The organism is Streptomyces sp. NPDC046860, from assembly GCF_040645115.1.
Classification (GTDB): Bacteria; Actinomycetota; Actinomycetes; order Streptomycetales; family Streptomycetaceae; genus Streptomyces.
This window is the reverse complement of the sequence record NZ_JBEYXQ010000009.1, coordinates 112,483-167,502: the sequence shown is the minus strand read 5'-3', so window position 1 is coordinate 167,502 and position 55,020 is coordinate 112,483. Positions and strand designations below refer to the sequence as shown.

The window sequence follows — 55,020 nt, the reverse complement described above, 5'->3', positions numbered from 1 at the left end:
GTTCTCGCCGTAGAGGAAGGCGAGCAGTCCGGCGGCGGGCTGGATCTCGCGGACCAGCCGGCGTACGGCGTCGGCGGCGGGGCCCTCGTCCAGCCGGGCGCGGTCGAGCGCCGCCTCGCACTCGGCGATGCCGAGCGCCTCCAGCGCGCGGACCAGCGCGTCGCGTCCGGCGAAGTGGCGGTGGAGCGTGGCACGGCTGATCCCGGCCGCGCGCGCGACCTCGTCCATGGTCGCGGTGGACTTGCGGGTCAGCAGGGCGGCGGCGGAGCGCAGCACGTGGTCACGGTCGAGAGCCATGAGACAAGAGTACCTCGCGTGAGACATTCGTGTCTCATCACGGGCAGCCGGGTCTCAGTGCCAGGGCAGTTCACCCCGGTATGCCCAGTAGCCGCGCGGGTCCTCCGCGAGGGCGTCGAGCCGGGCGGCCTGGTCGTCGGTGAGGTCGACCGCGGCCGCGTGGAGGTTGGAGCCGAGCTGGGGGACGGTGGCCGCGCCGGACAGGACGACACCGGCCCAGGGGCGGCGGAGGATCAGCGCGAGGGCGACGGCGTCGCAGCCGAGCCCGGTCTCCTCGGCGATGTCCCTCAGGGCCGGGGGCGCGTGCTCCGGGGCGAGGCGCCCGTTGGCCATGCCCTCCTTGACGATCACCGTGAGCCCGGCGTCGTGCGCCTCCGCCAGCGCGGGCCCCGCCGAGGTCTCCAGCGCGTTGTAGGTCGACTGCACGGTGCCGAAGAGGGGCGTGCCGTCGACGGTGATCTCCAGGGCGGCCCGGACGGTGTCGGCCTGCGCGGGGCCGCTGGTGGAGAACCCGAGGGTGAGGCCGGCGGCGGCCGCCTCGGCGAGGCGGGCGTGCAGAGCGCGGTCGGTGAGGGCCGGGCTGTCGGGGGTGAGGGAGTGGATCTGGTAGAGGTCGAGACGCTCGCCGAGCAGGGCGTCGGTCTCGGCGCGCTGCCGCTCGTACGTGGCGAGGGTGTGGTCCTTGACCTCGTGGCGCTCGGCCTCGATGGACCAGCCGGCGGTGTAGGTGTAGCCCCACTTGCTGCCGACGACCGCGTCCCGGACGTCCGGGCGGGCCTTCAGCCAGTCCGCGAGGAACTCCTCGCTGCGGCCGTAGGAACGGGCGGCGTCGAAGTAGCGGACGCCCTGGGCGTAGGCGGCGTCGAGGAGTTCGTGCGTACGGGCGCGCAGCGCGTCGGGGCCGCGGTCCTCCCCGAGGTCTTCGGCACGGCCCAGGTTGATGTAGCCGGGGCGGCCCACCGCGGCCAGGCCCAGGCCGAGGTGACAGGTCGGGGTGGTGGCGGAAGAGAGGCGGGCGAAGGGCATCGCGGGCTCCGTTCGGTCGGTCGGTCAACCAACGGCCAAGCTAACCCGCGACGCCCCTCGTTCAGTTCTTCCCGGCGCTCGCCCAGGCGTGCTGGGCGGCCAGGTCCCGCTTGACCTCGGCCAGCTGCACCGCCACCGCGCTCGGTGCCGTACCGCCCCGGCCGTTGCGCGAGGCCAGTGCGCCCTGGACGTTGAGGACCGAGCGGACCTCCGGGGTGAGGTGGGGGGAGATCTTGGCGAACTGCTCGTCCGTGAGGCCGTCCAGTTCCTTGCCCTCGGCCTCGGCGACCTTGACGCACTCCCCCGCGACCTCGTGCGCGACCCGGAACGGCACGCCCTGGCGGACCAGCCACTCGGCGATGTCGGTGGCGAGGGAGAACCCGGCCGGGGCCAGCTCCTCCATGCGCTCACGGTTGACGGTGAGGGTGGCCGTCATGCCGGTGAAGGCCGGGAGCAGCACCTCCAGCTGGTCGCAGGAGTCGAAGACCGGCTCCTTGTCCTCCTGGAGGTCGCGGTTGTAGGCGAGCGGCAGGGCCTTCAGCGTGGCCAGCAGGCCCGTGAGGTTGCCGATCAGGCGGCCGGACTTGCCCCGGGCCAGCTCCGCGATGTCCGGGTTCTTCTTCTGCGGCATGATCGACGAGCCGGTGGAGAACGCGTCGTGCAGCGTGACGAAGGAGAACTCCTTCGTGTTCCAGATGATGATCTCCTCGGCGAACCGGGAGAGGTCGACACCGATCATCGCGGTGATGAAGGCGAACTCCGCGACGAAGTCCCGCGAGGCGGTGCCGTCGATGGAGTTGCCCGCGCTGCCCCGCTCGAAGCCGAGGTCGCGGGCGACCGCCTCGGGGTCCAGGCCGAGGGAGGAGCCGGCGAGCGCGCCGGAGCCGTACGGGGAGACGGCCGTGCGCTCGTCCCACTGGCGCAGCCGCTCGGCGTCCCGGGACAGCGACTGGACGTGGGCCAGCACATGGTGGGCGAAGAGCACCGGCTGGGCGTGCTGGAGGTGGGTGCGGCCGGGCATGGCCACGTCCGGGTGCGCCTCCGCGAGGCCGACCAGGGCGTCCTGGAGGTCGGCGATCAGGCCGCCGATGATCCGGGCGTGGTCGCGCAGGTACATCCGGAAGAGGGTGGCGACCTGGTCGTTGCGCGACCGTCCGGCGCGGAGCTTGCCGCCGAGGTCGGGGCCGAGCCGCTCCAGCAGGCCGCGCTCCAGGGCGGTGTGCACGTCCTCGTCGGCGATGGTTCCCACGAAGGAGCCGTCGGCGACGTCCGCCTCCAGCCGGTCGAGCCCCGCGAGCATCCGGGTCAGCTCGTCCTCGGTGAGGAGTCCCGCGGTGTGCAGCACGCGCGCGTGGGCGCGGGAGCCCGCGATGTCGTAGGGGGCGAGCCGCCAGTCGAAGTGGACGGACGCGGACAGCTTGGCCAGGGCCTCGGCGGGACCGTCGGCGAAACGGCCGCCCCAGAGCCGTACGTCACCGCTGTTGCTGCTCACTGCGTTGCTCCTCAAGCTCGTGGTGTGCGACCGCCTCCCCGCCCTGGCAGGCGAGGAGGCGGTGGTGCCCTGCTAACGACGTCGGTTACGCGAGGTCCCGCTTGGCCGCGATCTTCGACGACAGGCTGTAGATGTCGATGAAGCCCTTGGCCGCGGCCTGGTCGAAGGTGTCGCCGGTGTCGTAGGTGGCGAGGTTGAAGTCGTACAGCGACGACTGGGACCTGCGGCCGGTGACGACGGCGCGGCCGCCGTGCAGGGTCAGCCGGACGTCGCCGGAGACGTGCTCGTTGGCCTCGGTGATGAAGCCGTCCAGCGCGCGCTTGAGCGGGGAGAACCACTGGCCGTCGTAGACCAGTTCGCCCCAGCGCTGCTCGACCTGCCGCTTGTAGCGGGCGAGTTCGCGCTCGACGGTGACGTTCTCCAGCTCCTGGTGGGCGGTGATCAGGGCGATGGCGCCCGGAGCCTCGTACACCTCGCGGGACTTGATGCCGACGAGACGGTCCTCGACCATGTCGATCCGGCCGATGCCCTGGGCGCCGGCGCGCTCGTTGAGCTGCTGGATGGCCTGGAGGACGGTGACCGGGCGGCCGTCGAGGGCGACCGGGACGCCGCGCTCGAAGGTGATGACGACCTCGTCGGCCTCGCGGGCCTCGGCCGGGTTCGAGGTGTACTCGTAGATGTCCTCGATCGGCGCGTTCCAGATGTCCTCCAGGAAACCCGTCTCGACGGCGCGTCCGAAGACGTTCTGGTCGATGGAGTACGGGGACTTCTTGGTGGTGGCGATCGGGAGGTTCTTCGCCTCGCAGAAGGCGATCGCCTTGTCCCGGGTCATCGCGTAGTCGCGGACCGGGGCGATGCACTTCAGGTCGGGGGCGAGGGCGACGATGCCGGCCTCGAAGCGGACCTGGTCGTTGCCCTTGCCGGTGCAGCCGTGGGCGACCGTGGTCGCGCCGTGCTTCTGCGCGGCGGCGACGAGGTGCTTGACGATCGTCGGCCGGGAGAGGGCGGAGACCAGCGGGTAGCGGTCCATGTACAGGGCGTTCGCCTTGATCGCCGGGAGGCAGTACTCCTCGGCGAACTCGTCCTTGGCATCGGCCACCTCGGCCTCGACGGCACCGCACGCGAGGGCGCGCTTGCGGATGACGTCCAGGTCCTCGCCGCCCTGACCGACGTCCACCGCTACGGCGATGACCTCGGCGCCCGTCTCCTCGGCGATCCAGCCGATGGCGACGGAGGTGTCCAGTCCGCCTGAGTAGGCGAGTACGACGCGCTCGGTCACGGTTCTTCTCCTCACGTGCATGCGTTGATATGCATGAGTATGCAGAACCCCGCATGATTCGTCAATCGCGGCACCGGGGTAGGCAGCCGGCATGGGAAAGACATATGAGCGCATCGACGGCCGGCTGCGGCGTTTCATCGAGGACCAGCCCCTGTTCTTCACGGCCACCGCGCCCCTGGCCGGGGACGGCACGGTCAACCTCTCCCCCAAGGGCCTCAAGGGCTCGCTCGCCGTGCTGGACGGGACGACGCTGGCGTATCTCGACTTCGCGGGCTCCACCGCGGAGACCGTGGCCCACCTGCGGGAGAACGGCCGGATCACCCTGATGTGGTGCGCCTTCCAGGGCCCGCCGAACATCGTGCGCGTGCACGGCCGGGGCGAGCCCGTCTTCCGCGACGACCCGCGCTTTACGGACCTGCTGGCCGCCTTCCCCGGCATCGATCCCGCCCCGCACGGCCTGCGGGCGGTCATCGTGGTGCGCGCGGAACTGATCCGCGACTCCTGCGGGTACGCCGTGCCCCGCATGGCCTACGAGGAGGACCGCGACCTGCACGGGCGGCGCTTCGCCCGCGAGGACGACGCCTCGCTGAGCGACTACTTCACCAGGAAGGAGCACATCGCGACGAGCATCGACGGGCTGCCCGGCCTGCCGCTGCCGCTGCCGCCCTCTACGGTCTGAGCCATGCGCCGCCCCCTGGTCACCGCCCTCGTGTCCGCCTCCTTCCTCGCGCTCGGTCTCGCGCCCGCCGACACCCCGCTGCCCGCACGCATGGCGGACACCGGCCGAGGCACCCAGCTCATCACCGCCGAGGCCCCGGACACCGGCTCCACGACGGGCACCCTGACCTGGTGGGACCTGAAGGACGGCGACTGGACGGCCACCGGGACCGCGCCGGCCCGGTTCGGCTCGGGCGGCCTGGTGGAGGGCACCGCCCGGCAGCAGGGGACCAGCACCACCCCGGCCGGGCTGTACGACCTGCCGTTCGGCTTCGGCATCGAGGCGGCACCGGCCGGGACGCGCGTCGCGTACTCCCCCGTGCGCGACAGTTCGTGGTGGTGCCAGGACAACGACTCCGCCCACTACAACCGCTGGGTCGACCCCCTCCCTGCCGACTGCCGTGCCGCGGAGTCCGAGCACCTGGTCACCTACACGGCCCAGTACGCCCACGCCCTCGTCATCGGCTTCAACTACGACCGTCCGGTGCGCGGGCGCGGCGCGGGCATCTTCCTGCACGTCAACGGCAACGCGGCGACGGCCGGTTGCGTCTCGGTGCCCGCCGACGCCATGGCCCGCGTCCTGAGCTGGGCCGACCCGGCCCGCCACCCGCACATCGCCATCGGGACCCGGGGCGGGACCACCGCGATCACCGGCTACTGAGCGCCGCCGGGACGTCCGCCGGGACGCTGAACACTTCGCCCACACCGCGCGTATGTGTGGGCCAAGGGTCAAGTCCCCCGGAGGAACCGTGACCACCACGCTCGCAGGCGGACGTGCCGCCCGCCGCCAGACGATGCGCCGCATCCGCCCGCGCCGCTCACCGGCCGTCCCGCTGCTCCTCGCGGTGTGGGCCGGTGCCGCGGCCGTGTTGTGGCTCTGGTGGCACAACACCCCCTCGATCGCCGACAACGCCGGCCGGGTCCTGAACGCCGGACGGATCACCGGTCTGCTGGCCGGGTACCTGATGGCGCTGGTGGTGCTCCAGATGGCGCGCGTACCGGCGCTGGAGCGCCGGGTCGGCTCGGACCGGGTGGCCCGCTGGCACGCGATGAGCGGCCGCTACACGCTCAGCCTGGTCGTCGCGCACGTCTTCCTCACCATGTGGGGGTACGCCCTCCAGGCGGGCAAGTCGCTCGGCGACATCGTGCAGCAGACCGTCGATTCGGTGAACCAGCTCCCCGACATGGGCAAGGCGGCCATCGGCACCGGCCTGTTCGTGGTGATCGGGCTCTCCTCCGTCGGCGTGGTGCGGCGCAGGCTGCCGTACGACACCTGGTACCACGTGCACCTGCTGACCTACGCGGCGGTGTTCCTGACCTTCTGGCACCAGATCACGACCGGCAACGACTTCGCGGTGGAGCCGTCCGCCAAGACCTTCTGGTACGTGCTGTACGGCGCGGTGACCGCGCTGGTGCTCTGGTACCGGATCATCGTGCCGGTCCGGCTGAACCTGCGGCACCGGATGCGGGTGGAGGCGGTGATCGAGGAGTCGCCGGGCATCGTGTCGGTGCTGATCTCGGGCCGCAAGCTGCACCGGATGGGCGCGGAGGCGGGCCAGTTCTTCCGCTGGCGGTTCCTGGCGCCGGGGATGCGGTTCAGCTCGCACCCGTACTCGCTGTCGGCCGCGCCCCGGCCGGGCATGCTGCGGATCACCGTGAAGGCGATCGGCGACCACAGCGCCCGGCTGCGCGAGCTGGAGCCGGGCACCGGGGTGTGGGCGGAGGGCCCCTACGGGGCGCTCACCGCGCAGCGGCGCAGCCGGGGCAAGGTGCTGCTGGTGGCGGGCGGGGTCGGCATCACGCCGATGCGCGCGCTGTTCGAGACGCTGCCCGGCGCCTCCGGCGACATCACGCTGCTGTACCGGGCCAACACCACGCAGGACCTGGCGCTGTGGGACGAGCTGGCCGCGATCGCCGAGGAGCGGGGCGCCCGGCTGATGTACGCGGTGAACAGCCCGGAGGGCGAGCGGCCGGACATCTCGGCGGAGAACCTCCGGCGCAAGATGCCCGACATCGACCGCCACGACGTCTTCATGTGCGGGCCGCCCGGCTTCGCGCAGTCGGTGTACGAGGCACTGCGCGGCGCGGGGGTCCCCGCCCGGCGTATCCATCACGAGTCGTTCGAGATGTGAGCGGAGCTCAGGAAGTCATGAGGAAGAGCCACCCCATTCGGCGCGTGATGCTGGCCACCGCGGCCACCGTGTCCGGTGTCGTGCTGCTGCTGTCGCTGAAGCCCGCCTCCGATCCGGCCTCCGCCTCCGCGGCGGCCCCGCCGGCGTCCGCCGCGGCCGAGGAGTCGCCGCAGGGCGGGCAGAGCGGCGCCCAGGCGTCGGACCGGGCCGGCACGGTGACCGGGGCCGCGGCGCAGACCCCGTACGGTGCCGTGCGCGTCCGGCTGACGGTCAGCGGCGGGAAGATCACCAAGGCGGAGGCCGTCGAGGCGCCCAAGGGCCCGACGAGCGACGACAAGACGGCGCTGGCCGTGCCCCGGCTGAACCAGGCGGCGCTGGCGGCGCAGAGCGCCCAGATCGACTCGGTGTCGGGGGCGACCTACACCAGCACCGGGTACAAGAAGTCGCTGCAGTCCGCGCTGGACCAGGTCAAGAAGGGCTCGGCGGGCGGGAGTTCGGGGGCCGCGCAGGCCCGTACCGTCACCGGGAAGGCCGAGCAGACGCCGTACGGGCCGGTCCAGGTCCGGGTCACGCTCAGCGGGAAGAAGATCACCAAGGCGGAGGCGGTCCAGGCGCCCAAGGGCCCGACGAGCGACGACAAGACGGCGCTCGCCGTGCCCCGCCTCAACCAGGCGGCCGTGGCCTCGGGGAACGCCGGCATCGACTCCGTGTCCGGGGCCACCTACACCAGCACCGGGTACAGGAAGTCGCTCCAGTCCGCGCTGGACCAGGCCGGTGGCTGAGACGGTGGCCGAGCGGGCGGGGACACCGCATGTGGTGCGGCACGCGGAGGAGGTCATGGGGACCGTCTTCTCCTTCGACGTGCGCGGCGGCGACCCCGCCGAGGTGCGCGCCGCGCTGGAGTCGGCGGTCGCCGGACTGCACCGGGTGGACGCGGTGTTCAGCACCTACCGCGAGGACAGCGAGGTCTCCCGGCTGGCCCGCGAGGAGCTGACGCCGGAGCGGTGCTCGCCCGAGGTGCGCGACGTGCTGGAGCTGGCCGCGGAGGCGGAGCGGGTGAGCGACGGCTGGTTCAGCACGCGCTACCGGGGGACGCTGGACCCGACCGGGATCGTCAAGGGCTGGTCCGCCGAGCGGGCGGCGCGTTCGCTGGCCGCCGTGCCCGGGGTGTGCGGGGTCAGCGTGAACGGCGGTGGTGACGTCCAGATGGTGGGCGCGCCCGAGCCGCACCGGGCCTGGCGGGTGGGCGTCGCCGACCCGCTCCGGCCGGGCGGCCTCGCGGCGGTGGTGTCGGCGGCCGGGGCGGACGAGCTGGCGGTGGCCACCTCCGGCACCGCCGAGCGCGGCGCGCACATCGTGGACCCCCGCACCGGCCGCTCCGCGGTGACGGACCTGGTCGCGGTCACCGTCGTCACACCCCGCCTGACCTGGGCCGACTGCTGGGCCACGGCCGCCTTCGCCATGGGCTCCCGCGCGGGACTGGCCTGGCTGGAGTCGCTCCCGGACGTGGAGGCCCTGCTGATCACGGCGGGCGACGAGGTGCGCTGCACGGGGGGCCTGGCGACCCGGCTGGGGTGAGGGCGCCTCCCGGCCGGGGCGTAGCGCGAGGGGCGGCATGCCCGCCCGGCCGAACCGCGGCGTTCCCCGGCGACGACACCGGCCGGGTCATCGGGCCACACCCTGCGCGGCGCGGCGCGGCCGGAACGGCGGACCGGGAGTGCGCGCATCCGGCGCGGCCGACCGGTCACGCGCCTCGGGCGGACCGGCCGCGGGCGCCGGATGCCCCGCACCGACGACTCACGGCGCGTTCTGGGCCAGCCTCAGCAGGTGGTCGGCGAGGGCCTGACCGCCGGTCGGGTCGCGGCTGATGAGCATCAGGGTGTCGTCGCCGGCGATGGTGCCGAGGATGTCGTGCAGTTCGGCCTGGTCGATGGCCGAGGCGAGGAACTGGGCGGCGCCGGGCGGGGTGCGCAGCACGACGAGGTTGGCGGACGCCTCGGCGGAGATCAGCAGCTCCTGCGACAGGCGCCGCATCCGCTCCTCCTTGGCGGAGCCGCCCAGCGGGGCGCGCGGGGTGCGGAAGCCGCCCTCGCTGGGCACCGCGTAGATCAGGTCGCCGTCGGTGTTGCGGATCTTGACCGCGTTCAGCTCGTCCAGGTCGCGGGAGAGCGTCGCCTGAGTGACGCTCAGCCCGTCGTCGGCGAGCAGCTTGGCGAGCTGGCTCTGCGAGCGCACCGGCTGCCGGTTGAGGATGTCCACGATCCGGCGGTGGCGGGCCGTGCGGGTCTGCGGCACCGCGGGCCCTGCGCCCGCCGCGGAATCGTGGTCCTGCGCCTGGCTCATCGTCGTCGTCTCATTCTCGGGGTCGTCCGTCCTCATCGCTTGCGTCGAGGATGCCGGGCAGTGCCTGGAGGAAGGCGTCCACCTCGTCGTCGCCCAGGTTCAGCGGGGGCATGATCCGTACGACGTCGGGAGCGGGCGCGTTCACCAGGAACCCGGCTTCCTGGGCCGCCGCCTGCGCCTTGGCGGCGTACGGCCCGGTGAGCACGATACCGAGCAGCAGGCCCGAGCCCCTGACATGGTCGACCAGCGCGTGGTCCAGCGCCTCGATCCCGGCGCGCAGCGCCTCGCCCTGCCGCTTGACGCCCGCGAGCAGGTCCTCGTCCGCGATGGTGTCGAGGACGGCGAGCCCGGCGGCGCAGGCGACGGGGTTGCCGCCGAAGGTGGTGCCGTGCTGGCCCGGCCGGAGCAGGTCCGCGGCGCGGCCGAAGGCGACGGTCGCGCCGAGCGGCAGTCCGCCGCCGAGGCCCTTGGCGAGGGTGACGACGTCGGGCAGGACGCCTTCGTGGGCCTGGTAGGCGAACCAGTCCCCGGTGCGGCCGACCCCGGTCTGCACCTCGTCCAGCACGAGCAGCGCGCCGGTCGCGGCGGTGATGGCGCGGGCGGCCTTGAGGTAGCCGGGCGGCGGCACCACGACCCCGCTCTCGCCCTGGACCGGCTCGATGATGACGAGGGCGGTCTCGTCGGTCACGGCGGCGGCGAGCGCCTGCGGGTCGCCGTACGGGACGTGCGTGACGTCGCCGGGCAGCGGCCGGAACGGCTCCTGCTTGGCGGGCTGGCCGGTGAGCGCGAGGGCGCCCATGGTGCGGCCGTGGAAGCCGCCCTCGGTCGCCACCATGTGGGTGCGCCCGGTCAGCCGGCCGATCTTGAGCGCGCCCTCGTTGGCCTCGGCGCCGGAGTTGCAGAAGAACACCTTGCCGTCGCGGCCGAACAGCAGCAGCAGGCGTTCGGCGAGGGCGACGGGCGGCTCGGCGACGAACAGGTTGGAGACGTGGCCGAGGGTGCCGATCTGCTCGGTCACCGCAGAGACGACGGCCGGGTGGGCGTGCCCGAGGGCGTTGACGGCGATGCCGCCGACGAAGTCCAGGTAGCGCTTGCCGTCGGCGTCCCAGACGGCGGTTCCCGCGCCGCGGACGAGCGGGAGGCGCGGGGTGCCGTAGTTGTTCATGAGGGCGCCCTGCCAGCGGGCGGTCAGTTCCTCGTTGCTCATGACTCCCCCGGGGTGTCCGTCTCGTCGGGCACGACCATGGTGCCGATGCCCTCGTCGGTGAAGATCTCCAGCAGGATGGAGTGCTGGACGCGGCCGTCGATGACGCGGGCGGTGCGCACGCCGTTGCGCACGGCGTGCAGGCAGCCCTCCATCTTGGGCACCATGCCCGCGGAGAGTTCGGGCAGCAGTTTCTCCAGCTGGCTCGCGGTGAGGCGGCTGATCACCTCGTCGGAGTGCGGCCAGTCCTCGTAGAGGCCCTCGACGTCGGTGAGGACCATGAGGGTTTCGGCGCCCAGCGCAGCAGCGAGTGCCGCAGCCGCCGTATCAGCATTGACGTTGTAGACATGTCCGTCGTCCTGGGAGCGGGCGATCGAGGAGACGACCGGGATGCGGCCGTCGGCGAGCAGGGCTTCGATGGCGCCGGTGTCGATCTCGGTGATCTCGCCGACGCGTCCGATGTCGACGAGTTCGCCGTCGACCCTGGGCCGGTGCCGGGTCGCGGTGATGGTGTGGGCGTCCTCGCCGGTGATGCCTACGGCGAGCGGTCCGTGCTGGTTGAGCAGGCCGACCAGCTCGCGCTGCACCTGCCCGGCGAGCACCATCCGTACGACGTCCATGGCGTCCTCGGTGGTGACGCGCAGGCCCGCCTTGAACTCGCTGACGATGCCGTGCCGGTCGAGGGCGGCGCTGATCTGGGGGCCGCCGCCGTGCACCACGACCGGCCGGAGCCCGGCGTGGCGCAGGAAGACGACGTCCTGGGCGAAGGCGGCCTTGAGGCTGTCGTCGACCATGGCGTTGCCGCCGAACTTGATGACGACGGTGCGGCCGTGGTGGCGGGTGAGCCAGGGCAGCGCCTCCACGAGGGTCTGCGCCTTGGGCAGGGCGGTGTGCTTCCGCGTGGGCGTGCTCATGAGCTGTACGCGCTGTTCTCGTGGACGTAGTCCGCGGTCAGGTCGTTGGTCCAGATGGTGGCGGTCTCGGTGCCGGCCGCGAGGTCGGCGACGATGTGCACCTCGCGGTAGCGCATGTCGACCAGGTCGCGGTCCTCGCCGACGGAGCCGTCCTTGCAGACCCAGACGCCGTTGATGGCGACGTTCAGGCTGTCCGGTTCGAAGGCGGCCTTCGTGGTGCCGATGGCGGACAGGACGCGGCCCCAGTTGGGGTCCTCGCCGTGGATGGCGCACTTGAGGAGGTTGTTGCGGGCGATGGACCGGCCGACCTCGACGGCGTCGTCCTCGGTGGCCGCGTTGATCACCTCGACCTTGATGTCCTTGCTGGCGCCCTCGGCGTCGCCGATGAGCTGGCGGCCGAGGTCGGCGCAGACCTCGCGGACGGCGTCGGCGAACTCGTGGCCGCCCGGGGTGATGCCGGATGCGCCGGAGGAGAGCAGCAGGACGGTGTCGTTGGTGGACATGCAGCCGTCGGAGTCGACCCGGTCGAAGGTGACCTTGGTGGCGGCGCGCAGGGCCTTGTCCAGGTCGGCGTCGGTGAGGTCGGCGTCGGTGGTGAGGACGACGAGCATGGTGGCGAGGCCGGGGGCGAGCATGCCGGCGCCCTTGGCCATGCCGCCGACCGTCCAGCCGTCCCGGGCGGCGACGGCGGTCTTGTGGTGGGTGTCGGTGGTCTTGATGGCCAGGGCGGCCTTCTCCCCGCCGAACTCGGAGAGCTGGGAGGCCGCCTTCTCGACGCCGGGCAGCAGCTTGTCCATCGGCAGGGTCACGCCGATGAGCCCGGTGGAGCAGACGGCGATCTCGATCGCGCCGCGTCCGAGCACCTCGGCCGCCTTCTCGGCGGTGGCGTGGGTGTCCTGGAAGCCCTGGGGTCCGGTGCAGGCGTTGGCGCCGCCGGAGTTGAGGACGACCGCGCTGACCTCGCCGCTCTTGAGTACCTGCTCGGACCACAGCACCGGGGCGGCCTTGACGCGGTTGGCGGTGAAGACGCCGGCGGCGGCTCGTCGGGGGCCGTTGTTGACCACGAGGGCCAGGTCGGGGTTGCCGTTCTGCTTGATCCCGGCGGCGATGCCCGCCGCGGTGAATCCCTTGGCCGCTGTGACGCTCAAGGCGCGACTCCGATCGTGGAAAGCCCGGTGGTCTCGTCGAGCCCGAGGGCGATGTTCATGCTCTGTACGGCACCGCCCGCGGTGCCCTTGGTCAGGTTGTCGATGGCGCTGATCACGATGACCCGGCCGGTCTCCTCGTCCAGGGCGGTCTGCACCTGGACGGCGTTGGAGCCGGTCACGGCGCCGGTGGCCGGCCACTGCCCCTCGGGCAGCAGCCGGACGAACGGCTCATCGGCGTACGCCTTGTCGTAGACCGCGCGGACCGCCTCGGCGGTGACCCCGGCCCGCGCCTTGGCGCTGCACGTGGCGAGGATGCCGCGGGGCATGGGGGCGAGGGTCGGGGTGAAGGAGACGCTCACCCGCTCCCCTGCGGCCGCGCTGAGGTTCTGGATCATCTCCGGGGTGTGCCGGTGGCCGCCGCCGACGCCGTACGGGCTCATGGAGCCCATGACCTCGGCTCCGAGCAGATGCGGCTTGGGCGCCTTGCCTGCCCCGGAGGTGCCGGAGGCGGCGACGATCACGGCCTCGGGGTCGACGATGCCGGCCTCGTACGCCGGGAAGAGGGCGAGGGAGACGGCGGTCGGGTAGCAGCCGGGGACGGCGATGCGCCGGGTGCCCTCCAACGCGGCGCGCGCGCCGGGGAGTTCGGGCAGGCCGTAGGGCCAGGTACCGGCGTGCGGGGAGCCGTAGAACCGCTCCCAGTCGGCGGAGTCCGCGAGCCGGAAGTCGGCGCCCAGGTCGATGACGAGCACATCCGGGCCGAGCTGCTCGGCGACGGCGGCGGACTGCCCGTGGGGCAGCGCCAGGAAGACCACGTCGTGCCCGGCGAGCGCCTCGGGGGTCGTCTCCGCCAGCACCCGGTCGGCCAGCGGCGCGAGCTGCGGCTGCAGCTCACCCAGCCGTCGCCCCGCGCTGGAGTGCCCGGTGAGCGTCCCGATCTCGACCCCGGCATGCCCGAGCAGCAGCCGCAGCAACTCCCCACCCGCATATCCACTGGCCCCGGCGACCGCCGCGCGCACCACCATGCCGAACCTCCTTCATTGGGCATGACTATACGTAGCTCCGCAGTTTTATGCAATCAGGTGTGCGAGAGGGAGTACTCAGACGTACAGCGCCGCCATCGCCCGGACCGACTCCGCGATGCGGGAGCGGAGTTCCGGGGGTGCGAGGATCTCCACCTCCGGGCCCAGGCGGAGCAGTTCCGACTCGGCGTGGGCCAGGTTCTCGATGGGGATGACGGCGCGGTGACGGCCGTCGGGCTCCGCTGCGGCGCGGGTGACGGCGTCGAGCACCGCGCCCGGCGCGAAGTCGCGGAGGCGGGCGATGCCGGCCGGGGTGATCAGGATCTCCGCCTCGCCCTGCCACAGACGCTCCTGGAGACTCGCCGAGTGGGCCCGCCAGTGGCGGGCCAGGTCGAAGCCGGCCGGGGGGTCGAACGTCTCGTCCAGTGTGTCGAGGGCGAGGATCTGCCCGATCCGGTAGGTGCGCAGGGCGTCGCCGGTACGGGCGACGGTGTACCAGCGCCCGGCCTTGAGCACGATCCCGTACGGCTCCAGTCGCCGTTCCACCTCCTGCGGGGCGTGCCAGCGGCGGTAGCGGACCCGGACGGCACGGCGCTCCCACACCGCCGCCGCCACCGCCGGAAGGTGCGGCACCTCGTCGGCCTCCCGGTACCAGCCCGGTGCGTCGAGGTGGAAGCACTCGCGGATGCGGCGGCTCTGATCCCGTAGCCCGGCGGGCAGCGCGGCCTCCAGTTTCAGCTCGGCGGCGGCCAGTACGGGGCCCAGCCCCAGCTCGGCCGCCGGTCCCGGGAGCCCGGCGAGGAACAGGGTCCGGGCCTCGTCCGCCGTGAGTCCGGTCAGCCGGGTGCGGTAGCCGTCCAGCAGGGCGTAGCCGCCCGCGTGGCCCGCCTCGCCGTAGAGCGGGACGCCCGCCGCGCTGAGCGCCTGCACGTCCCGGTACACCGTGCGCACGGACACCTCCAGCTCCGCCGCCAGTTCGTCGGCGGTCATCCGGCCGCGGTTCTGGAGCAGGAGCAGGAGCGAGAGGAGTCGGCCGGCGCGCATGGCCGCGAATCTACGCCGGTGCGTCTTCCCTGACACAGGGTGTCAGGGGACCGGTTCTAGCGTCTGCCGCATGACGGACAACGACTTCACGTTCTTCACCGGCACGTACGACGTCGCCAACCGCCGGCGCAAGGACTTCCTGGACTCCGCCGAGGGCGACGACCGCTGGGAGGAGTTCCCCGGCGTCACCCGGGCCTCCGTGCACTTCGACGGCGCCGCGAGCTTCGACGAGATCGAGTTCCCCACCCTGGGCTCCTCCGGGCTGACGCTGCGGCTGTTCGACCCGGCGACCGCCCAGTGGTCGCTGTACTGGGCGAGCAAGCGCACCGGCACCCTCTTCCCGCCCGTCACCGGCCGCTTCGGTCCGGACGGCACCGGTGTCTTCCACGGCGACGACGAGCACGAGGGGCGGAAGGTCCGGGCACGCTTCATCTGGTCCGGCATCGGCGCGGACCGCGCCCACTGGGAGCAGGCGTTCTCCCTCGACGGGGGCCGGACCTGGATCACCAACTGGCACATGGACTTCACGCGCCGAACGTGACGGCGCGGTGCTTAGGATCGCGGGCATGGGACTGCGGCCTGTGCACGTCAATATCAAGGCGCTCGACGCCCCGGTGGTCGGGCGGTTCTGGGCCGAGGCGCTGGGGTGGACCGCCTACGGCGCCGGTGCGTCGACCTATGTCGGACCCGCCGGGGGTCTCGTCTGGCCCGACCCGGTCGCGGTCGGGGTGGACGTCGTTCCGGTGCCGGAGGCGGGGTCGGGGACGGGGACGGCGGCGAAGAACCGTACGCATCTCGATGTCGCCACCACCTCCCTCGCCCACCAGGCGGAGCTGGTCGCGCGGCTGCGCGCGCTCGGCGCCGCGCCCCTCGACATCGGCCAGGGCGACGTGCCGTGGACGGTCCTCGCCGATCCCGAGGGCAACGCGTTCTGCGTGCTGGAGCCGCGGGAGGTCTACCGGGACACGGGGCCGCTGGCCGCCGTGGTCGTGGACTGCGCGGACCCGCACGCAATGGGCCGGTTCTGGGGCGAGGCGCTGGGCTGGACCGTGCGCCGGACGACCGACGACCTCGTGCACCTGCGCTCGGCCGAGGGCACCGGCCCCTACCTGGAGCTGTTCCGCTCACCGCTCGCCGGCACCGAGCCCGGCCGCGTCCACCTCGACCTGCTCCCCCAGCCCGGCGACGACCTGGCCGCCGAGGTCGGCAGGCTCAAGGATCTCGGCGCGGCCGGCCTGGACATCGGTCAGGGCGACGTGCCGTGGACGTGCCTCACCGATCCCGAGGGCAATCCGTTCTGCGTACTGGCTCCGTCCTGAGCGTTTCACTCCATGTTGTTGGCCGCCTCGACCAGCACGTCCGCCGACAGCAGCCCCAGCGCGTTGGAGGCGAGCGGGCTGTCGCCGGTCAGGAGGTTGCGGTCCTGGTGGGTCCGGCCGGTGATGTCGGAGTTCAGGACGGTGACGCCCTGCTGCTCCAGGAGTTCGGCGACCAGCCAGCGCAGCCGGCCCGGGAGATAGCCCATCTCCTGGTTGGCGCCGGTGTCGAGGGCGTCGGGGAAGACGCACAGGGAGTAGCCGTCGAAGGGCGACTCGTCCTTGCCCTGGGCGGCGGCGAGCAGCGCGGCCGGGCCGTGGCAGAGGGTGACAACGTACTTGTCGTTGGCCATCGCCCAGTCCAGGGTCTCGGTCACCTCCTCGCTCTCGGGGAGCCCGATCACCGCTCCGTGGCCGCCGGGGATGAAGACGGCGATGTAGTCGGACTCCGGGCCGAGCTTGTCCGCGACCACGTCGGAGAGCTTCAGGGGCTCCTTCAGCTTGGGCTTGAGCGCCTCGTAGGTCTCCATGACGGCCGTGTCCTCCTCCGGCAGGGCCCACAGTTCCAGCTTCACGGGGTTGCCGCTGAGGGTGGCCACGTCGACGTCGAAGCCCGCCTCCATCATGTGGTGCAGCGGGAGCAGCATCTCGACCGGATGGTTGCCGGTGGAGAAGAACTTGCCGTCCTCGGTGAGGAGATACCGCTCGTCGGTGCCGATCATCAGCACCTTCCACCGTCCGCCGGTGTAGTCGTTCTTGTGCCGCACGCCGTCGAAGTTCGTCGTCGGGGACGTGTACTTGCTCAGCGAGTACGGGGACGGGAAGAACGCGTCGTCCTCGGCCGGGTCCGGAGCCGGGTCCTTGCTCAGGTCGGGTTCAGACATGGGAAAACCTCCTTCTCTCCAACGTAGGCACCCGCCCGGACCCGCGCACGGCGCGACCGGGCGGGACGCGGGTGGCATGCTCCGTCCCACGGGTGCACAGTGGCCGTGAGGAGCGCGCGGGGAGGAGATCGCATGCCTCAGCAGCCACCAGGGACCACGCAGGAATTCGACTTCGTCGTCGTCGGTTCGGGTGCCGGCGGCGGCCCGCTGGCGGCGAACCTCGCGCTGGCCGGGCACCGTGTGCTGGTGCTGGAGGCGGGCGACGAGCACGACTGCCGGTACTACTCGATCCCGATCATGCAGGGCTTCGCCAGCGAGGACCCCGACATGGCGTGGAACTTCTTCGTGCGCCACTGGGACGACGCGGCGACCCAGCGCGAGGACCTCAAGTTCACCGGCGCCGAGGACGGCGTGCTCTACCCGCGCGGCAGCTCGCTGGGCGGCAGTACGACGGTCAACGCCCTGATCATGCTGTTCCCGCAGGGCCGGGAGTGGCAGCGGCTCGTCGAGCTGACCGGTGACGCGGGCTGGAGCGCCGAGGCGATGCGCGAGCGCTTCCGGCGCCTGGAGAACTGGCAGGGCCAGGACGCCGAGCCGCTGCCCGGCGAGACCCCGGCCGAGCGGGACGCCAAGGCCCGGCACGGAACGCGGGGCTGGCTCGGCACGACCAGGGCCGCGCCTCCCCTGGCCCCGCGCGAGCCCAGGTTCCTCGACATCATCGGCGCCGTCGAACGGACCGCCCGCGACCGCTTCGGCATCCCCGACGACGTGCCCCTCCCCCGCGACCCGAACGCGGCGGACACCCCGCCGGACTTCGAGGGCATGGCCTTCATCCCGGCCTCGGTCGACCAGGGCGCCCGCAACGGCACCCGGGAGCGGCTGCTCGACGTGCGCCACCGGGTCGGGGACCTTCTGACGATCAGGACGAACACCCTGGTAACCCGGGTGCTCTTCGACGGCGACCGCGCGGTGGGTGTCGCCTACCGGGACCAGCGGCGTGCCTACGGCGCCTCACCGGACGGCACCTGCCGGCTCCGTCCCGGCGAGCCCGGCGCGATGGAGGAGCCGGACGGGGACGAGGCCGCGGTCGCCGAGGGGACGGCGTACGCGACGAAGGAGGTCGTCCTGGCCGGCGGCACCTACAACACCCCGCAGCTGCTCATGCTCTCCGGCATCGGCCCCCTCGAGGAACTACAACGGCTCGGCATCCCGGTGCGGGTGGACGCGCCCGGCGTGGGGCGCAATCTGCACGACCGGTACGAGGCGTCGGTGGTCGCCGAACTGGACGAGGACTACCCCCTGTTCGAGGGCTCGTCGCTGAACGTCCCCCTGCCGGACGAGGAACAGGACGAGCTGATCACCGAGTGGGACACCGACCGCGCCGGCCCGTACGCGACCAACGGCCAACTGGCCGCGCTCATCGCCAGGTCGAGCGTCTCCGACGGGGACTCCGACCTCATGCTGCTGGCGATGCCCCTCGACTTCCACGGCTACTACCCCGGCTACGCCGAGGAGGCCACCGAGGGCCGTGACCGGCTCGGTGTGGTCGTGCTCAAGGGCCACACCAGGAACCGGGGCGGTTCGGTGACCCTGCGCTCGACCGACCCCACCGAGCCGCCGGAGATCAGGTTCCGCTACTTCTCCGAGGGCACGCCCGGCTGGGAGGAGGACCTGGACGGTCTGGTCGACGGGTTGCGGATCGCCCGTGACGTCGTCGCCAACGCGGGTCAGGCGGGGGTGCGGCGGGAACTGGTCCCGGGGCCCGGGGTGCGTACCGACGACCAGCTCAAGGAGTGGGCGCGGACCCAGTCCTGGGGGCATCACGCGTGCGGCACCGCCAGGATCGGCGCCGGGGACGACGATCTGGCGGTGCTGGACGGCGACTTCCGGGTGCGCGGGGTGCGGGGACTGCGTGTGGTGGACGCGTCGGTGTTCCCCGACATCCCCGGCCTGTTCATCGCCTCCGCGGTCTATCTGGTCAGCGAGAAGGCGAGTGAGGCGCTGCTCGCGGAGTACCCGGCGGCGTGACCTCGCCGAACCACCTGGGCAGGTGGGCGAGCAGTTCCTCCTGGCTGTCGCCCGCCCAAGCGACATGTCCGTCGGGACGCAGCAGGACGGCGGGCACGTCGAGTTCCTCGCTGACGTCGACGACATGGTCGACGCGGTCCGCCCAGCCGTCCACGGAGAGCCGGCCGGTCTGGTCGAGGAGCAGTCCGCGGGCGCTGTGCGTGCGGTCGTAGAGGCGTCCCGACCTCAGCCGTACGTCCCGCAGCCGGCGGCCGAGGAGTTCGTGGCCCTCGCCGAGGTCGTAGCGGATGTCGACGGCGGTGATCATGCCGGTGATATGGCGGTTGACCTCCTCGAAGTCCATGAGACGGGAGAAGAGTTCGCGCAGGGCGGTGGCGCCGGGGTCGGTACCCAGGAGGGTCATCCCGGCCCGGGTGGTCCCGAGCACGCGGGCACCGACCGGGTGGCGCTCGGCGTGGTAGCTGTCGAGCAGGCCCTCCGGCGCCCAGCCGCGCACCTCGGCGGCCAGCTTCCAGCCGAGGTTGAAGGCGTCCTGCACACCGAGGTTGAGTCCCTGGCCGCCGGTCGGCGGGTGAATGTGGGCCGCGTCCCCGGCCAGCAGGACACGGCCGGCGCGGTAGCGCTCGGCCTGCCGGACGGCGTCGCCGAAGCGGGACAGCCAGCGCGGCGAGTGCACGCCGAAGTCGGTGCCGGCGACCGCCCGCAGGCGCGTACGGAACTCCGCGAGGGTGGGCGGGGCCGACCGGTCCTCGGACACGCCGTCGGCGGGCACGATGACGCGGTACACCCCCTTCTGGCCGTCCACGTCGGGCGAGAGGCCGAACCTCAGCTGGGTCCTGCGGACCTCCTCCACGACGGCGGCGATCCGGGCGGGGTCCTCGGTGGCCTCCATGTCCCCGAGGAGCGTCTCCACCTTCGCGGGCTCGCCGGGGAATCCGACGCCGGTCAGCCCGCGGACCGTACTGCGGCCGCCGTCGCAGCCGACGACGTAGCGGGCGCGGAGCCCGGTGCCGTCCGCGAGTCCGACGCTCACGCCGTCCTCGTCCTGGGTCAGCGCGACCACTTCCCGGCCGCGCCGGATCTCGGCGCCCAGTTCACGGGCCCACGCGTCGAGCAGCCGCTCGGTGACGGCCTGCGGGGTGGCGAGGCCGTACGGGTGCGCGGTGTCCAGGCCGTCCGGCCAGGGCTTGACGATGCCGCCGAAGAGGCCGCCGGCCTGGAACTTCTCGCTCTCCGCGAGGAACCTCCCCAGCAGGCCGCGCTGGTCCATTACCTCGACGCTGCGCGCGTGCAGTCCGCGGCCCCGGGACTGGGTGGTCGGTTCGGTCAGCCGCTCCAGCACGACGACACCCACTCCGGCCAGCCGCAGTTCCCCGGCCAGCATCAGCCCGGTCGGTCCGCCGCCGACCACGATCACATCGAACATCCACCCGCCCCATCAGAGAAATCGCCCGTCGGCCGGAACTCCGGGGCATACTCCGCGAGCGCCCCATTTCCGCCACTCCCGGCCGCGGCCGCCCATTCTGCGTCACCACGGGGCCCTTGCCGCAAGGCCCCCTGTGCGCTATATCTTGAAAGTGGCAGGGAGATGTCGTCTCCTTGCCTTCGCTGTTTTCCGGGGCTTTCCCGGGGCCTCCCAGGGTCTTCCGGGGCTCCGACCGCGACCCGGACCGCTCGCCACCCGACAGAATCGGGCACGGATTGTCGGGTGCCGGGCTCCTCCTCGCGCCTAGCGTTCCCGGTGTCAAGAGGAAGGAACGGGGCGTGCTGGAGCGGCTCAACCACGCGATGGAGCACATCGAGCGGCGACTCGACGGCGACATCGACCCGGAGGAGCTGGCGCGGATCGCGGGCACCTCGGTGTACCACCTGCGGCGGATGTTCTCCGCGCTCGCCGGGATGCCGCTGTCGGAGTACGTCCGGCGCAGGCGGCTCACGCTGGCTGCCGCGGAGGTGGTCGCGGGCCGGGACACGCTGCTCGACATCGCGGTGCGCCACGGCTACGGCTCGGGCGAGGCGTTCGCCAGGGCGTTCCGCGCGATGCACGGCGTCGGCCCGGGCCAGGCGCGGCGGGCCGGTGCCACGCTCAGCTCACAGCCCCGGATGTCCTTCCGCCTCGTCGTCGAAGGGAACAGCGACATGCGACACCGGATCGAGCGGAAGCAGGCGTTCGGCGTGGTCGGTTACAAGGCCAGGGTGCCCCTGGTGCACGCCGGGCCGAACGAGGCGATCATCGAGTTCGTCCGCGGGATCGGCCGGGAGCGCCTGGACGGGCTGGCGAAGCTGTCGGACCAGGAGCCGGAGGGTGTGGTCGCGGTCTGCGACGACCTCGACCCGAGCCGGGCCGAGGGCACCGAACTCGACTACTACCAGGCCGTGATCACCTCCTCCCCCGTACCCGAGGGCATGACCGGGCTGCGCGTCCCGGCCGGTACCTGGGCGGTGTTCACCGCCGACGGGCCGATGCCGCAGGCCGTGCAGACCCTGTGGCGGGACGTGTTCACCCAGTGGTTCCCGTCCAACCCGTACGCGAGCCGCCCCGGCCCGGAGATCCTGCGGGTCCGGCCGGCCGGGGACGGGACCGAAGGGGAGGCGGAGCTGTGGCTGCCGGTGGAGGGGACCGCGCGGTGACCGGCCCGGAGGGCGGCCCGTAAGCTCGGAGCATGGACGCGGGCGGGGTGACGGACGGCGAGTGGTGGCCGGTGGCCGACGCGCTCGGGTTCCTCGCCGGGCGTTGGCGGGTCACCCGGACCGTGCGGGACCTCGCGGGCGCCGACGAGGGGTACTTCGAGGGGCACACGGCCTTCGGGCCGCTGCCGGACGGCGCTCGGGGGCTGCTGCACGAGGAGGCCGGGGAGTTCACCTGGCAGGGGGTGACGCGGCCCGCGACGCGCACGCTGCGTTTCCTGCCGGGGGCGGAGCCGGGCACGGCGGAGGTGCGGTTCGCGGACGGGCGGCCCTTCCACGACCTGGACCTGCGCGCCGGGCGGCATGTCGCCGGGCACCCCTGCGCGGCCGACTTCTACCGGGGCGAGTTCACCGTCTCCGGCGCCGGTCACTGGCGTTCGGTGTGGCGGGTCGGCGGGCCGCGCAAGGATCTGGTGCTCACCACGGACTACGTGCGCGAGGGCTGAGGGGACACCGCCTCCAGACGCAGGGTCCAGCGGCCCGCCCGGCCCGCCACCGTGATCGTGGACAGGGGGCGTACGTCGATGCTCCAGAAGGCGGCCGGGGGCGCCTGGAGGGCGTAGACGAGGGCCGCGCGGATCACGGACGGCTCGGCGACGGCGACGATACGGGCGTGGTCGTCCCCGGGCCGGGTGTCGAGCCAGCCGCCGACACGTGAGATGAAGGAGAGCATCGACTCGCCGCCGTGCGGGCTGGCCCTCGGGTCGGCGAGCCAGGCGTCCACCGCCTGCGGCTCACGGGCCATCGCCTCGGCCACGGTCAGCCCCCGCCACCGCCCCATGTCGCATTCGCGCAGGGCGAGTTGGGAGAGCGGGGCGTAGCCGAGAGCGTCGCCGGTGGCGCGGCTGCGCAGGGTCGGGGAGCAGTAGCGCAACTCGGCCGCGGCCAGCGGCAGCAGGTACCCCACCACGCGCTGCACCTCGTCCCAGCCTGCCTGGTCCAGCGGCCGGTCGTCCTGGAACCGCTCCGCCTGCGACGGGGAACCGTGCGCCGCGGCCACGAACGTCACCCGAAGTGGCATGCGGTGATGGTGAGCCCCGGACGGATGCCGGTCAAGAGCGATCGCCCCCGCTTCACCGACGGTGACCAAAAAGCGTCGTCCGGGCCGTCCCGGCACCCCTGTTCCGTGAGCGGCTCCCGTGACTCCCGTGGCTTCAGCGCACTTCGTCCCACGCCGTGCGCAGTCGCCGCACCCCCTCCGCGATCTCCGCCGTGCCCGCCACCGCGGCGAAGCTCAGCCGGATGTGGGCCGCCGGGGGTTCGGCGCTGAAGTAGGCGCGTCCGGGGGTGATGGAGATGCCCGCGCGCAGGGCGGCCGCGGTGAGGGCCGCCTCCGGGACCCCCTCGGGCAGGCGGAGCCAGAGGTGGAAGCCGCCGAACGGGATGTGCGGCAGGGCGAGTTCGGGCAGACGCAGAGCGAGCGCCCCGGTCATCGCCTCGCGCCGCGTCGCCAGCTCGGCCGACAGCGAGCGCAGATGGCGGGGCCATGCCGGAGAGCCCACGAGTTCGAGCGCCGCCTCCTGGAGCGGCCGGGGCACGAAGAAGCTGTCGACGACCTGGATGGCGCGCAGGCGTTCCAGCACCGGCCCGCGCGCGGCCAGCGCGCTCACCCGGAAGCTGGGTGAGGTGGCCTTGGTGAGCGAGCCGACGTGCACGACGACGCCGTCGGGGTCGTCCGCCGCGAGGGGGCGGGGCAGCGGGGGCGCGTCGGCGTGCGCGAGACGGCGTACGTAGTCGTCCTCGATCACGAAGGCGCCCGAGGCGCGGGCGATGCGCAGCACCTCGGCGCGGCGTTCGGGGGCGAGGACGGCGCCGGTCGGGTTCTGGAACAGGGGCTGGCAGACGAAGACCCGGGCGCCGGTGGCCCGGAAGGCGTCGGCCAGCAGGTCGGGGCGTACGCCGTCGGGGTCGACCGGTACCGGTACGGGGCGGAGTCCGGCCGCGCGGGCCAGGTCCAGCATGCCGGGGTAGGTGGGCGACTCCACCAGGACCGGCGCGCCGGGCGGGGCGAGCGCGCGCAGGGCGGTGGCCAGCGCGGACTGTCCGCCCGCCGCGACCAGCACCTCGGCGGCCGTGACGGAGCCGCCGATGCCGCGCGCGAACCACTCGCGCAGTTCCGGCAGCCCCTCCAGCGGCGGCCTCCCCCAGGCGCCGGGGCGCCGTCCGGCGCGGGCGAGCGCGGCGGCCATCGCCTGCTCGGGCTGGAGACCGGGGTGCGGGTAGCCGCCGCTCAGCTCCAGCACGCCGGGCGGCGGCGCGGGCAGCGAGACCATGACTCCGGAGGCGTCCACGGTCCGGGGTACGACCTCACCGGCGGCGTCGGCGCTCAGCGCGACCTCCTGCCAGGAGGTGTCCCCGGCCGCCGGGGCGGCGGGGCGCGGCGACGCCCGGAAGGCGCCCGCGCCGGGGCGGGTGACGACGAGCCCCTCGGCGGCGAGCTGGGCCAGGGCCCGCGAGACGGTCACCGGACTGACGCGGAACCTCTCGACCAGAGCACGGCTCGACGGGAGCTTTCCACCGACCGAGTAGCGGTCCAGCTCCCGGCGCAGCTGCTCCGCCAGTCCACGCACACTGCTACGCTCGTCCATGAGAGCACAGAGTAGCGCTACCGAACCGGCCGCGATAACGGTCACCACCCCCCGCGAGCCCCTTCTCCTGGGCAGCGGCCAGGCGGCGCTCGGTGTCGTCGCCTTCTCCCTGACCTTCCCCGCCACCGCCTGGGGCCTGGAGAGCTTCGGCCCCTGGTCGCTCACGTCGGTCCGGGGCGTGCTGGCTGCCCTGGTCGCGGGCGCCTGCCTGCTGTTCCTGCGGGTTCCCCTGCCCGCGGCCCGCCATCTGCCGGGGCTGGCGGTGGTGGGGGCCGGGACGGTGCTGGGCTTCCCGCTGCTGACCACGCTCGCCCTGCAGACCTCCACCACCGCGCACGCTGCCGTCGTGGTGGGTCTGCTCCCGCTGACCACCGCCGCCATGTCCGCCCTGCGGACCGGCGCACGCCCCTCGCGCCGCTTCTGGGCGGCCGCGCTGGCGGGCGCGGCCGCCGTGGTCGCGTTCACCGTCGCGCAGAGCGGCGGCGCGCTGAACAGGGCGGACGCCTACCTCTTCGCGGCGCTGCTGGTGTGCGCGGCCGGGTACACCGAGGGCGGCCGGCTGGCCCGTGCCATGCCGGGCTGGCAGGTCATCGGCTGGGCGCTGGTGCTGTGCCTGCCGCTGAGCGCGCTCGGCAGCGCGCTGGCGCTGGGCCACGAGCCGGTGCGGCTCACCGCGCACGGCGTGGCCGGGGTGCTGTGGGTCGCCGTGGGCTCGCAGTTCCTCGGGCTGCTGCTGTGGTACCGGGGCATGGCGGCCGTCGGCATCCCCCGGGCCAGCCAGTTGCAGTTGGCTCAGCCGCTGCTCACACTGGTGTGGTCGGCACTGCTACTGGGCGAGCACGTCACCGCGGCGGCACCGCTGACCGCGCTCGCCGTGCTCGTGTGCATCGCCGTCACCCAACGGTCGTGACCGTGAGGAGGGCCTGGAAGATGCGCGCGTCCAAGGGCGACCACCTTGTCCAGCACGGAAGAGTGGTCGGCCAACACGATCAGGTCACCGAAGTGGTCGAAGTGATCGGCGAGGAGGGCGAACCGCCCTACCGCGTCCGCTTCGAGGACGGGCACGAGGCCATCATGTCGCCCGGCCCGGACTGCCAGGTCCGCCACCACGAGGACGAGACGAGATAGCCGAACGGGGTCAGCGCGGGGGTCTCGCCGGCCACGGGTAGTGGTCGGCGACGACCTTCGCCATGGCGCCCAGCGGATCACGGGCGACGTCCTGGGCGGCGAAGAAGACATGTCCGCGCACCTGAGGGTGTCCGGCGGCCAGGGTGAGATGCCGGGACAGCTCGGCGGGGTCCTGCCAGGCGGCGGGCTGCCCCGCCGCGCCCGCCTTGTACAGCGCCTCCCCGACGTACAGCTTCGTGCGGGTGCCCGCCGCCTGCCCGGCCCACCACTCCAGCAGCCGGGCGTAGTCGGCGGCCGGGAAGCCGATGTTCCAGTAGAGCTGCGGGACGACGTAGTCGATCCAGTGCTCGCGGACCCATCTGCGGGTGTCCGCGTACAGGTCGTCGTACGTCTGCACGCCCGCCTGGGTGTCGGAGCCGCGGGGATCGGTGGCGGCGTTGCGCCAGACGCCGAAGGGGCTGATCCCGAAGCGAGTGCCGGGCCGCACCCGCCGGATGCCCGCCGCGACCTCCCGCACCAGCCGGTCGATGTTGTCGCGCCGCCAGGAGGCCCGGTCGGGGAAGCCGCCGCCGTGGGCGTCGTACGCCGCGTCGTCGTCGAAGGTCTGTCCGGCCACCGGGTACGGGTAGAAGTAGTCGTCGAAGTGGACGGCGTCCACGGGGTAGCGGGCGACCGCGTCCAGCATGGCCCGGCGGACGAAGCGCCGGACCTCGGGCAGGCCGGGGTTGTAGTACAGCTTGCCGCCGTAGGGCACGACCCACTCCGGGTGCCGCCGGGCCGGGTGGTCCGGGGTGAGGCGGGTGGGGTCGGTGTGGTTGGCGATGCGGTACGGGTTGAACCAGGCGTGCAGTTGGAGACCGCGCGCGTGGGCCTCGCGGACGGCGGTACCCAGCGGGTCCCAGCCGGGGTCCTGGCCCTGAGTGCCGGTGAGGTACTGGGACCAGGGCTCGTACGGGGAGGGCCACAGGGCGTCGGCGGTGGGGCGCACCTGGAAGATCACGGTGTTCAGCCGGCGGTCCGCGGCGCGGTCGAGGTGGGCGATCAGCTCGGCGCGCTGTTCCTCGGCCGGGAGCCCGGGCCGCGAGGGCCAGTCCCGGCCCGCGACGGTGGCCAGCCACACCCCGCGCATCTCCCGGTGCCGCCGCCCGGAGGCGTAGGCGGGGCCGGCCCCGGCCGTCGCCAGGGCGGCCAGCGTCCCCAGGGCGAGCGACCGCCGCGAGAGGGCCGCCGCCCGTCCAGGCCCTCCGGAGACCGCGCGTACCGTCATCGCTACCTCCCACACGCTCCGAGTCCACCCCGTGACGGATCGTCCCCGGGGTGCGGCATTTTCCTACCCCGTCGATCGATCATCGATACTTGGCGGTAACGTGCACGATCGGAGCAGGCACCGAAACCGGACGCCCTGCACGAGCCGGAGAACCAGCGAAGGGGACGATGTGACGGACTTCCGAGCCGGAGACATCTCGCGCGTCGGAGTCGTGGGCTGCGGCCAGATGGGCGCGGGCATCGCCGAGGTGTGCGCACGCGCGGGACTGGACGTGATGGTCGCCGAGACCACGGGCGACGCCCTGGAGTACGGCCGGACCCGGCTGCACAACTCCCTGGCCAAGGCGGCGGAACGCGGCAAGATCAGCGAGGAGGAGCGGGACGCGGCCCTGGCGCGGCTGAGCTTCACCACCGACCTGGGCGAGTTCGCCGACCGCGACCTGGTGATCGAGGCCGTGGTGGAGAACGAGCAGGTGAAGACGGAGATCTTCCAGGTGCTCGACCAGGTGGTGACCCGCCCGGACGCGATCCTGGCCTCCAACACCTCCTCCATCCCCCTGGTGAAGCTGGCGGTCGCCACCTCGCGGCCGGACCACGTCATCGGCATCCACTTCTTCAACCCGGCCCCGGTGCAGAACCTGGTCGAGCTGATTCCGGCCCTGACCACCTCCGAGGGCACGCTCAGCCGCGCGCAGATCTTCGCCGAGAAGGCCCTCGGCAAGCACGCGATCCGCGCCCAGGACCGCTCCGGCTTCGTCGTCAACGCCCTGCTGGTGCCGTACCTCCTCTCCGCGATCCGCATGTTCGAGTCCGGCATCGCCAGCCGCGAGGACATCGACAACGGCATGGAGATGGGCTGCGCCCACCCGATGGGCCCCCTGAAGCTCTCCGACCTCATCGGCCTGGACACGATCGTCTCGATCGCCAACTCGATGTACGCCGAGTACAAGGAGCCCCTGTACGCCGCTCCCCCGCTCCTCCAGCGCATGGTCGAGGCCGGCCGCCTGGGACGGAAGTCGGGGTCGGGGTTCTACTCGTACTGACGATCTGACCGGAAGACCCCTCGTCGGCAGGACCGCCCCGCCGCCGCGCCGAGACGCTCGCCGTCCCGGCACGGATGGCGGTGAACGCGCTGTCCTCGTGCGCGCGCTCGTGTCATCATCGGCACTCTCCGCGCCGACTTCACGGGGGAATTCCATGACGGAGCAGGTCGGTTCACGCCGGGCGCCCTACTGGGCCGCCGGTGCGATCGGCGGCAGCGTCGCCGCGCTGAGCATGACCGGCGACATCATCTTCGACCTCTTCGACGGGCCGACGGCCGTGGCCGTGTGCGGCGGGGCGGCGGTGCTGGTGGGCGGCCTGGCCTGGTACCACTCGGCCCGCCCCCAGCCGGAACCGCTCACCCCCGCGGCACCCCGGACCGCCCCGCGCCACGAGCTGCCCCGGACCGCTCCCTGGGTGGGGCGGGAGGTCCTGCTCGACGGGCTGCTCGCCGTCCTCCGGGACGTCCCGGCATCGCCCGGCGGCTCGCTGAGCCCCGATCCCGCGCACGGCCAGTCGAGGATCATCGTCATCCACGGGGCTCCGGGGTCCGGCAAGACGGCCCTCGCCCTCAACGCGGCCCACCGGGTGCGGGACGAGTACCCCGACGGCCGGCTCTACCTCGAACTGCGGGGCGACGGGGACGAACCGCGCACCGGCGCCGAGGCTCTGGAGCAGCTCCTGCGACGGCTCGAGGTCGCGCCCGAGGACATCCCGGCCGGCGTCGCCGACCGGGCCGCGCTGCTGCGCTCACTGACCAACGACCGGCGGCTGCTGATCGTCCTCGACAACGCGCACAGCACCGAGCAGGTCCGGCCGCTGCTCCCGGTGGGCGCCGGGTGCGCGGTGCTGATCACCAGCCGCAGGGCGCTGTCCGCGGAGGCCACGCGTCCTCCCGTGCAGGTCGTCCTCCCGGACGAGGACGACGCGCTGGGCGTCCTCGCGCACTACGCGGGCCAGGACCGCGTCGCCGCCGACCCGGCCGTGGCCCTGCAGATCACCCGGTTCTGCGGGCGCCTGCCCCTGGCGTTGCGCATCGTGGGCTCCAAACTCAGCCAGCGCCCGGATCTGAGCCTGGCCCGGATGCAGGCCCGCCTGGAGGACGAGCGGCACCGGCTGCGGGAGCTGGTGCACGACGACAAGAGCCTGGCCGCGTGCCTGGCCTTCACCTACCGGGAACTGGGGGAATCCACCCGCGCCGCGTGCGGACTGGTCGCGTCGCTGCCCGCGGGCCGGCTCAGCGACTGGCACTTCGCCGCCGTCACGGGGAGCCGGGACGCGGCGGTCGCGGCCTGTGACGAGTTGATCGAGGTCAGCCTCATGGAAGCCCGTGGTGACGACAGCGCGGACGGCGGCTATCACTTCCACGACCTCATCCGGGTCTACGCCGCTGAGCGGTCCGAGGAGTTACCGCCGGACGAGCGGCGAGCACTGGAGGCCCGTCAGGTGCGAGCCTTCCGGGACGCCGTGGTCCACCTGGCCGCCCGACGGGCCCCGGAGCTGGCGGCGGAGGTCCCGCCGGAACGGGTCGACGACCTGGACCGGCTGCCGGCCGCCTCCTGGGTGGCGGGCGAGCAGGAGCGGCTGCTGTGGGCCATCGGCCGGGGCCGCAGCCTGGGCATGGACACCGAGTCGGCCGAGATCGGGGAGGCCCTGTCGTACTTCCTCGACGACATCACTCTGCCCGCCGGCTCAGCGGACTGGCTGTTCGGCGCTCCGCCGGAGACCCGGCCCAGGGTCCTGGGCAGCCTGCGTCGCGCCCGCGCGGCGGTGGCGCTCACCGAGGGCGCGCCCGACACGGCCCTGACGCTGCTGGCCGACGGCACGGAGGGCGGCGGCCCGGCGGAGCCGGTGCACCGGGCCCGGGACGAGATGGTCGTGGCCCGTGCCCACGCGGCCAAGAGCGACTACCGCGAGGCGCTGCGGCACATGAGCACGGCGGCGGACGGGCTGCTGGCCGCCGGTGACTCCTGGCACGTCCTCAACTCGCTGGAGAAGCTCGGCGAGTTCCAGCGATGGCGGGGCAGGCCGGAACTCGCCGAACAGAGCCAGCGGCAGGCGCTGCGGCTGGCTCAGGAGGCGGGCGACCGCCGGGCGCAGGCCCGGCTGCGGCGGACCCTGGCCGAGACACTCGGATATCTGCGCCGGCCGGAGGAGGCGGCGCCCCTGCTGGAAGCGGCCGTCCACGACTTCCGGGTGCTGAACGACCGCCGGTGGGAAGGGGCGTGCCTCTACGCCCTGGGCAAGATCTACCGGCTCCTCGGGCGCCGGGAGGAGGCCCTCGACCGTTACCGCAGGGCGGAGGAACTCTTCGGGCCCATGGGCGAACAGCACTGGGTCGGCCGGGTCGTCAACGCCCGGATCCGGGTCCTCGCGGGTATGGGAGACCTGGCCGGAGCCGCCGCCGCGGCCGAGCGGGCGCTCGGCGTCTTCCGGCGGGTCGGCGACGAGATGTGGTTCGCCCACACCCAGCGTGATGTGGGCTGGCTGCGTCTGCGGGAGGGCAGGCCCGGGGAGGCCTTGGAACCCCTGAGCCACGCCGTCGGGGTGACCGGTCGCGCGGGTGACGCGTACGCCAGGGCGATGGCGCTCCATCTGCGCGCGGTCGCGTACCGGGAGCTGGGCCGTTTCACCGAGGCGCACGCCGACTTCGAGGCCGCCCTCGAGGTCTACCGGTCGGGGGACTACGCGTGGAACGTGGCGGCCGTGACCCACGACGTGGTGCTCACCCTGTGTGCCGAGGGGCGGGACGAGGAGGCCGAACGCCTGCGGGCGGACATCGCGGCGGCCAACCCCGTCTTCGTGCGGATGCGGGGGCGCGACGGCGCGCGAGCGGTGCCGGACGAGGACTGACGCACAGCGACCCGGCGCCGAAAGGTGCCGGGTCCCTGTGGTTCACACTCCGTGTGTGGCGCGGGCCCGCATATGCCGTTCGCACACGCTCCCCCCGGGGCCGGCGGGGCGGTTGACTCAGCATGCGCATGCAAGGGATGCGGAGTCGTCCCGTCCGACCACGACAAGGAGTGGACCCGTGACCGTCGAACCGGAGCAAGCCGTGGTTCACGGAGAACTGGCCGAGTTACGCCGCCGCCTCGACGTCGCCTACGCGCGCGTCGAAGGCGGGCTGGCACTGCTCAGTCACCGTACCGAGGAGACCGCCAAGGAGCTGGACGAGCTGAACACCCGGGTGAAGTCCCTCGAACACGCCCGCTGGCCACTGACCTCGGTCGCCGCGCTCACCGCGCTGGGGGCGCTCGCCGTCGCCGTCTGGCAGGCGCTGGCTCACTGACCGTCGGCGAGCCGGAGATGGTGCAGCAGGAGTAACGCGGCCGCCATGTTGGCGGCCGGGACCTCCCCACGGGCGATCATGTCGGGGACGAGTTTGAGCGGGACCCACTCACGGCGGTCCGACTCGAAGTCGTCCACGGGATGGCCGGTGTACTCACCCTGGTCGGACCAGTAGACGTGGTGCCGGGCGTCGGTGAGGCCGTTGGACGGCTCCACACTCATCAGGTGGTGCAGAGGCCCCGGCCGCCAGCCGGTCTCCTCCTCCAGTTCGCGCGCGGCCGCGGTCATGATGTCCTCGCCGTCCTCCACGACCCCCGCGGCCAGCTCCCAGCCCCAGCTGTCGGTGATGAAGCGGTGCCGCCACAGCAGCAGGACCTCGTTGGCCTCGTTGACGACCGTGGCGACGGCGACCGGCCGCAGCCGGATCAGGAAGTGGTCGAGATGTGAGCCGTTGGGCAGCTCGACATCCGCCAGATTGACGCTGAACCAGCGGTTCGCGTACACAGTTTGTTCGTTCTGTTTCGTCCACTGCACGGTTCTGCCACCTTCCGCCGAAGTAGTGGCAATATCGCAGCAGGGACTCTTCCCGGCCTACAGGGCGCCCGCGCGCGCCCCGTGCGCCCCGCCGCGTCACAGCGGTACGCGCAGCGCCCCGTCGATCAGTTCCGCCGCGTCCGCGGTCCCGGCCGAGCCGCAGCGCACCAGGTACTCGCGCACCGCCCGCAGACGGTCGCGCAGCCGCTGGGACTCCATGCCGCGCGCCTGCTCGGCCATCAGCACCGCGGTCGCCACCGCCTTGTCCGCGTTGCCCTGCCGCAGCTCGATCGTGCTGAGCATCGCCAGCCGGTGCACGCGCCCCCGGTCGTGCGCCGGGTTGTCCACGGCGGCCGCCGCGTGCTCCCGCGCCGCCGACAGCTCCCCGAGACTCAGCAGCGCCTCCGCCACCTGGACGTTCACCAGACCGGGCTGGACGTACCCCGTCTCGTCGGGTTCGCTCCCCGGCCGGATCTGCCCGGCCGCCGTCTCCGCCCGCCGGATGCAGGACAGCGCCCCGCCCCCGTCGCCGAGGTGCGCGTACGCCTTGGCCTGCATCGCGTACAGGTCGGAGGCGAGCGCCGGGGTGATGTGGCGGCCGGCCGTGCGCAGCGCGGCCTCCGCGAAGGCGACCGCCTGCCGGTACTCCCGCATGAACAGCGACTGGTTGACCAGCAGCGCTATCACGTACGCGCCGAGCCCCCGGTCCCCGCTCGCCTTCGCCAGCCGCAGCGCCTGGTGGAAGTAGCGCTGGGCCAGCCCGTGCGCGTCGGAGTCGTAGGCGCAGATGCCCGCGATGGCCACCAGCCCGCCCGTGGCGCGGTGCAGTTGGCGGCCGGTGTCGTCGGGGTAGCTGCCGCGCAGCAGGGGCGCCGCCTCGGCGTTGAGGAAGCCGACGATGCGGGTGCGGGTCGCCACCCCGCCGGCCTTGCGGTACATCTGCTCGTAGTGCGCGCGGGCCGCCCGCAGCGTGCCGATGTCCGCCTCGGTGACCCGTTGCTGCCCGCCGCGCGAGACGTCCACGTCCTCGGGCGGGTTCTCCCACTCCCACACCGGCATCACCGCGGGCGTACCGGTGACCGCGGGGGCGCCCAGCACGTGCGGGCGCTGCTGTTCGTCGGAACGCCACAGCGCGGTGGCCCGCTCCACGAAGCCGGAGAGCGAGCCGGCGTGCGCGGTGGCCGGTTCACCCGGTACGCCGAGACCGATGTCGTCCAGCGTGACCGGGCGCCGTAACCGTCCCGCGAGCACCTCGCAGATCAGGTCGGGCACCTGCCCGCGGGGCCGCTGCCCCTTCAGCCACCGCGCCACGGCGGTGTGTTCGTATCTGAGCGCGAGGCCGCGGCGGCGGCCGGCCTGGTTGACGTGGGCGGCGAGCCCGGCGTGCGAGATGCCCGCCTCGTCCAGGATCGCGTCGAGCAGGGTGTTGGGCTGCATCAGTGGCCCCCCGAGTGGCGTGGTGACCGTAAGCGTAGTGCCACCGGGTTCACACGGGGTGTGAACGGAGTACGCGCATCCGCGTCCCGCGCGCACTGCCGGCCGCGGGGCCGGGCCCGCTTCACTGGGTGGCCCGCCTCGCACGAGGCGGGCCGGACCGCCCGCTCCCCCTCACAAGGCGGCGGTCCGGACGGGCACCCCCCGGGTGTCGGGCGGAGCCCCGCACGACACCGCCGCGCGGAACCGGTACCGCGTCGCCGGTACGGCCCCCTGGCCCGCCGGCCCGCGTTCGCGCGGCGGCAGCCGGGCACCCGGCCCGGAGGGCGCCGGAAACGGCACCGGCCGGCCACGGATCGAGTCCGTGACCGGCCGGTGCCTTCTACGCCGCGGGGTCAGCCGCGCAGCTCCGCGCCCGTGCGCTCGTTCGCCAGGGCGACGGCGGCGTCGCGCGCGGCGGACGCCTCGTCCACGGTGAGCGTGCGGTCGGCGGCCCGGAAGCGCAGCGCGTACGCGAGCGACTTGCGGCCCTCGCCGAGCTGCTCCGGGTTCTCGTAGACGTCGAACAGCCGGATGGACTCCAGCAGTTCGCCCGCGCCCTCGCGCAGCGCGGCCTCGACGTCAGCGGCGGGCACCGGCCGGTCGACGACCAGCGCGACGTCCTGCGTGGCGACGGGGAAGGCCGAGATGCCGGGCGCCTGCGGGGTGTCGTCGCCGGCCCGCTCCAGGGCGTCCAGGTCGACCTCCATCGCGCAGGTGCGCTCGGGCAGGCCGAGGGCCTTGACCACGCGCGGGTGCAGTTCGCCCGCGTGGCCGACGACGCGCTCGGCGCCGTCCTCGACGACCACCAGCTCGGCACAGCGGCCGGGGTGCCAGGGGCCGTACTGGGCCTTGCGCACGATCAGCTCGGCGCCCGCCTCGCGGGCGACGGTGCGCGCGGCCTCGACGGCGTCCGCCCAGTCGGCCGGGCGGCCCTTGCCCCACCAGCCGGCCTGCTCGCGGGCGCCGGTGAGGACGACGGCCGCGTGGCGCGGCTGCTCGGGCAGCGCGGCGTCCAGACCGGCGATCTCCTCGGCGGTGGGCCGGCGGTCGACGGGCAGGTGCCCGGCGACGGCGGCGGCCGCACGCGGGTGGAAGACCAGACCGGTCTCGAAGAGCGCCAGGTCGTGCGAACCCCGGCCGTCGTTGCGGCGCAGGGCGCCCAGCAGGCCGGGCAGCAGCGTGGTGCGGAGCGCGGGCTCCTCGTCGCTGAGCGGGTTGGACAGCCGGACGACACGGCGGGCCGGGTCGTCGGCGTCCAGCGCGAGCTGGTCGAAGACCTGCTCGGCGACGAACGGGTAGTTCGGCGCCTCGACGTAGCCCGCCCCGGCCAGGGCGCGGCCGGTGCGGCGGTGCAGCCGCTGGCGGTGGGTCAGGCCGCGGCCGGAGGTGGGCCTGGGCAGCGTGGAGGGCAGGTTCTCGTAGCCCTCCAGGCGGATGACCTCCTCCGCCAGGTCGTTGGCCTCGGCGAGGTCGGGCCGCCAGGACGGGACGGTGACGATCAGCTCGTCCTGCCCGTACACGTCGCAGCCGATCTCCTGGAGGCGGCGTACGACGGTCTCGCGGCCGTAGGAGACGCCCGCGACCTTGTCCGGGTGATCGGCCGGGATGGTGATCGTGCGCGGCGCGAACGGCGCGATGATCTCCGTGACGCCGGCCTCGGCGGTGCCGCCCGCGAGCAGGACCAGCAGGTCCACCGTGCGCTGCGCGGCAGCGGCGGCGGCCTCGGGGTCCACGCCCCGCTCGAAGCGCCGGGACGCCTCGGAGGACAGCTTGTGACGGCGGGCCGTCCGCGCGACGGAGACCGCGTTGAAGTGGGCGGCCTCGACGACGACCTCGGAGGTGGAGCGCTCGGTGTCGTCGTGGTCGGCGATCTCCGTGTTCGCGCCGCCCATGACACCGGCCAGGCCGATGGCGCCGCGCTCGTCGGTGATGACGAGGTCCTCGGCGTGCAGCGTGCGCTCGACCCCGTCGAGGGTGCGCAGCTTCTCGCCCTCCTCGGCGCGGCGGACCCCGATGGCGCCCTGGACCGAGGCACGGTCGTAGGCGTGCAGGGGCTGGCCCAGCTCCGTCATCACGTAGTTGGTGACGTCGACGGCCAGCGAGACCGGGCGCATGCCGACCTTCTGCAGCCGGCGGCGCAGCCAGATCGGGGAGCGTGCCTCGGGGCTCAGGCCCGTGACGGTGCGCGCGGTGAAGCGGTCGCAGCCCATCGGGTCGGAGACCTTGACCGGGTAGCCGTAGGCGTTGGGCGCGGGGACGTCGATGAGCGCCGGGTCGCGCAGCGGCAGGCCGTAGGCGATGGCGGTCTCGCGGGCGACGCCGCGGATGGACAGGCAGTCGCCGCGGTTGGCGGTGACGGCGATGTCCAGGACCTCGTCGACCAGCTCCAGCAGCTCGATGGCGTCCTTGCCGACCTCGGTCTCCGGCGGCAGCACGATGATGCCGCCCGTGCCGTCGTCGCCCATGCCCAGCTCGTCGCCGGAGCAGATCATGCCGTGGGAGGTCCTGCCGTACGTCTTGCGCGCGGCGATGGCGAAGTCGCCGGGCAGGACGGCGCCGGGCAGGACCACGACGACCTTGTCGCCGACGGCGAAGTTGCGGGCGCCGCAGACGATCTCCTGGGGCTCGCCGGTGCCGTTGGCCCGGCCGACGTCGACGGTGCAGAAGCGGATCGGCTTCTTGAAGCCCTCCAGCTCCTCGATGGTCAGCACCTGGCCGACGACCAGGGGACCCTTGAGGTCGGCGCCGAGCTGCTCGACGGTCTCGACCTCGAGGCCCGCCGAGATGAGCTTGGCCTGGACGTCACGGCCGGTTTCGGTCGCCGGCAGGTCGACGTACTCCCGCAGCCAAGAAAGCGGGACCCGCATCAGATCTCCATCCCGAACGGCCGGGTGAAACGGATGTCACCCTCGACCATGTCTCGCATGTCTTCGACGTTGTGGCGGAACATCAGCATCCGCTCGATGCCGAACCCGAAGGCGAAGCCGCTGTACTTCTCCGGGTCGACGCCGCAGGCGACGAGCACCCGCGGGTTGACCATGCCGCAGCCGCCCAGCTCGATCCAGCCTTCGCTGGAGCAGGTGCGGCAGGGCCGGTCGGGGTTGCCGACGGACTCGCCGCGGCAGACGTAGCACACCATGTCCATCTCGGCGGACGGCTCGGTGAAGGGGAAGAAGTTGGGCCGCAGCCGGGTCTTCATGCCCTCGCCGAACAGCGACTGGACCATGTGGTCCAGGGTGCCCTTGAGGTCGGCCATGGTCAGGCCCTCGTCGATGGCGAGCAGCTCGACCTGGTGGAAGACCGGGGTGTGCGTGGCGTCCAGCTCGTCCGTGCGGTACACGCGGCCGGGGCAGATCACGTAGACCGGCGGCTCGCGGTCCAGCAGGGAGCGGATCTGCACGGGCGAGGTGTGGGTGCGCAGCACGACACCGGACTCGGTGCCGCCCTTCTCACCGCGCACGAAGAAGGTGTCGGCCTCGCCGCGCGCGGGGTGGTCGGGGCCGATGTTGAGGGCGTCGAAGTTGAACCACTCGGCCTCCACCTCGGGGCCCTCGGCGACCTCGTAGCCCATGGCGACGAAGACGTCCTCGATGCGCTCCGACAGCGTGGTCAGCGGGTGGCGGGCACCGGCGGGGACGCGGTCGTACGGCAGGGTGACGTCGACGTCCTCCTCGACCAGCACCCGCGCGTCGCGCTCCGCCTCCAGCTCGCTCTGGCGGGCGGCCAGCGCCTTGTTGACCGCGCCGCGGGCCATGCCGACGCGCTTGCCGGCGTCGGCCTTGGCGTGCGGGGGCAGGGCGCCGATCTCGCGGTTGGCGAGGGACAGCGGGGAGGCCGGTCCGGTGTGGGCGACCTTGGCCTCGTGGAGCGCGTCGAGGGAGTCCGCGGCACCGAAGGCGGCGAGCGCCTCGTCCCGCATACGCTCGATCTCTTCCGGTTTCAACGTCTCGACCTCGACAGGGTCGTACGACTTATTCGGTGCCGACATCTCTTCCCGTGCTTCCGATTGTCCCCCAGCTACCGCTGGGAGGTGCCCCCTGACTGGTGGTCCCGTCACCGCCCGGACGGTCTCGGCGGGCCAGGCGTGGGACACAAAGGTGCCAGGGGCCGAGTCTAACGGGGACGGGCTGGGTGAATGGCCCGCGGGCGGCTCAGGCCAGGTAGGCCGGCACGCTCACGGGCAACGTAAATCGGAACCGCGCGCCGCCGCCGGGGGCGCGGCCGACGGTGATGGTGCCGCCGTGGGCTTCGACGATGCCCTTGACGATGTAGAGCCCGAGGCCGGTGCCGCCGCGCTTGCTGCCCCGCCAGAAGCGGGTGAAGACGCGGTTCATGGACTCCTCCGGGATGCCGGCCCCCTCGTCGCTCACCGTGACCGACGTGCCTGTCTCCTCGCCCTCGCGCGGGGAGGGCGCGGGCGTGACGTCGATGGTGACAGTTCCGGCGCCGTGGCGCACCGCGTTTTCCAGCAGGTTGCTGAGCACCTGGTCGACCTTGTCGGGGTCGGCCCACAGGGCGGGCAGCGGGTGCTCGACGCGGAGCAGGAACCGGTCGGCGGGCTGGCCGGCGGCGACATGGGCCTGGATGTGACGGCCGACGGCGGCCGCTATGTCAACGGGCTGGCGGCGCACCTCCAGACGGCCGCTGTCGATACGGGAGATGTCGAGGAGTTCGGCGATGAGCCGGGTGACGCGGTCGGCGTCGGCGTCGACGGTCTCCAGCATCAGCCGCTTCTGCTCGTCGGTGAACCGCTCCCACTTGGCCAGCAGGGTGGCGGTGAAGCCCTTGACGGAGGTGAGCGGGGAGCGCAGTTCGTGGGCGACGGTGGCGATCAGCTCGGCGTGGCTGCGCTCGGTGCGGCGGCGGGCCTCGGTGTCCCGCAGGGTGACGACGAGCCGGCGCAGGGGGCCGAGGGGTTCGTCGCGGACGTAGCGGGCGGCGACCAGGACCTCACGGCCGCCGGGCAGCAGCAGGTTCCGCTCGGGCTGGCGGACACGGATGGCGAGGCCGCCGTAGGGGTCGGTCACCTGCCACCACCGCCGGCCCTCCAGGTCCTCCAGCGGCAGCGCCTTCTCCAGCGGCCGGCCGAGGGCGTCGGCCGGGCTGACGGCGGTGATCCGGGCGGCGGCGGCGTTGAAACGCACGACACGGCCGTGCTCGTCGGCGACGACGAGGCCGTCGGGAAGCTGGTCGGGGTCGATCGCGTCAGCAGGGAGGGCGCGCACCTCGTGCCCGTCCGGCACGGTGCCGGTACCGACCACACTCATCCCCGTACCCCACCTCTCGGCCTGTGCAGGGCCCCGAGTGGGTCACCCTACTAGTTCCGGGCGACGGAACGGCAGCCTCCGGGTGCGCGCTGTGCCCGCGCCGACGCGTAGAGGCATACGGCCGCGGCGGTCGCCAGGTTCAGGCTCTCGGCCTTGCCGTGGATGGGGACGCTGACGACGGCGTCGGCGAGGGAACGGGTCTCCTCCGGCAGGCCCCACGCCTCGTTGCCGAACACCCACGCGGTGGGGTCGCCCATGGCGCCCTTGTCGAGTTCCTCGTCCAGGTCCCGGTCCCCGGCGCCGTCGGCGGCCAGGATGCGCACCCCGGCGTCCTTCAGCCCCTGGACGGCCTGCTCGACGGGAACGCCCATGGCGACGGGCAGATGGAACAGGGAGCCCACGGAGGCGCGTACGGCCTTGGGGTTGTACAGGTCCACGGAGGCGTCGGTGAGGATCACCGCGTCGGCCCCGGCGGCGTCCGCGCAGCGCAGTACGGTGCCCGCGTTGCCGGGGTCGCGCACGTGCGCGAGGACCGCGACGAGCTGGGGGCGTGCGGCGAGGATGTCCTCGAACGGGGTGTCCAGGAACCGGCAGACGCCGACGACACCCTGCGGGGTGACGGTGGTGGAGATGTCGGCGATGACGTCCTCGCCGGCGAGGTGCACCCGGGCGCCCGCGGCCCGCGCCTCACCGATGATGTCGGCGTACCGCTCGGCGGCCTCGACGGTGGCGAACAGCTCCACCAGCGTGGACTCCCCGCCGGACCGGTGCGCGGCGGCCTCTCGCACGGCCTGCGGCCCCTCCGCGAGGAACAGCCGCTCCTTCCCCCGGAAATTCCGCCTCCCCAACCGCCGCGCGGCACTCACCCGCGCGGAACGAGGAGAGATCAACTCAGGGTTGGCGGGAGCCATGTTCCAAATCACCTTCGACAGAGGTCCCAACAGCGAGCAGTGTTTTTCAGGGGCGGCGGCGGTGTTGTTGAGGGGCGCGGGGAACTGCGCGACAAGCCACGACGGCGCCGCACCGGACAACCCACGCACCGCCCGCCCCAACAGCAGGACCCGCAAGCTCAACAGCCTGCGGGTCCTACATTCAACCGGCTCAAGGCCAGCGCGGCGTCACGCAGCCTTGGGCGCGTTCACGTCCGCCGGGAGCGCCTTCTGGGCGACCTCGACGAGCGCCGCGAAGGCGGTGCCGTCGTTGACGGCCAGCTCGGCCAGGATCTTGCGGTCGACCTCGATGTTCGCGGCCTTCAGACCCTGGATGAAGCGGTTGTAGGTGATGCCGTTGGCGCGGGCAGCGGCGTTGATCCGCTGGATCCAGAGCTGACGGAAGTCGCCCTTGCGCTTCTTGCGGTCGTTGTAGTTGTAGACCAGGGAGTGGGTGACCTGCTCCTTGGCCTTGCGGTACAGGCGCGAGCGCTGACCACGGTAGCCGGAGGCCTGCTCGAGGATCGCCCGGCGCTTCTTGTGGGCGTTGACTGCCCGCTTGACGCGTGCCACTTGTTAACTCCTTGTAGCGGGGCCGGTGAGTGGACTCGGACTCACACGACCCGAAAACGTTTGGGTCCCGGTGAAGACGTACGGCACTCGGTGCGAGTGCCGGCTACGTCACTTGCCGAGAAGCTTCTTGATCTTCGCGGCGTCGCCCGGAGCCATCTCGGCGGTGCCGGTGAGGCGGCGCGTCACGCGGGACGACTTGTGCTCGAGCAGGTGGCGCTTGCCGGCGCGCTCACGGAGCACCTTGCCGGAGCCGGTGACCTTGAAGCGCTTGCTGGCACCGCTGTGCGACTTGTTCTTCGGCATAGCGCCGTTATCTCCTCGTCGGTGGCGCTCCGGTGCCCGGTCGTGAAACCGGGCACGGTGGAGCGTCGCTCTCTAATCGGTTGGTTCCTTCGGGACTTGCGTCCCTCCGGATCACGCCTCGGCGGGAGCCTCGGCAGGGGCCTCGGCGTCCACGTCCTCGACGGGGCTGTCGGACTCCGCGGCGTTCTGCGAGCGGCCGGGGTTGGCCTTCGCGTCGGCCTTGCGGGCCTCCTGCGCCTGACGGGCCTCGGCCATCGCCTCGGTCTTCTTCTTGTGCGGACCGAGAACCATGATCATGTTTCGGCCGTCCTGCTTCGGGTTCGACTCGACGAAACCGAGGTCCTGGACGTCCTCCGCGAGGCGCTGCAGCAGTCGGTAGCCCAGCTCGGGGCGGGACTGCTCACGGCCACGGAACATGATCGTGATCTTGACCTTGTCGCCCTGCTTGAGGAACCGGACGACGTGACCCTTCTTGGTGTCGTAGTCGTGCGGGTCGATCTTCGGCCGGAGCTTCATCTCCTTGATGACCGTGTGCGCCTGGTTCTTGCGCGCCTCACGGGCCTTCATGGCCGACTCGTACTTGAACTTCCCGTAGTCCATGAGCTTGCACACGGGCGGACGGGCGTTCGCCGCGACCTCGACCAGGTCCAGGTCGTACTCCTGCGCAAGCTCCAGTGCCTTGGCCAGGGGGACGATGCCCACCTGCTCGCCACTGGGACCGACAAGTCGCACCTCGGGAACGCGAATCCGGTCGTTGATGCGGGGCTCGGCGCTGATGGATCCTCCTCGGTAGCACCACGCGACGGTCTGGCGGACAGCCGCGTAACGTCTGTATCAGTAAGACCTAACCGCGCCGAAGCACAAAAAATGCCCCGGACGATCACAGGCGGGGCTCCTCGAACTACCGGAACACCGCCGCGATGGTCGCGGGGCGCGCTCTCGGACGGTGTCCGCGGCGTGGGCCGCGTTCTCCGTCTGACCGGTGACCCGCCGCCCGTGAGGGTGGTCGGGTGGGAGCTCGAAGCCTCCACTTGTAGGCCGGAGTGCTCACCGCAGGCGTGCTCGTCCGGCCGGTCGTCACACCAGGTTAGCAGGAGCGGCATCGTCCTGCTAATCCGGTGTCTGACGGCCGGGCGGCCGGGGTCCGGTGAGGTGGGGCGGGGACCGGCGCCTATCGTGTGGGGTATGAGTGAGACCTCCCCTGAGACGCCCGACTTCGACGCCATGACCCGCGACATCGCCGAGGTCCCCGCCGTCGAGGTGATCGTGACGGTCGCCGTCAACCTGATGAGCGCGGCCGCCGTGAAGCTCGGGCTGAGCGAGGAGGGCGAGAAGTACAAGGACCTGGACGAGGCCCGCAAACTGATCGGTGCCCTCGCCGGCCTGCTGGACGCGAGCACGACCGAGATCAGCTCCTTCCACGCGGCCCCGCTGCGCGACGGCCTGAAGTCGCTCCAGCTCGCGTTCCGCGAGGCATCCCTCGTCCCGGACGAGCCGGGCCACGGCCCCGGCGAGAAGTACACGGGGCCGGTCTACGGCTAGGGCCTGTCTTCCGGATCTTGCCGAGGGCGCGGGGTCTGGCACGCACATCTGCGGCGTTGTCGTCGGTTGCCGACTCCCCCACGCTCGGCTGCGCTCGCGCGGGGGGACCCCCATCGCGTCGACGCCCTCCTCCGCCTTGCAGCCGCACGCACCAGACCCCGCTCGGGTCGGCCCGAAGGCACCGTCGGCCCGAGCCGGCCTGATCCGGAAGAAAGGCCCTGGTAGTCAGCCTCGTACGAACAAGGGCTCGCCCGGAGGGGTGGTCCCGGCCGGCAGGAGTGCCAGGTCGAGGCCGCGCACCAGGCGGGCCCTCAGCGTCTCGTCGGCGGCCAGCCGCCCGGCGACCGCGCGGGCGGCCCGCGCGGGCTCGGCGGCCGGGTCGAGGACGAGCGCGAGGGTGCCATCGGCCTCACCCGGGCCCAGGTGGGCGGAGCGCACGGCGGGCTCGGCGGCGACGGCCTCGCGCACGGCGGCCACCACGGCCGGGTCACCGAGCGGGTCGACGCTGGTGCGGCCCTCGGCCAGCGCGAGCAGCGCCGGACCGGTCAGCTCGAACGGCACGGGCCCGGCGAGGTCCAGGACGACCGTGTCGGCCTTCTCGTGGGCGGCGGCCTGGAGGGCCTGGTGCAGGGGGACGGCGACCGGCCGGGCGGCGGGGTCCCAGCGGGCCAGCGACCCGGTGGAGGTGAAGACGGGCAGCGCGGTGCGCCCGGCGGCCTTCAGCGTGGGAACGGCCATGTCGCTGGTCTTCTCCCGGCGCAGCCCGTTCTCGTCGACCTCGCTCTCCCCGAGGACGGCGACGACGGGGACGAGCAGCCGCGCGCCCTTGAGCGCCTCCAGCACCGGCCCGAGCGCGCTCCGGTCCTCGGCCCAGGCCGCGAGCGCGGCGCTCAGCCGGGGGTCGGCGGAGCCGTCGTCGTCGGAGAAGCCGGAGTCGGGAATGTTCTTGTTCGCCACGGTCCCGAGCCTATCGGGGCCGGCAGGTGGCTGTGCCGACGGGAGGCGCCGGTGGGACCGCTGAGCGTGGAGGTGCCCGAGGGCGCCCGGCTGTCGGTGGGGGTGCTCGATCCGGGCTCCGGGCGGAGCGCGGTGCACGGCGACGGCTCCTACGACGCGGCGAGCGTCGTCAAGGTCGGCATCCTGGCCGCGCTGCTGATCCGGGCCCAGGACGCGGACCGGGCGCTGTCGGCGCGGGAGCGGGAGCTGTCCGCGAGGATGATCACGCGGAGCGACAACGACGCGGCGAGCGCGCTGTGGCGGGCGAACGGCGGCGCCGCCGGACTGGACGCGGCCCACCACCGCCTCGGTCTCACCGCCACCTCGGCGGGCCGGGACGGCTACTGGGGCCTGACCCGCACCACGGCCCGGGACCAGCTCCGCCTGCTGGGGCACGTGTTCGGCCCCTCGCCCGTGCTGGACCGGGCGTCGCGCGCGTATCTGGCCGGTCTGATGGGTGCGGTGGTGCCCGGGCAGCGGTGGGGTGTCTCGGCGGTGGGTCCCGGCGCGCTGAAGAACGGCTGGTTCCCGCGTGACGCGACCGGCCTGTGGGTCGTGCACAGCGTGGGCCGCGCGTCCGGTCCCGGCGGCGACCGCCTGCTGGCGGTCCTCACCGAGGGCTCCCTGGGCCTCGCGCGGGGCGTCGCGCTGGTGGAGGCGGCGGCGCTTGCGGCGGTACGGGCGCTCGACGGTCCGGTGTGATCAGCCGGTCCCGTCGGGCCGGCGGCCGCGCCACACCACGACGGCGGCCGTGAGGAGGAGGGCCGTGCCGGTGCCGCCCGCCAGCCAGGCCGCCCAGCCCCCCGTGCCGGAGCCGGAGCCGGCCGTGCCGGGGCCGGGCCCGAAGTACTTCTTGCCGTAGGCGGCCGGGCGGGGGCTCTCCGCCTTCAGGCGGGTGGCGCTCCTGAGGGCGGCGGCCGGGTCGATCATGCCGAAGCCGCGGGAGTCGTCCCGGCCGCCGGAGGGGGCGTCCCGCGCGGTGTCCTCCAGCACCTTCCTGACCTGGGGCGGGGTGAGTTCCGGGCGCTCGGCCTTGAGCAGGGCGGCCGCGCCGGAGACGAAGGCGGAGGCCGCCGAGGTGCCCCAGCCCTCGTAGTAGCGGTGGTCGGGGTCGGCGATGACGACGTCGACGCCGGGCGCGCTGACGGCGGCGTACCAGCGGCGGGTGGAGAAGGAGGCGCGGGTGCCGTAGCGGTCCACCGCCGTGACGGCGATGACGCCGGGGTAGGCGGCCGGGTAGGACACATGGTCGCCCTTGTCGCCGCCGTTGCCCGCCGAGGCGACCACGACGACGCCCTTGCCGAGCGCGTACTGCACGGCCTCGTCCTCGCCGGCCTCGGGGTGGGCGGAGTCGGAGTCGTCGCCGAGGGAGAGGTTGATGACGTCGGCGCCGTGGTCGGCGGCCCAGCGGATGCCGTCCGCGAGGGCGTTGCCGCGGGTGACGCGGGCCTTGGCGCGGGCGGGGTCCTTGTCCTCCAGGATGACCCGCACGGGCAGGATCTTCGCCTCAGGTGCGACGCCCATGACCCCGGAGCCCGAGCCGGGGCCGTGCCCGTGGCCGGCGATGATCCCGGCCATGGCGGTGCCGTGCCGGGCCCAGGCGCGGTCGCCCGGACCGGCGCCGAAGCCGACCATGTCCCTGCCGGGCAGCACGTTGCCCGCGAGGTCGGGGTGGTCCTCCTCCACCCCGGTGTCCAGTACGGCGACGGTGACGCCCTGTCCGCGGGTGGTGCGCCATGCCTCGTCGAGGTGGAGGGCGGACAGTCCCCACTGCTGGGCGCGGATGGAGTCGGCGTGGGCGCTGGTGGCGGGGACCAGGGTGAGCCCGGCGGCGAGCAGCAGGCTCGAAGCGGTGCGGGCGCGGCGCCTCATGAGGGTTTCTCCGTGGCCGGGCTGACGGTCTGGCGCAGCCGTCGCTGGACGCGGTCGGCGAGTCCCTGGGCCTCGTTGCCGAGTCCGGCCTGCGCGGGGGCGGAGGTGGCGCCGGAGCGTACGGCGTCCGGGGCGGGCTGCGGGGTGTCGACGGCGCGGCCGTCGGCCCAGCCGGACACGGCGTAGGCGACGACGGGGGCGTCGGTGAGGACGCTGATCGTCCAGCTGGCGCGCTGTTTCGCGCCGAACCCGGCGGCGGGGGTGCCCTGGGCGGCGTACGGGAGGGGCATCAGGTCGGTGCGGCGGTCCAGGCGCTCGTCGCGGAAGCGGGCGGCGAGCCCGGCCATGGCGGCGGGGTCGGCCTTGGTGAACAGCAGTCCCACGGTAGTGACATGGGTGCGGGTGGCGTCGGTGTAGGTGGCGCGCAGCAGGCGGGCGCAGCCGACGGGGGCGAGGGCGCGCAGCAGCAGCGGGTCGAAGGCGCCGGCGCAGCTCGCGTCGGGTGCCACGGCGATACGGGTCCAGGTCCGGTCGGCGCCGCCGGGGCCGGCGCCGGTGCCCTGGACGGTGGGCGGGAAGAGCTGGTCGACGGGTACGTCGTGCCAGAGCGATCCGGCGGCGGTGAACCCTGCCCCGGCGGCGTGCGCACCGTCCTCGCCGGTGAGCCAACTCCCCGCGAGGGCGCCGCCGATGAGGCCGAGGCCGAGGACGACGCAGCCGGCGGCGAGGCCGGTGCGGCTGCGCAGCCGGGCCAGCGGGCCGAGCCCGCGCACGGGTTCCCCGGACGGTTCGGGTTCGCCGAACGCGCCGACGGGCCAGGGGGCGTTCCAGGAGAGGGCGGGGTCCGGCGCGGGTGCCCCGGCGGTACCGAAGGCGGGCGGGCGGACCTCGGCCGGACCCGTGCTCCCGGCGCGTGGCCCGGCGTCCGGCGGGACGGGGCGCAGCCGGGTCGTGGTCTCCGTGGCGGACTCGGCCGGGGCGCGCGGGGGCCGCGGCGGGGCGTCGGGGAAGCGGGCGGAGGCGGGCGGGGGCGGCGGCGGTGTGGTGAACCGGGTCTCGGGAAGCGGCATCCGGGTCTCGCGGGGCCGTTCCAGCGGGCGGCGCGGGGCGAACACCGACGGTTCGTCCTCGGTCCGGTCGTCCACCGCGGCGGCCGGGGCCGGGGGCGGTTCGGATGCGGTGTCCCCGGCGGTCACGGGGTCCTCGGCGGGGCGCGGGGGGAACGGGGCGCGGCGCGCTTCCGTGCTCATGCACCCCCCGTTTCCTGGCGACCGGGCCGACTGCTCGTACGCGGGCCGTCCCCGTCGGCGGCCGCGGCCCGTCGGACGAGTTCCGTCCGGGCACGCATACCCGTACGGCTGTACCGGCATCCCGGTTCACTGCCGAGGCCGGGTGTTTTCCGCCGTACGTGCGCGTCACTTTACGGGTTCCGGGCCGGCGGGACGGAACCGGTCGGGGCCGCCGGGGCATCTGCCCGGAACGTCCCCCTACCCTGGGGTTATCGCGTCTGGCAGGCTGCCGTCATGACTGCGCGTGCCGCCGACCGGGCCCGGTACGACCGGGCCACCGCCGCCTACGACGCCCCGCTCGCCCTCGTCGACCTGGCCGCCTTCGACGCCAACGCGGCCGACCTGGTGCGCCGGGCGCACGGCAAGCCGATCCGGGTCGCCTCCAAGTCGGTCCGCTGCCGGGCCCTGCTGGAGCGGGTGCTGGCGCGGGAGGGCTTCACGGGGATCATGTCGTTCACGCTGGCCGAGTCGCTGTGGCTGGCCCGCTCGGGCTTCGACGACGTCCTGCTGGCCTACCCGTCCGCCGACCGGGCGGGGTACGCGGAGCTGGCCGCCGATCCCAAGCTGGCCGCCTCGGTCACGGTGATGGTGGACGACGTGGCCCAGCTCGACCTGATCGACGCATCCCGCGCCGGTGGGCGTGAAGTGGTGCGGGTGTGCCTGGAGTTGGACACCTCGCTGCGTCTGCTGGGCGGCCGGGTCCGGGTGGGCGCCCGCCGCTCTCCGCTGCACTCCCCCGCCCAACTGGCCGAGGTGGCCCGGTCGGTGGTCCGGCGGCCGGGGTTCGAGCTGGTGGGGATCATGGCGTACGAGGGGCATGTCGCCGGGGTCGGGGACGCGGTGGCGGGGCGGCCGGTGCGTTCCCGCGCGATCCGGCTGATGCAGGCGGCGGCCCGGCGTGAGCTGGCCGAGCGGCGCGGGGCTGCGGTGCGGGCGGTCCGGGCGGTGGCGCCGGGGCTGGAGTTCGTGAACGGCGGCGGCACGGGCAGTGTGCAGCACACGGCGGCCGAGGACGCGGTGACCGAGATCGCGGCCGGGTCGGGGCTGTACGTGCCCCGGCTGTTCGACAACTACACGTCGTTCAGGGGCCGTCCGGCCGCTCTGTTCGCCATGCCCGTGGTCCGGCGTCCGGGTGTGGGCGCGGTGACGGTGCTGGGCGGCGGCTATCCGGCGTCGGGCGCGGCGGGCCCGGACCGGCTGCCGGTGCCGTACCTGCCCGAGGGGCTGCGCTACGACCCGCAGGAGGGCGCCGGGGAGGTGCAGACGCCGCTGCTGGGCTCGCCCGCCGACGATCTGCTGATCGGCGACAAGGTGTGGTTCCGGCACGCCAAGGCGGGCGAGCTGTGCGAGCGGTTCGACGTGCTGCACCTGGTGGAGGGGGACACGGTCACGGCGACCGTGCCCACCTACCGGGGCGAGGGGCACACGTTCCTGTGACGCCCCTCGCCAGCCGGGCTCAGTACACGGTGTCCGCCTGGTCCGGCACGACCGAGCCGTCCGGGCGGAGCAGCGGGGTGCGGCCGCCGTCGGGGGCGTTGTAGGCGGTGGTGGAGCAGGGGTACGGGTCGGCCTTGCGGGGCAGCGGCTCGATGAACATCGGGTTGATCACCCAGCGGCCGTCCGCGTCGTCGTAGGCCCGGCACATCAGCTCGGCCTTGTTGCGGTTGAGGACGAGGTGGGCGCCGGTGGCGTCGGAGACGAAGGTGACGTCGGTGTCCGCGTCGCCGCCGCCGACGGCGATCCGGTTCCTCCATGACTGCTTCTGCCAGGCGGCGGGGCCGTGGATGCCGTAGATGTCCTGGTTGATCCAGCACCGCTTGCCGTCGATGTACGGGATGACGTCGCCCTTGTTCACGCCGATGCCGCCGCAGCCCTCGTTGCGGGTGGTGATGCGGCCGCGGTGGTCGAGGACGGAGCGGATGGCGATGGTGTGCGCGGCGTCGACGCCGACCCCGCGCGACCAGACCTCGGTGACGGGCTCGGAGCCGGCCGAGACGATGTAGACCCGGAAGCCCGCCCGCTGAAGGGTGCGGATGAGGTCGCGCTGCTGGTCGTAGTAGCGGACGTAGGCGGGGACGGTGTGGGTGCCCAGGGTGCGGGTGGCGCCGATCGGCGCGGCCAGCGCCTCGGTGCGGGCGGCGGCCGCGTATGAGGAGAGCTGGGCCGGGGTGCGGCCCGCGAAGAGCTGCGGCACCCAGGCGTACTGGGGGACGGTGCGCCGGTGGTTCCAGGTGCCCGCGAAGGCGGCGGCGCCGCTCATCGTGGTGCCCTTCTCCCGGATCTCCACGATCTCGTCGGTGCACTCGGGCCGGTCGGAGGTGCGCAGGGAGCCGCCCGCGCCGGTGCCGCAGGCGGCGGTGAGCGCCCGGTCCCCGGCGTCGGTCATCCAGGCGCTGGTGTCCTTCCAGCGGGCGGGCCGGGGCAGCGCGTCGTGCCGCAGGGCCCAGGAGAGGGTGGCGTCGGTGACGTCGTTCTTGGTGATCGTGTTGTCCCAGTCGAACGCGGCGACCGCGCCGCGGTGTCCGGAGCAGGTGCCCCGGGCGTCGATGACCCGCTGCAGCTGGGCGCGGTTGTCGCCGTACCAACTGGTGCTCAGTTTGGGGCAGTTCGAGGGTGCTGCCGCCGCGGTGGGAGTGAGGGCGGGGGCGGCCGCGAGGGCGGCGGCCGCGGCGAGGGACCAGGCGAGTAGCTGTCGCATGGGACGGGGACCGTACACCTTTCGTGGGGAGGGGGTGGGGTACGCGCCGACAGGACCGCCTAGAGCGGCGTGACGTACGCGCCGGAGATGCCGCCGTCGACCAGGAAGTCGGTGGCGTTGACGAAGGAGGAGTCGTCGCTGGCGAGGAAGGCGACGGCGGCGGCGATCTCGTCGGCCCGCGCGAAGCGGCCGAGCGGGATGTGCACCAGGCGGCGCGCGGCCCGCTCGGGGTCGGTGGCGAACAGCTCCTGGAGCAGCGGGGTGTCCACCGGGCCGGGGCACAGGGCGTTGACCCGGATGCCCTCGCGGGCGAACTGCACCCCGAGTTCGCGGGACATGGCGAGCACCCCGCCCTTGGAGGCGGTGTAGGAGATCTGGGAGGTGGCCGCGCCCATCCGGGCCACGAAGGAGGCGGTGTTGATGATGGAACCCCGGCCCTGGCGCCGCATGTAGGGGATGGCGGCCTTGCAGCACAGGTAGACGGAGGTCAGGTTGACCTCCTGCACCCGCTTCCACGCCTCCAGGCCGGTGTCCAGGATGGAGTCGTCGTCGGGCGGGGAGATGCCGGCGTTGTTGAAGGCGATGTCGACGCTGCCGTAGGTGTCGTGGGCGGCCTTGAACAGCGCTTCGACCTGCTCGACGTCGGTGACGTCGGTCTTCACGAACAGGCCGCCCGCCTCCTGGGCGGCGGCCTTGCCGCTGGTCTCGTCGATGTCGGCGCAGACCACGCGGGCGCCCTCGGCGGCGAGCCGGCGGACGGTGGCCAGCCCGATGCCGCTGCCGGCTCCGGTGACGACGGCGGTGCGGCCGACCAGGCGGCGGCAGACGGGAGCTTCGGTCTCGGTCACTTAGGCGGGCCCCTCCGTGCTGAGGAAGACGTTCTTGGTCTCGGTGAAGGCGGTCAGGGCGTCCGGGCCGAGTTCGCGGCCGAGGCCGGACTGCTTGAAGCCGCCGAACGGGGTCCAGTAGCGGACGCTGGAGTGGGAGTTGACGGACAGGTTGCCCGCGCGGACGGCTCCGGAGACGCGCAGGGCGCGGCCGAGGTCGCGGGTCCAGATGGAGCCGGAGAGTCCGTAGGGGGTGTCGTTGGCGAGCCGGATCGCGTCCCGCTCGTCGTCGAAGGGCAGCAGGACGGCGACGGGCCCGAAGATCTCCTCGCGGGCGGCCGGGCTGTCGGGGGCCGCGCCGGTGAGCACGGTCGGCGGGAACCAGAAGCCGGGGCCGTCCGGGGCGGTGCCGCGCAGGGCGGGCGCGTCGTCGGGCGCGTAGGAGCGGACGCGGTCCAGCTGGGCGCGGGAGATCAGCGGGCCCATCTGCGTCTTCTCGTCGGACGGGTCGCCGACGACCACGGCGGCGAGGGCGTCGGCGAGGAAGGCGCGGGCCTCGTCGTACACCTCGCGCTGGACCAGGACGCGGGTACGGGCGCAGCAGTCCTGGCCGGCGTTGTCGAGGAACGAGAAGGGGTCGAGGGCGGCCTTCAGGTCGGCGTCGGCGAAGACGATGTTGGGGCTCTTGCCGCCGAGTTCGAGGGTGACCGGCTTGGCCTGCCGGGCGCAGCGCTCCATGACCTCGTGCCCGGTGCGGGTGGAGCCGGTGAACACGATCTTGGCGACGTCCGGGTGGTCGACCAGCGCGCGTCCGGCGGTGTGGCCGTGTCCCGGGAGCACCTGGAAGAGGTGATCGGGCAGTCCCGCCTCCAGGGCGAGTCCGGCGAGGCGGAGCGCGGTGAGCGGGGTGGTCTCGGCGGGCTTGAGGACGACGGCGTTGCCCGCGGCGAGCGCCGGGAAGGAGCCCCAGGCGGCGATGGGCATGGGGAAGTTCCAGGGGGCGATGACGCCGACGACACCGAGGGGCTCGCGGAAGGTGACGTTCCATCCGCCGGGGACCGGGATCTGGCTGCCGAGGAGGCGTTCGGCGCCGCCCGCCGCGTAGAGGAGGAGGTCGCGGGCGTTGCCGGCCTCCCAGCGGGCGTTGCCGAGGGTGTGGCCCGCCTCGCGGACCTCCAGCAGGGCGAGTTCCTCGATGTGGGCGTCGACGGTGTCGGCGAAGCGGCGCAGCAGCCGGGCGCGGTCGGCGGGGGCGAGCGCGGCCCAGGTCCGCTGGGCCCGGGTGGCGTGGGCCACGGCGGCGTCCACGTCGGCGGCGCTCGCCGCGGGGACGGTGGCGATGGTCTCCTCGGTGGCCGGGTCGACCACCCGGAGGTCGTGCGGGTCCGTCAAGGTGTCACCTTTCACGGGTGTTCACAGCGGGCGGGCTGTTCACAGGCGTTCGAAGGAGCGGCGCAGTTCCCAGTCGGTGACGGCGGCGTCGAAGGCGGCGAGTTCGACGCGGGCCATGTTGGCGTAGTGGGCGACGACCTCCTCGCCGAAGGCGGCCTTGGCGACGGGGCTGGTCTCCCAGAGCTGGGCGGCCTCGCGCAGGGTGGTGGGGACGTGCTCGTAGTCGGCGGTGTAGGCGTTGCCCGCGCACGGCTCGGGGAGTTCGAGCCGCTGCTCGACGCCGTACAGTCCGGCGGCGACGAGTCCGGCGACGGCGAGGTAGGGGTTGACGTCACCGCCGGGCAGCCGGTTCTCGAAGCGCAGCGAGGGACCGTGGCCGACGACGCGCAGGGCGCAGGTGCGGTTGTCGTGGCCCCAGGCGACGGCGGTGGGCGCGAAGGAGCCGGGCTGGAAGCGCTTGTAGGAGTTGATGTTCGGCGCGTACAGCAGCGAGAAGTCGCGCAGCGCGGCGAGCTGTCCGGCCAGGAAGTGCCGCATCACCTCGGACATGCCGTCGTCCCCGGCCATCACGCTGCGGCCGTCCTCGTCGGCGAGCGAGAGGTGGATGTGGCAGGAGTTGCCCTCCTTCTCGTTGAACTTCGCCATGAAGGTGAGCGCCATGCCCTCCTGGGAGGCGATCTCCTTGGCGCCCGTCTTGTACACCGCGTGCTGGTCGCAGGTGCGCAGGGCCTCGGTGTAGCGGAAGGCGATCTCGTGCTGGCCGGGGTTGCACTCCCCCTTGGCGGACTCGACGGTGAGGCCCGCGCCGGCCATCTCGTTGCGCAGCCGGCGCAGCAGGGGCTCGACGCGGCCGGTGCCGAGGATGGAGTAGTCGATGTTGTACTGGTTGGCCGGGGTCAGGTCCCGGTAGCCGGTGTCCCAGGCGCGCTCGTAGCTGTCCCTGAAGACGATGAACTCCAGCTCGGTGCCCGCCTGGGCGGTGTACCCGAGCGCGGCGAGCCGCTCCAGCTGGCGGCGCAGGATCTGGCGCGGCGCGGCGGTGACGGGGGTGCCGTCCTCCCAGGCGAGGTCGGCCATGAGCAGGGCGGTGCCGGGGTGCCAGGGCAGGCGGCGCAGGGTGGCCGGGTCGGGGCGCATGGCGAAGTCGCCGTATCCCCGGTCCCAGGAGGACATCTCGTAGCCGCCGACGGTGTTCATCTCGGTGTCGACGGCCAGGAGGTAGTTGCAGCCCTCGGTGCCGTGGTCGAGCACCTCGTCGAGGAAGAAGCGGGCGGCGAACCGCTTGCCCTGGAGCCGGCCCTGCATGTCGGGGAAGGCGAGGACGACGGTGTCGATCCCGCCCCCGTCGACAAGGGCCCGCAACTCCTCGAGGCTCAGCGGGGGTGTGCGGTCTGCCACGGGAGGGCCTCCTTGGGCATGCTGCTGCGCGCGGTGCGGCCGGGCTGCCGGGAGCCATAAGGTATTGCCGGGAACCATTGCTTGGGAAGGGGGCGCGACCGGATGCCGCGGAAGACGGGTGCGCGCGAGGCGGGGGAGGGCGGCGACCGGCTCGGCGCGGTGCTGCGGCCGGTGCGGGCGGGCAACGGCTTCGAGGAGGCGCTGGAGCAGATCCTCCAGGTGGTCCGGCTGGGACTCGTACCGGACGGTGAACGGCTGCCCGCCGAGCGGGAGCTGGCGGAGCGGCTGGGCATCAGCCGGGTGACCCTGCGCGAGGTGCTGCGGGTGCTGCACGACCAGGGGCTGGTGGAGTCGCGGCGCGGGCGGTACGGCGGCACCTTCGTGCTGCGCCGCGCGGGCGGTGCCGGTCAGGGCGAACTGCGGCGGCGCACGGCCGAGGTGGACATCGAGGACGTGCTGCGTTTCCGCGAGGTGCTGGAGGTGGGGGCGGCCGGGCTGTGCGCGGCGCACGGGCTGCCGGCGGAGGGCGCCGAGCGGCTGCGGCGGGCGCTGGACCACACCCGTGACGCGCCGCTCGCGGACTACCGGCGCCGGGACACGCTGCTGCATCTGACCCTGGCCGAGCTGTGCGGCTCGCCGTCGCTGGCCGCCCGGTACGCGGCGGTCCGGGCGGGCGTCAACGACCTGCTGGACTGCATCCCGCTGCTGGTGCGCAACCTGGAGCACTCCCAGCGCCAGCACACCGCGCTGGTGGAGGCGGTGCTGGAGGGGGACGCGGAGGCGGCGCGGGAGATCGCGCGCGAGCACTGCGCGGGCACGGCGGCACTCCTGCGGGGCTTCCTGGCGTGACCCCCGCTCTGCAAAGGTATGCGTGAGCACCTTTGGAGGGCACATGGGCGGACGGCCGCTGATCGGCGTGAGTACGTATCTGGAGGCGGGCGCCCGCTGGGGCGTCTGGGAGCTGGAGGCCGCGCTCCTCCCGGCCGCCTACCCCCGTCTGGTGAGCCGGGCCGGCGGCCTGCCCGCCCTGCTGCCGCCCGACGACCCGGCGCTGGCGCCGGAGGTGGTGGCCCGCCTGGACGGGGTGGTCGTCGCGGGCGGCCCCGATGTCGACCCCGCCCGCTACGGCGCCGAGCGCGACCCGCGCTGCGGACCGCCCGCCCCGGACCGGGACGCCTGGGAACTCGCCCTGATCGAGGCCGCGCTGGACGCGCGTGTCCCGCTGCTCGGCATCTGCCGGGGCATGCAGCTGCTGAACGTCGCCCTGGGCGGCACCCTCGTCCAGCATCTCGACGGCCACGCGGAGGCGGTCGGCGTCTTCGGCGCGCATCCGGTACGCCCGGTGCCGGGCACCCGGTACGCGGCGATCGAGCCGGACGGCGCCGTCGTCCCGACCTACCACCACCAGGCGGTGGACCGCCTCGCACCCGGCCTGATCCCCTCGGCCCACGCCGCCGACGGCACGATCGAGGCCGTCGAGCTTTCCTCGGCCGACGGCTGGGTGCTGGGTGTGCAGTGGCACCCGGAGATGGGCACCGACGAGCGGGTGATGCGGGCGCTGGTCGCCGCCGCGGGCGAGGACCGTCACTGACGCGGCGCCACTGACCCCGCGCCACTGCCCCCGGTCGCTGACCCCGCGTCACTGATCCCGCGTCACTGACCCCGCGTCAGCGACAGCAGGTCCCGTGCCGGGCCCGTCGGCCGGTGCCCGGTGGGCCAGACGGCGCGCAGGTCCCGGCGCAGGGAGACGCCCTCCACCGGGATGCCCACCAGCCGCCGGGCGGCCAGCTCCTCCCCCACCGCGAGTTCGCTCAGTACGGCGGGCCCGGCGCCGCCGACCGCCGCCGCCTTCACGGCCGTGGTGGAGGACAGCTCGATCAGGGGCCGGGCAGGGCCGCCTATGGCCGCGTCCAGCACCTGGCGGGTGCCCGAACCCCGCTCGCGAAGGATGAGCGGGGTGGCGGCCAGCTCCGCCGTCCCCAGCGGGCGCGGGCGGCGCGCCCAGGGGTGGGTGGGGGCCGTGACGACGGTCAGGCGGTCGTGGGCGATGACGGCCGAGTCCAGCCCGGCCGGGACCGTGAGGCCCTCCACGAACCCGAGGTCGGCCTCGCCGGACAGCAGGAGTTCGGCGACCCTCGCCGAGTTGCCCGCGAGCAGCGAGACGGCCGTCTCGGGCCGCCCGGCGCGCAGGGCGAGCAGCCAGCCCGGCAGCAGGTACTCGGCGATGGTCATGCTGGCCGCGACCCGCAGCCGGGAGTCCCGCCGGGCCCGCAGCGCCTGCGCGCCCGCGTCGAACACCTCGGCCGCGGCGACGACCTGCCGCGCCCAGTCGGTGACCAGGGCGCCCGCGTCGGTGAGCCGGGAGCCGCGCGGCGAACGGTCGACGAGGGCGACGCCGAGCTGCCGCTCCATGGAGCGCAGCCGGCTGCTGGCGGCGGGCTGGGTGATGCCCAGCTCCCGCGCCGCGGACCCCAGGCTGCCCAGCCGGGCCACGGCCAGCAGCAGTTCCAGCGCGCCGAGGTCGGGCACCCGGTGCGCCAGCGAGCCGCCCCGCTCCTGCTCTTCGCTCATAAGACCACCTTATGCCCCCATAGGAACGACGTCCCTGGTCGGCGGCGACGGGCCCGGCGAGGCTGGACGCATGTCCCGCACCGCCCGCCTGCGCCACCTCGGGCCGAACTGGTACGCCGCCGTCATGGGCACGGCGATCGTCGGTTCGGCGGGCGCCGCCCTCCCCTCGCCCGTCCCCTGGCTCTGCGCCGCCGTCTGGGCGCTCTCCCTGCTCCTGCTGCTCGCCCTCCTCGCCGCCCGCGCCCTGCACTGGACCCACCACCGCGACCAGGCCCGCGCCCACCTCCTCGACCCGCAGACGGCCCCCTTCCACGGCTGCGCCGCCATGGCCCTGCTCGCGGTGGGCGGCGGCGCGCTCTCGGCCGGCCGGTACTGGATCGGCACGCCCGCCGCCGTGGCCCTGGACGCCGTGCTGTTCACCGCCGGTACGGCGCTGGGGCTGGCGGCGGCCGTGGCGGTGCCGTACCTGATGGTGACCCGGCACCGGCCCGCCCTCGCCGACGTCAGC

At 73.5% G+C, this 55,020-nt stretch carries 53 protein-coding genes (2 of these 53 cut by a window edge); 21 read left to right on the top strand and 32 right to left on the bottom strand.

Annotation, left to right across the window (positions count from 1 at the left end; all coding sequences use genetic code 11):
• From ABZ898_RS15825 to ABZ898_RS15810, 4 genes are all read right to left on the bottom strand, one after another.
• Positions 1-297, bottom strand: partial view of a TetR/AcrR family transcriptional regulator gene (locus ABZ898_RS15825; RefSeq protein WP_161202684.1) — the 5' portion only. Its footprint begins 255 nt before the window's first position; only the first 297 of its 552 coding nucleotides appear in the window; it begins with the start codon at positions 295-297; its stop codon lies beyond the left edge, outside the window.
• Between the two features lie 54 nt (positions 298-351).
• Positions 352-1,323, bottom strand: a complete 972-nt coding sequence (locus ABZ898_RS15820; protein WP_361658156.1) for an aldo/keto reductase — start codon at positions 1,321-1,323, stop codon at positions 352-354.
• 61 nt (positions 1,324-1,384) lie between these two features.
• Positions 1,385-2,815: an argininosuccinate lyase gene (gene argH, locus ABZ898_RS15815; protein ID WP_361658153.1), complete on the bottom strand. Its 1,431-nt coding sequence runs from the start codon at positions 2,813-2,815 to the stop codon at positions 1,385-1,387.
• An 85-nt stretch (positions 2,816-2,900) separates the two neighbouring features.
• Complete coding sequence (locus tag ABZ898_RS15810) at positions 2,901-4,094, bottom strand: argininosuccinate synthase (protein ID WP_361658150.1); 1,194 nt, start codon at positions 4,092-4,094, stop codon at positions 2,901-2,903.
• A 91-nt stretch (positions 4,095-4,185) separates the two neighbouring features.
• Here ABZ898_RS15810 and ABZ898_RS15805 point away from each other — a divergent pair, with 91 nt between their 5' ends.
• From ABZ898_RS15805 to ABZ898_RS15785, 5 genes are all read left to right on the top strand, one after another.
• Positions 4,186-4,773 carry a pyridoxamine 5'-phosphate oxidase family protein gene (locus ABZ898_RS15805; protein ID WP_361658147.1) on the top strand — a complete coding sequence of 196 codons (588 nt, stop codon included), beginning with the start codon at positions 4,186-4,188 and terminating at the stop codon, positions 4,771-4,773.
• Positions 4,774-4,776: 3 nt separating this feature from the next.
• Positions 4,777-5,472 (top strand): L,D-transpeptidase family protein, encoded by a 696-nt coding sequence (locus ABZ898_RS15800; RefSeq protein ID WP_361658144.1) that lies wholly within the window; start codon positions 4,777-4,779, stop codon positions 5,470-5,472.
• Positions 5,473-5,560: 88 nt separating this feature from the next.
• Positions 5,561-6,943 (top strand): ferredoxin reductase family protein, encoded by a 1,383-nt coding sequence (locus ABZ898_RS15795; RefSeq protein WP_361658141.1) that lies wholly within the window; start codon positions 5,561-5,563, stop codon positions 6,941-6,943.
• A 17-nt stretch (positions 6,944-6,960) separates the two neighbouring features.
• Positions 6,961-7,725: an FMN-binding protein gene (locus tag ABZ898_RS15790; protein ID WP_361658138.1), complete on the top strand. Its 765-nt coding sequence runs from the start codon at positions 6,961-6,963 to the stop codon at positions 7,723-7,725.
• The gene (locus ABZ898_RS15785) at positions 7,718-8,521 is read left to right on the top strand and encodes an FAD:protein FMN transferase (RefSeq protein WP_361658135.1); all 804 of its coding nucleotides are present in this window, start codon (positions 7,718-7,720) and stop codon (positions 8,519-8,521) included. Before ABZ898_RS15790 ends, ABZ898_RS15785 begins: the two co-directional genes overlap by 8 nt.
• 219 nt (positions 8,522-8,740) lie before the next feature.
• Here ABZ898_RS15785 and ABZ898_RS15780 read toward each other — a convergent pair whose 3' ends face one another.
• The 6 genes from ABZ898_RS15780 to ABZ898_RS15755 form a co-directional block, all read right to left on the bottom strand.
• Entirely contained in the window at positions 8,741-9,286 is a 546-nt protein-coding gene (locus ABZ898_RS15780; RefSeq protein ID WP_161145803.1) for an arginine repressor, read from the bottom strand.
• Between the two features lie 10 nt (positions 9,287-9,296).
• Positions 9,297-10,493 carry an acetylornithine transaminase gene (locus ABZ898_RS15775; RefSeq protein ID WP_361658132.1) on the bottom strand — a complete coding sequence of 399 codons (1,197 nt, stop codon included), beginning with the start codon at positions 10,491-10,493 and terminating at the stop codon, positions 9,297-9,299.
• Entirely contained in the window at positions 10,490-11,404 is a 915-nt protein-coding gene (gene argB, locus ABZ898_RS15770; protein ID WP_361658129.1) for an acetylglutamate kinase, read from the bottom strand. Before argB ends, ABZ898_RS15775 begins: the two co-directional genes overlap by 4 nt.
• Entirely contained in the window at positions 11,401-12,552 is a 1,152-nt protein-coding gene (gene argJ, locus ABZ898_RS15765; RefSeq protein ID WP_361658126.1) for a bifunctional glutamate N-acetyltransferase/amino-acid acetyltransferase ArgJ, read from the bottom strand. Before argJ ends, argB begins: the two co-directional genes overlap by 4 nt.
• The gene (gene argC, locus ABZ898_RS15760; protein WP_361658123.1) at positions 12,549-13,577 is read right to left on the bottom strand and encodes an N-acetyl-gamma-glutamyl-phosphate reductase; all 1,029 of its coding nucleotides are present in this window, start codon (positions 13,575-13,577) and stop codon (positions 12,549-12,551) included. Before argC ends, argJ begins: the two co-directional genes overlap by 4 nt.
• 75 nt (positions 13,578-13,652) lie before the next feature.
• Positions 13,653-14,618, bottom strand: coding sequence for a WYL domain-containing protein (locus tag ABZ898_RS15755; protein ID WP_361658120.1), 966 nt, complete (start codon positions 14,616-14,618; stop codon positions 13,653-13,655).
• 70 nt (positions 14,619-14,688) lie between these two features.
• Between ABZ898_RS15755 and ABZ898_RS15750 the strand changes: the two genes are divergently transcribed.
• Positions 14,689-15,159 carry a hypothetical protein gene (locus ABZ898_RS15750; protein WP_361658117.1) on the top strand — a complete coding sequence of 157 codons (471 nt, stop codon included), beginning with the start codon at positions 14,689-14,691 and terminating at the stop codon, positions 15,157-15,159.
• Between the two features lie 25 nt (positions 15,160-15,184).
• Positions 15,185-15,937 carry a VOC family protein gene (locus tag ABZ898_RS15745; RefSeq protein WP_361658114.1) on the top strand — a complete coding sequence of 251 codons (753 nt, stop codon included), beginning with the start codon at positions 15,185-15,187 and terminating at the stop codon, positions 15,935-15,937.
• 5 nt (positions 15,938-15,942) lie between these two features.
• On the opposite strand, the gene hchA is transcribed toward ABZ898_RS15745, so the two are convergent.
• Positions 15,943-16,818 carry a glyoxalase III HchA gene (gene hchA, locus ABZ898_RS15740; protein ID WP_361658111.1) on the bottom strand — a complete coding sequence of 292 codons (876 nt, stop codon included), beginning with the start codon at positions 16,816-16,818 and terminating at the stop codon, positions 15,943-15,945.
• A gap of 132 nt (positions 16,819-16,950) precedes the next feature.
• On the opposite strand from hchA, the gene ABZ898_RS15735 reads away from it, so the two are divergent.
• A complete protein-coding gene (locus ABZ898_RS15735; protein ID WP_361658108.1) occupies positions 16,951-18,846 on the top strand; it encodes a GMC oxidoreductase in 1,896 nt (631 codons plus the stop codon).
• Here ABZ898_RS15735 and rox read toward each other — a convergent pair.
• Positions 18,797-20,272 (bottom strand): rifampin monooxygenase, encoded by a 1,476-nt coding sequence (gene rox / locus ABZ898_RS15730; protein ID WP_361658106.1) that lies wholly within the window; start codon positions 20,270-20,272, stop codon positions 18,797-18,799. The two genes, ABZ898_RS15735 and rox, sit on opposite strands and share 50 nt — an antisense overlap.
• Before the next feature lie 338 nt (positions 20,273-20,610).
• Between rox and ABZ898_RS15725 the strand changes: the two genes are divergently transcribed.
• Positions 20,611-21,477, top strand: a complete 867-nt coding sequence (locus tag ABZ898_RS15725) for an AraC family transcriptional regulator (protein ID WP_361658104.1) — start codon at positions 20,611-20,613, stop codon at positions 21,475-21,477.
• Positions 21,478-21,509: 32 nt separating this feature from the next.
• The gene (locus ABZ898_RS15720) at positions 21,510-21,980 is read left to right on the top strand and encodes a DUF6314 family protein (RefSeq protein ID WP_361658102.1); all 471 of its coding nucleotides are present in this window, start codon (positions 21,510-21,512) and stop codon (positions 21,978-21,980) included.
• On the opposite strand, the gene ABZ898_RS15715 is transcribed toward ABZ898_RS15720, so the two are convergent.
• On the bottom strand, positions 21,962-22,555 hold the full coding sequence (locus tag ABZ898_RS15715; RefSeq protein ID WP_361658099.1) for a histidine phosphatase family protein: 594 nt from the start codon (positions 22,553-22,555) through the stop codon (positions 21,962-21,964). The genes ABZ898_RS15720 and ABZ898_RS15715 overlap by 19 nt on opposite strands.
• A gap of 133 nt (positions 22,556-22,688) precedes the next feature.
• Positions 22,689-24,122 carry a PLP-dependent aminotransferase family protein gene (locus ABZ898_RS15710; RefSeq protein WP_361658096.1) on the bottom strand — a complete coding sequence of 478 codons (1,434 nt, stop codon included), beginning with the start codon at positions 24,120-24,122 and terminating at the stop codon, positions 22,689-22,691.
• On the opposite strand from ABZ898_RS15710, the gene ABZ898_RS15705 reads away from it, so the two are divergent.
• On the top strand, positions 24,121-25,032 hold the full coding sequence (locus tag ABZ898_RS15705; RefSeq protein WP_361658093.1) for a DMT family transporter: 912 nt from the start codon (positions 24,121-24,123) through the stop codon (positions 25,030-25,032). The two genes, ABZ898_RS15710 and ABZ898_RS15705, sit on opposite strands and share 2 nt — an antisense overlap.
• A gap of 20 nt (positions 25,033-25,052) precedes the next feature.
• Positions 25,053-25,250 (top strand): DUF1918 domain-containing protein, encoded by a 198-nt coding sequence (locus ABZ898_RS15700; RefSeq protein WP_361658091.1) that lies wholly within the window; start codon positions 25,053-25,055, stop codon positions 25,248-25,250.
• Positions 25,251-25,260: 10 nt separating this feature from the next.
• Here ABZ898_RS15700 and ABZ898_RS15695 read toward each other — a convergent pair whose 3' ends face one another.
• Positions 25,261-26,517 (bottom strand): family 10 glycosylhydrolase, encoded by a 1,257-nt coding sequence (locus ABZ898_RS15695; RefSeq protein WP_361658088.1) that lies wholly within the window; start codon positions 26,515-26,517, stop codon positions 25,261-25,263.
• 169 nt (positions 26,518-26,686) lie between these two features.
• Here ABZ898_RS15695 and ABZ898_RS15690 point away from each other — a divergent pair, with 169 nt between their 5' ends.
• From ABZ898_RS15690 to ABZ898_RS15680, 3 genes are all read left to right on the top strand, one after another.
• Positions 26,687-27,559: a 3-hydroxybutyryl-CoA dehydrogenase gene (locus ABZ898_RS15690; protein ID WP_361658085.1), complete on the top strand. Its 873-nt coding sequence runs from the start codon at positions 26,687-26,689 to the stop codon at positions 27,557-27,559.
• Between the two features lie 154 nt (positions 27,560-27,713).
• Positions 27,714-30,410: a tetratricopeptide repeat protein gene (locus ABZ898_RS15685; RefSeq protein WP_361658082.1), complete on the top strand. Its 2,697-nt coding sequence runs from the start codon at positions 27,714-27,716 to the stop codon at positions 30,408-30,410.
• Between the two features lie 178 nt (positions 30,411-30,588).
• The gene (locus ABZ898_RS15680) at positions 30,589-30,846 is read left to right on the top strand and encodes a hypothetical protein (protein ID WP_361658079.1); all 258 of its coding nucleotides are present in this window, start codon (positions 30,589-30,591) and stop codon (positions 30,844-30,846) included.
• Here ABZ898_RS15680 and ABZ898_RS15675 read toward each other — a convergent pair.
• From ABZ898_RS15675 to infC, 9 genes are all read right to left on the bottom strand, one after another.
• The gene (locus ABZ898_RS15675) at positions 30,840-31,379 is read right to left on the bottom strand and encodes an NUDIX hydrolase (RefSeq protein ID WP_086691947.1); all 540 of its coding nucleotides are present in this window, start codon (positions 31,377-31,379) and stop codon (positions 30,840-30,842) included. The two genes, ABZ898_RS15680 and ABZ898_RS15675, sit on opposite strands and share 7 nt — an antisense overlap.
• A gap of 96 nt (positions 31,380-31,475) precedes the next feature.
• Positions 31,476-32,816: a transcriptional regulator gene (locus ABZ898_RS15670; RefSeq protein WP_361658076.1), complete on the bottom strand. Its 1,341-nt coding sequence runs from the start codon at positions 32,814-32,816 to the stop codon at positions 31,476-31,478.
• Between the two features lie 392 nt (positions 32,817-33,208).
• Entirely contained in the window at positions 33,209-35,722 is a 2,514-nt protein-coding gene (pheT, locus tag ABZ898_RS15665; protein WP_361658073.1) for a phenylalanine--tRNA ligase subunit beta, read from the bottom strand.
• Positions 35,722-36,843, bottom strand: a complete 1,122-nt coding sequence (gene pheS / locus ABZ898_RS15660; RefSeq protein ID WP_361658071.1) for a phenylalanine--tRNA ligase subunit alpha — start codon at positions 36,841-36,843, stop codon at positions 35,722-35,724. The genes pheT and pheS overlap by 1 nt, the downstream gene beginning before the upstream one ends.
• A gap of 163 nt (positions 36,844-37,006) precedes the next feature.
• Positions 37,007-38,122: an ATP-binding protein gene (locus ABZ898_RS15655; RefSeq protein WP_361658068.1), complete on the bottom strand. Its 1,116-nt coding sequence runs from the start codon at positions 38,120-38,122 to the stop codon at positions 37,007-37,009.
• Between the two features lie 50 nt (positions 38,123-38,172).
• Entirely contained in the window at positions 38,173-39,033 is an 861-nt protein-coding gene (locus ABZ898_RS15650) for an RNA methyltransferase (protein WP_361658065.1), read from the bottom strand.
• A 207-nt stretch (positions 39,034-39,240) separates the two neighbouring features.
• Positions 39,241-39,624, bottom strand: coding sequence for a 50S ribosomal protein L20 (gene rplT / locus ABZ898_RS15645; protein WP_030812835.1), 384 nt, complete (start codon positions 39,622-39,624; stop codon positions 39,241-39,243).
• A gap of 108 nt (positions 39,625-39,732) precedes the next feature.
• Positions 39,733-39,927: a 50S ribosomal protein L35 gene (gene rpmI, locus ABZ898_RS15640; protein WP_018549118.1), complete on the bottom strand. Its 195-nt coding sequence runs from the start codon at positions 39,925-39,927 to the stop codon at positions 39,733-39,735.
• A 111-nt stretch (positions 39,928-40,038) separates the two neighbouring features.
• The gene (infC, locus tag ABZ898_RS15635) at positions 40,039-40,704 is read right to left on the bottom strand and encodes a translation initiation factor IF-3 (RefSeq protein ID WP_361658410.1); all 666 of its coding nucleotides are present in this window, start codon (positions 40,702-40,704) and stop codon (positions 40,039-40,041) included.
• A gap of 408 nt (positions 40,705-41,112) precedes the next feature.
• On the opposite strand from infC, the gene ABZ898_RS15630 reads away from it, so the two are divergent.
• A complete protein-coding gene (locus tag ABZ898_RS15630) occupies positions 41,113-41,469 on the top strand; it encodes a DUF1844 domain-containing protein (RefSeq protein ID WP_361658060.1) in 357 nt (118 codons plus the stop codon).
• A 225-nt stretch (positions 41,470-41,694) separates the two neighbouring features.
• Here ABZ898_RS15630 and ABZ898_RS15625 read toward each other — a convergent pair whose 3' ends face one another.
• Positions 41,695-42,426 (bottom strand): SseB family protein, encoded by a 732-nt coding sequence (locus ABZ898_RS15625; RefSeq protein ID WP_361658058.1) that lies wholly within the window; start codon positions 42,424-42,426, stop codon positions 41,695-41,697.
• Between the two features lie 51 nt (positions 42,427-42,477).
• Here ABZ898_RS15625 and ABZ898_RS15620 point away from each other — a divergent pair, with 51 nt between their 5' ends.
• On the top strand, positions 42,478-43,167 hold the full coding sequence (locus ABZ898_RS15620; protein ID WP_361658055.1) for a serine hydrolase: 690 nt from the start codon (positions 42,478-42,480) through the stop codon (positions 43,165-43,167).
• Here the strand turns inward: ABZ898_RS15620 and mycP are convergent, their stop codons facing one another.
• Both mycP and ABZ898_RS15610 read right to left on the bottom strand, forming a co-directional pair.
• Positions 43,168-44,337, bottom strand: coding sequence for a type VII secretion-associated serine protease mycosin (mycP, locus tag ABZ898_RS15615; RefSeq protein WP_361658052.1), 1,170 nt, complete (start codon positions 44,335-44,337; stop codon positions 43,168-43,170).
• Positions 44,334-45,587 (bottom strand): hypothetical protein, encoded by a 1,254-nt coding sequence (locus ABZ898_RS15610; protein ID WP_361658049.1) that lies wholly within the window; start codon positions 45,585-45,587, stop codon positions 44,334-44,336. Before ABZ898_RS15610 ends, mycP begins: the two co-directional genes overlap by 4 nt.
• A gap of 273 nt (positions 45,588-45,860) precedes the next feature.
• On the opposite strand from ABZ898_RS15610, the gene ABZ898_RS15605 reads away from it, so the two are divergent.
• On the top strand, positions 45,861-47,063 hold the full coding sequence (locus tag ABZ898_RS15605; RefSeq protein ID WP_361658046.1) for an amino acid deaminase/aldolase: 1,203 nt from the start codon (positions 45,861-45,863) through the stop codon (positions 47,061-47,063).
• Positions 47,064-47,082: 19 nt separating this feature from the next.
• Here the strand turns inward: ABZ898_RS15605 and ABZ898_RS15600 are convergent, their stop codons facing one another.
• From ABZ898_RS15600 to ABZ898_RS15585, 4 genes are read right to left on the bottom strand one after another with little or no spacing between them, the layout of a single operon-like run.
• Positions 47,083-48,324 (bottom strand): haloacid dehalogenase-like hydrolase, encoded by a 1,242-nt coding sequence (locus tag ABZ898_RS15600; RefSeq protein WP_361658039.1) that lies wholly within the window; start codon positions 48,322-48,324, stop codon positions 47,083-47,085.
• A 59-nt stretch (positions 48,325-48,383) separates the two neighbouring features.
• Positions 48,384-49,172: a 3-oxoacyl-ACP reductase gene (locus ABZ898_RS15595; RefSeq protein ID WP_361658036.1), complete on the bottom strand. Its 789-nt coding sequence runs from the start codon at positions 49,170-49,172 to the stop codon at positions 48,384-48,386.
• On the bottom strand, positions 49,173-50,543 hold the full coding sequence (locus ABZ898_RS15590; protein WP_361658034.1) for an aldehyde dehydrogenase family protein: 1,371 nt from the start codon (positions 50,541-50,543) through the stop codon (positions 49,173-49,175).
• A gap of 39 nt (positions 50,544-50,582) precedes the next feature.
• The gene (locus tag ABZ898_RS15585) at positions 50,583-51,941 is read right to left on the bottom strand and encodes a glutamine synthetase family protein (protein ID WP_361658031.1); all 1,359 of its coding nucleotides are present in this window, start codon (positions 51,939-51,941) and stop codon (positions 50,583-50,585) included.
• 102 nt (positions 51,942-52,043) lie between these two features.
• Here ABZ898_RS15585 and ABZ898_RS15580 point away from each other — a divergent pair, with 102 nt between their 5' ends.
• Together ABZ898_RS15580 and ABZ898_RS15575 are read left to right on the top strand one after the other, a co-directional pair.
• Positions 52,044-52,790 (top strand): FCD domain-containing protein, encoded by a 747-nt coding sequence (locus ABZ898_RS15580; protein WP_361658028.1) that lies wholly within the window; start codon positions 52,044-52,046, stop codon positions 52,788-52,790.
• Between the two features lie 43 nt (positions 52,791-52,833).
• Positions 52,834-53,532: a gamma-glutamyl-gamma-aminobutyrate hydrolase family protein gene (locus ABZ898_RS15575; protein ID WP_361658407.1), complete on the top strand. Its 699-nt coding sequence runs from the start codon at positions 52,834-52,836 to the stop codon at positions 53,530-53,532.
• Between the two features lie 62 nt (positions 53,533-53,594).
• On the opposite strand, the gene ABZ898_RS15570 is transcribed toward ABZ898_RS15575, so the two are convergent.
• A complete protein-coding gene (locus ABZ898_RS15570) occupies positions 53,595-54,512 on the bottom strand; it encodes a LysR family transcriptional regulator (RefSeq protein ID WP_361658026.1) in 918 nt (305 codons plus the stop codon).
• A gap of 70 nt (positions 54,513-54,582) precedes the next feature.
• Here ABZ898_RS15570 and ABZ898_RS15565 point away from each other — a divergent pair, with 70 nt between their 5' ends.
• Positions 54,583-55,020 carry the 5' portion of a TDT family transporter gene (locus ABZ898_RS15565; protein WP_361658023.1) on the top strand. 684 nt of this gene lie beyond the right edge of the window, so only the first 438 of its 1,122 coding nucleotides appear in the window; the start codon lies at positions 54,583-54,585; its stop codon lies off the right edge, out of view.

Excerpts from the sequence above, each read along its gene's own strand:
- ABZ898_RS15650 (WP_361658065.1), bottom strand. The coding sequence starts at position 39,033 with ATGGCTCCCGCCAACCCTGAGTTGATCTCTCCTCGTTCCGCGCGGGTG.
- ABZ898_RS15775 (WP_361658132.1), bottom strand. The coding sequence starts at position 10,493 with ATGAGCAACGAGGAACTGACCGCCCGCTGGCAGGGCGCCCTCATGAAC.
- ABZ898_RS15580 (WP_361658028.1), top strand. The coding sequence starts at position 52,044 with ATGCCGCGGAAGACGGGTGCGCGCGAGGCGGGGGAGGGCGGCGACCGG.
- ABZ898_RS15630 (WP_361658060.1), top strand. The coding sequence starts at position 41,113 with ATGAGTGAGACCTCCCCTGAGACGCCCGACTTCGACGCCATGACCCGC.
- ABZ898_RS15685 (WP_361658082.1), top strand. The coding sequence starts at position 27,714 with ATGACGGAGCAGGTCGGTTCACGCCGGGCGCCCTACTGGGCCGCCGGT.
- rpmI (WP_018549118.1), bottom strand. The coding sequence starts at position 39,927 with ATGCCGAAGAACAAGTCGCACAGCGGTGCCAGCAAGCGCTTCAAGGTC.
- ABZ898_RS15695 (WP_361658088.1), bottom strand. The coding sequence starts at position 26,517 with ATGACGGTACGCGCGGTCTCCGGAGGGCCTGGACGGGCGGCGGCCCTC.
- ABZ898_RS15745 (WP_361658114.1), top strand. The coding sequence starts at position 15,185 with ATGGGACTGCGGCCTGTGCACGTCAATATCAAGGCGCTCGACGCCCCG.
- rox (WP_361658106.1), bottom strand. The coding sequence starts at position 20,272 with ATGTTCGATGTGATCGTGGTCGGCGGCGGACCGACCGGGCTGATGCTG.
- ABZ898_RS15780 (WP_161145803.1), bottom strand. The coding sequence starts at position 9,286 with ATGAGCCAGGCGCAGGACCACGATTCCGCGGCGGGCGCAGGGCCCGCG.
- ABZ898_RS15800 (WP_361658144.1), top strand. The coding sequence starts at position 4,777 with ATGCGCCGCCCCCTGGTCACCGCCCTCGTGTCCGCCTCCTTCCTCGCG.
- mycP (WP_361658052.1), bottom strand. The coding sequence starts at position 44,337 with ATGAGGCGCCGCGCCCGCACCGCTTCGAGCCTGCTGCTCGCCGCCGGG.
- argC (WP_361658123.1), bottom strand. The coding sequence starts at position 13,577 with ATGGTGGTGCGCGCGGCGGTCGCCGGGGCCAGTGGATATGCGGGTGGG.
- ABZ898_RS15790 (WP_361658138.1), top strand. The coding sequence starts at position 6,961 with ATGAGGAAGAGCCACCCCATTCGGCGCGTGATGCTGGCCACCGCGGCC.
- ABZ898_RS15600 (WP_361658039.1), bottom strand. The coding sequence starts at position 48,324 with ATGCGACAGCTACTCGCCTGGTCCCTCGCCGCGGCCGCCGCCCTCGCG.
- ABZ898_RS15710 (WP_361658096.1), bottom strand. The coding sequence starts at position 24,122 with ATGGACGAGCGTAGCAGTGTGCGTGGACTGGCGGAGCAGCTGCGCCGG.
- ABZ898_RS15655 (WP_361658068.1), bottom strand. The coding sequence starts at position 38,122 with ATGAGTGTGGTCGGTACCGGCACCGTGCCGGACGGGCACGAGGTGCGC.
- ABZ898_RS15715 (WP_361658099.1), bottom strand. The coding sequence starts at position 22,555 with ATGCCACTTCGGGTGACGTTCGTGGCCGCGGCGCACGGTTCCCCGTCG.
- ABZ898_RS15700 (WP_361658091.1), top strand. The coding sequence starts at position 25,053 with ATGCGCGCGTCCAAGGGCGACCACCTTGTCCAGCACGGAAGAGTGGTC.
- ABZ898_RS15610 (WP_361658049.1), bottom strand. The coding sequence starts at position 45,587 with ATGAGCACGGAAGCGCGCCGCGCCCCGTTCCCCCCGCGCCCCGCCGAG.
- ABZ898_RS15735 (WP_361658108.1), top strand. The coding sequence starts at position 16,951 with ATGCCTCAGCAGCCACCAGGGACCACGCAGGAATTCGACTTCGTCGTC.
- ABZ898_RS15805 (WP_361658147.1), top strand. The coding sequence starts at position 4,186 with ATGGGAAAGACATATGAGCGCATCGACGGCCGGCTGCGGCGTTTCATC.
- ABZ898_RS15720 (WP_361658102.1), top strand. The coding sequence starts at position 21,510 with ATGGACGCGGGCGGGGTGACGGACGGCGAGTGGTGGCCGGTGGCCGAC.
- ABZ898_RS15705 (WP_361658093.1), top strand. The coding sequence starts at position 24,121 with ATGAGAGCACAGAGTAGCGCTACCGAACCGGCCGCGATAACGGTCACC.
- pheS (WP_361658071.1), bottom strand. The coding sequence starts at position 36,843 with ATGTCGGCACCGAATAAGTCGTACGACCCTGTCGAGGTCGAGACGTTG.
- pheT (WP_361658073.1), bottom strand. The coding sequence starts at position 35,722 with ATGCGGGTCCCGCTTTCTTGGCTGCGGGAGTACGTCGACCTGCCGGCG.
- ABZ898_RS15820 (WP_361658156.1), bottom strand. The coding sequence starts at position 1,323 with ATGCCCTTCGCCCGCCTCTCTTCCGCCACCACCCCGACCTGTCACCTC.
- ABZ898_RS15605 (WP_361658046.1), top strand. The coding sequence starts at position 45,861 with ATGACTGCGCGTGCCGCCGACCGGGCCCGGTACGACCGGGCCACCGCC.
- ABZ898_RS15570 (WP_361658026.1), bottom strand. The coding sequence starts at position 54,512 with ATGAGCGAAGAGCAGGAGCGGGGCGGCTCGCTGGCGCACCGGGTGCCC.
- hchA (WP_361658111.1), bottom strand. The coding sequence starts at position 16,818 with ATGTCTGAACCCGACCTGAGCAAGGACCCGGCTCCGGACCCGGCCGAG.
- ABZ898_RS15755 (WP_361658120.1), bottom strand. The coding sequence starts at position 14,618 with ATGCGCGCCGGCCGACTCCTCTCGCTCCTGCTCCTGCTCCAGAACCGC.
- ABZ898_RS15750 (WP_361658117.1), top strand. The coding sequence starts at position 14,689 with ATGACGGACAACGACTTCACGTTCTTCACCGGCACGTACGACGTCGCC.
- ABZ898_RS15575 (WP_361658407.1), top strand. The coding sequence starts at position 52,834 with ATGGGCGGACGGCCGCTGATCGGCGTGAGTACGTATCTGGAGGCGGGC.
- ABZ898_RS15670 (WP_361658076.1), bottom strand. The coding sequence starts at position 32,816 with ATGCAGCCCAACACCCTGCTCGACGCGATCCTGGACGAGGCGGGCATC.
- argB (WP_361658129.1), bottom strand. The coding sequence starts at position 11,404 with ATGAGCACGCCCACGCGGAAGCACACCGCCCTGCCCAAGGCGCAGACC.